This window comes from Oceanitalea stevensii, assembly GCF_014837105.1.
GTDB classification, from domain to species: domain Bacteria; phylum Actinomycetota; class Actinomycetes; order Actinomycetales; family Actinomycetaceae; genus Oceanitalea; species Oceanitalea stevensii.
Genome location: NZ_JACSPO010000014.1, coordinates 1 through 54,038 on the forward strand (window position 1 = coordinate 1; position 54,038 = coordinate 54,038).

At 72.4% G+C, this 54,038-nt stretch carries 35 protein-coding genes and 2 pseudogenes; 19 read left to right on the forward strand and 18 right to left on the reverse strand.

The window, feature by feature from the left end:
* From H9624_RS15055 to H9624_RS15070, 4 genes are all read right to left on the reverse strand, one after another.
* Positions 1 to 4,997, reverse strand: a 4,997-nt coding sequence (locus H9624_RS15055; protein WP_286011295.1) for a ThuA domain-containing protein, incomplete at its 3' end; no start/stop codon positions are given.
* A gap of 274 nt (positions 4,998 to 5,271) precedes the next feature.
* Positions 5,272 to 10,299, reverse strand: a complete 5,028-nt coding sequence (locus H9624_RS15060; RefSeq protein WP_251840720.1) for a ThuA domain-containing protein — start codon at positions 10,297 to 10,299, stop codon at positions 5,272 to 5,274.
* Positions 10,300 to 10,543: 244 nt separating this feature from the next.
* Positions 10,544 to 16,030, reverse strand: coding sequence for a TIM barrel protein (locus tag H9624_RS15065; protein ID WP_251840721.1), 5,487 nt, complete (start codon positions 16,028 to 16,030; stop codon positions 10,544 to 10,546).
* 354 nt (positions 16,031 to 16,384) lie between these two features.
* Positions 16,385 to 17,491 (reverse strand): polyprenyl synthetase family protein, encoded by a 1,107-nt coding sequence (locus H9624_RS15070; RefSeq protein WP_251840722.1) that lies wholly within the window; start codon positions 17,489 to 17,491, stop codon positions 16,385 to 16,387.
* Positions 17,492 to 17,693: 202 nt separating this feature from the next.
* Here H9624_RS15070 and H9624_RS15075 point away from each other — a divergent pair, with 202 nt between their 5' ends.
* From H9624_RS15075 to H9624_RS15105, 7 genes are read left to right on the forward strand one after another with little or no spacing between them, the layout of a single operon-like run.
* Positions 17,694 to 18,863, forward strand: coding sequence for an inositol-3-phosphate synthase (locus H9624_RS15075; RefSeq protein ID WP_251840723.1), 1,170 nt, complete (start codon positions 17,694 to 17,696; stop codon positions 18,861 to 18,863).
* Positions 18,860 to 19,726 carry an SCO3242 family prenyltransferase gene (locus tag H9624_RS15080; RefSeq protein WP_251840724.1) on the forward strand — a complete coding sequence of 289 codons (867 nt, stop codon included), beginning with the start codon at positions 18,860 to 18,862 and terminating at the stop codon, positions 19,724 to 19,726. Before H9624_RS15075 ends, H9624_RS15080 begins: the two co-directional genes overlap by 4 nt.
* Complete coding sequence (locus tag H9624_RS15085) at positions 19,723 to 20,568, forward strand: sugar phosphate isomerase/epimerase family protein (RefSeq protein WP_251840725.1); 846 nt, start codon at positions 19,723 to 19,725, stop codon at positions 20,566 to 20,568. The genes H9624_RS15080 and H9624_RS15085 overlap by 4 nt, the downstream gene beginning before the upstream one ends.
* A 25-nt stretch (positions 20,569 to 20,593) precedes the next feature.
* On the forward strand, positions 20,594 to 21,274 hold the full coding sequence (locus H9624_RS15090; RefSeq protein ID WP_251840726.1) for an EboA domain-containing protein: 681 nt from the start codon (positions 20,594 to 20,596) through the stop codon (positions 21,272 to 21,274).
* 25 nt (positions 21,275 to 21,299) lie between these two features.
* Positions 21,300 to 22,172, forward strand: coding sequence for a TatD family hydrolase (locus H9624_RS15095; protein ID WP_251840727.1), 873 nt, complete (start codon positions 21,300 to 21,302; stop codon positions 22,170 to 22,172).
* A gap of 3 nt (positions 22,173 to 22,175) precedes the next feature.
* Positions 22,176 to 23,342, forward strand: coding sequence for a metabolite traffic protein EboE (gene eboE, locus H9624_RS15100; protein ID WP_251840728.1), 1,167 nt, complete (start codon positions 22,176 to 22,178; stop codon positions 23,340 to 23,342).
* A complete protein-coding gene (locus H9624_RS15105; protein ID WP_251840729.1) occupies positions 23,339 to 24,715 on the forward strand; it encodes an alkaline phosphatase family protein in 1,377 nt (458 codons plus the stop codon). The genes eboE and H9624_RS15105 overlap by 4 nt, the downstream gene beginning before the upstream one ends.
* A gap of 215 nt (positions 24,716 to 24,930) precedes the next feature.
* Here the strand turns inward: H9624_RS15105 and manA are convergent, their stop codons facing one another.
* Positions 24,931 to 26,130 (reverse strand): mannose-6-phosphate isomerase, class I, encoded by a 1,200-nt coding sequence (gene manA / locus H9624_RS15110; RefSeq protein WP_251840730.1) that lies wholly within the window; start codon positions 26,128 to 26,130, stop codon positions 24,931 to 24,933.
* A 114-nt stretch (positions 26,131 to 26,244) separates the two neighbouring features.
* Positions 26,245 to 27,456, reverse strand: coding sequence for a CAP domain-containing protein (locus H9624_RS15115; protein WP_251840731.1), 1,212 nt, complete (start codon positions 27,454 to 27,456; stop codon positions 26,245 to 26,247).
* Positions 27,457 to 27,589: 133 nt separating this feature from the next.
* On the opposite strand from H9624_RS15115, the gene rfbA reads away from it, so the two are divergent.
* Both rfbA and H9624_RS15125 read left to right on the forward strand, forming a co-directional pair.
* Positions 27,590 to 28,456 carry a glucose-1-phosphate thymidylyltransferase RfbA gene (gene rfbA / locus H9624_RS15120; RefSeq protein WP_251840732.1) on the forward strand — a complete coding sequence of 289 codons (867 nt, stop codon included), beginning with the start codon at positions 27,590 to 27,592 and terminating at the stop codon, positions 28,454 to 28,456.
* Between the two features lie 41 nt (positions 28,457 to 28,497).
* Positions 28,498 to 28,800 (forward strand): Dabb family protein, encoded by a 303-nt coding sequence (locus H9624_RS15125; RefSeq protein WP_251840733.1) that lies wholly within the window; start codon positions 28,498 to 28,500, stop codon positions 28,798 to 28,800.
* Between the two features lie 12 nt (positions 28,801 to 28,812).
* Here the strand turns inward: H9624_RS15125 and rfbD are convergent, their stop codons facing one another.
* Positions 28,813 to 29,679 carry a dTDP-4-dehydrorhamnose reductase gene (gene rfbD / locus H9624_RS15130; protein ID WP_307784973.1) on the reverse strand — a complete coding sequence of 289 codons (867 nt, stop codon included), beginning with the start codon at positions 29,677 to 29,679 and terminating at the stop codon, positions 28,813 to 28,815.
* 56 nt (positions 29,680 to 29,735) lie between these two features.
* On the opposite strand from rfbD, the gene H9624_RS15135 reads away from it, so the two are divergent.
* Positions 29,736 to 30,365, forward strand: a complete 630-nt coding sequence (locus tag H9624_RS15135) for a dTDP-4-dehydrorhamnose 3,5-epimerase family protein (RefSeq protein ID WP_251840734.1) — start codon at positions 29,736 to 29,738, stop codon at positions 30,363 to 30,365.
* A gap of 28 nt (positions 30,366 to 30,393) precedes the next feature.
* Here H9624_RS15135 and H9624_RS17000 read toward each other — a convergent pair whose 3' ends face one another.
* Both H9624_RS17000 and H9624_RS15145 read right to left on the reverse strand, forming a co-directional pair.
* Positions 30,394 to 31,386 carry an excalibur calcium-binding domain-containing protein gene (locus tag H9624_RS17000; RefSeq protein WP_251840735.1) on the reverse strand — a complete coding sequence of 331 codons (993 nt, stop codon included), beginning with the start codon at positions 31,384 to 31,386 and terminating at the stop codon, positions 30,394 to 30,396.
* 90 nt (positions 31,387 to 31,476) lie between these two features.
* Positions 31,477 to 33,408, reverse strand: coding sequence for an N-acetylmuramoyl-L-alanine amidase (locus H9624_RS15145; RefSeq protein ID WP_251840736.1), 1,932 nt, complete (start codon positions 33,406 to 33,408; stop codon positions 31,477 to 31,479).
* 100 nt (positions 33,409 to 33,508) lie between these two features.
* Between H9624_RS15145 and H9624_RS15150 the strand changes: the two genes are divergently transcribed.
* From H9624_RS15150 to H9624_RS15160, 3 genes are all read left to right on the forward strand, one after another.
* Positions 33,509 to 34,837 (forward strand): UDP-glucose dehydrogenase family protein, encoded by a 1,329-nt coding sequence (locus H9624_RS15150; protein ID WP_251840737.1) that lies wholly within the window; start codon positions 33,509 to 33,511, stop codon positions 34,835 to 34,837.
* Between the two features lie 27 nt (positions 34,838 to 34,864).
* A complete protein-coding gene (rfbB, locus tag H9624_RS15155) occupies positions 34,865 to 35,854 on the forward strand; it encodes a dTDP-glucose 4,6-dehydratase (protein WP_251840738.1) in 990 nt (329 codons plus the stop codon).
* Positions 35,855 to 36,003: 149 nt separating this feature from the next.
* On the forward strand, positions 36,004 to 36,873 hold the full coding sequence (locus H9624_RS15160; protein ID WP_251840739.1) for an Fpg/Nei family DNA glycosylase: 870 nt from the start codon (positions 36,004 to 36,006) through the stop codon (positions 36,871 to 36,873).
* A 233-nt stretch (positions 36,874 to 37,106) separates the two neighbouring features.
* On the opposite strand, the gene H9624_RS15165 is transcribed toward H9624_RS15160, so the two are convergent.
* Genes H9624_RS15165 through H9624_RS15175 form a run of 3 tightly spaced genes read right to left on the reverse strand, consistent with a single transcriptional unit; the run spans position 37,107 to position 39,804 of the window.
* A complete protein-coding gene (locus tag H9624_RS15165) occupies positions 37,107 to 38,111 on the reverse strand; it encodes a Gfo/Idh/MocA family protein (protein ID WP_251840740.1) in 1,005 nt (334 codons plus the stop codon).
* Entirely contained in the window at positions 38,111 to 39,214 is a 1,104-nt protein-coding gene (locus tag H9624_RS15170; RefSeq protein WP_251840741.1) for a DegT/DnrJ/EryC1/StrS family aminotransferase, read from the reverse strand. Before H9624_RS15170 ends, H9624_RS15165 begins: the two co-directional genes overlap by 1 nt.
* Positions 39,211 to 39,804 (reverse strand): acyltransferase, encoded by a 594-nt coding sequence (locus H9624_RS15175; RefSeq protein WP_251840742.1) that lies wholly within the window; start codon positions 39,802 to 39,804, stop codon positions 39,211 to 39,213. Before H9624_RS15175 ends, H9624_RS15170 begins: the two co-directional genes overlap by 4 nt.
* A 125-nt stretch (positions 39,805 to 39,929) precedes the next feature.
* Here H9624_RS15175 and H9624_RS15180 point away from each other — a divergent pair, with 125 nt between their 5' ends.
* From H9624_RS15180 to H9624_RS15195, 4 genes are all read left to right on the forward strand, one after another.
* Entirely contained in the window at positions 39,930 to 40,610 is a 681-nt protein-coding gene (locus H9624_RS15180) for a glycosyltransferase family 2 protein (protein ID WP_251840743.1), read from the forward strand.
* Between the two features lie 10 nt (positions 40,611 to 40,620).
* Positions 40,621 to 41,061, forward strand: coding sequence for a DUF2304 domain-containing protein (locus tag H9624_RS15185; RefSeq protein ID WP_251840744.1), 441 nt, complete (start codon positions 40,621 to 40,623; stop codon positions 41,059 to 41,061).
* A 21-nt stretch (positions 41,062 to 41,082) separates the two neighbouring features.
* On the forward strand, positions 41,083 to 42,282 hold the full coding sequence (locus H9624_RS15190; protein WP_251840745.1) for an LCP family protein: 1,200 nt from the start codon (positions 41,083 to 41,085) through the stop codon (positions 42,280 to 42,282).
* Positions 42,283 to 42,508: 226 nt separating this feature from the next.
* The gene (locus H9624_RS15195; RefSeq protein ID WP_251840746.1) at positions 42,509 to 43,672 is read left to right on the forward strand and encodes an LCP family protein; all 1,164 of its coding nucleotides are present in this window, start codon (positions 42,509 to 42,511) and stop codon (positions 43,670 to 43,672) included.
* Between the two features lie 9 nt (positions 43,673 to 43,681).
* Here the strand turns inward: H9624_RS15195 and H9624_RS15200 are convergent, their stop codons facing one another.
* On the reverse strand, positions 43,682 to 44,092 hold the full coding sequence (locus H9624_RS15200; protein WP_251840747.1) for a CoA-binding protein: 411 nt from the start codon (positions 44,090 to 44,092) through the stop codon (positions 43,682 to 43,684).
* Positions 44,093 to 44,650: 558 nt separating this feature from the next.
* Between H9624_RS15200 and H9624_RS15205 the strand changes: the two are divergent.
* A pseudogene (locus H9624_RS15205) lies at positions 44,651 to 47,119 on the forward strand (phosphodiester glycosidase family protein); the annotation flags it as partial.
* A 1,102-nt stretch (positions 47,120 to 48,221) separates the two neighbouring features.
* On the opposite strand, the gene galE reads toward H9624_RS15205, so the two are convergent.
* The 3 genes and pseudogenes from galE to H9624_RS15220 all read right to left on the reverse strand — a co-directional run bounded on the left by galE (position 48,222) and on the right by H9624_RS15220 (position 50,953).
* Positions 48,222 to 49,265, reverse strand: a complete 1,044-nt coding sequence (gene galE / locus H9624_RS15210; protein WP_251840748.1) for a UDP-glucose 4-epimerase GalE — start codon at positions 49,263 to 49,265, stop codon at positions 48,222 to 48,224.
* A 55-nt stretch (positions 49,266 to 49,320) separates the two neighbouring features.
* Positions 49,321 to 49,863 (reverse strand): 5-(carboxyamino)imidazole ribonucleotide mutase, encoded by a 543-nt coding sequence (gene purE / locus H9624_RS15215; protein WP_251840749.1) that lies wholly within the window; start codon positions 49,861 to 49,863, stop codon positions 49,321 to 49,323.
* Positions 49,860 to 50,953 (reverse strand): annotated as a pseudogene (locus H9624_RS15220) (5-(carboxyamino)imidazole ribonucleotide synthase). The gene purE and the pseudogene H9624_RS15220 overlap by 4 nt, the downstream one beginning before the upstream one ends.
* Positions 50,954 to 51,205: 252 nt before the next feature.
* Between H9624_RS15220 and H9624_RS15225 the strand changes: the two are divergent.
* A complete protein-coding gene (locus H9624_RS15225; RefSeq protein WP_372435155.1) occupies positions 51,206 to 51,547 on the forward strand; it encodes a GtrA family protein in 342 nt (113 codons plus the stop codon).
* A 251-nt stretch (positions 51,548 to 51,798) separates the two neighbouring features.
* Here H9624_RS15225 and H9624_RS15230 read toward each other — a convergent pair whose 3' ends face one another.
* Together H9624_RS15230 and H9624_RS15235 are read right to left on the reverse strand one after the other, a co-directional pair.
* A complete protein-coding gene (locus tag H9624_RS15230; RefSeq protein ID WP_286011294.1) occupies positions 51,799 to 53,100 on the reverse strand; it encodes a sensor histidine kinase in 1,302 nt (433 codons plus the stop codon).
* A 27-nt stretch (positions 53,101 to 53,127) separates the two neighbouring features.
* Positions 53,128 to 53,814 carry a response regulator transcription factor gene (locus tag H9624_RS15235; protein WP_251840751.1) on the reverse strand — a complete coding sequence of 229 codons (687 nt, stop codon included), beginning with the start codon at positions 53,812 to 53,814 and terminating at the stop codon, positions 53,128 to 53,130.
* Positions 53,815 to 54,038: the final 224 nt, after the last annotated feature.

Consider the following 54,038-nt stretch of genomic DNA (forward strand, 5'->3'; position numbering starts at 1 on the left):
TACTCCTGACCGATCGTCTCGACGTACTCGAGCGTCTCGTCGAAGCCCGCCTCACCCACGTCGAAGTGCGAGGACGGAATCTCCAGACCGATCTCCTCGGCCATCGCCCGCACCTGCTCCGCCGTGTACGGAGCGAGGTTGCCGCCGTAGGGCTCGATGTTCTCCAGCCCGATCTCCGCCAACCGCGCAAGCACCGTCTGCTGCCCCTCGGCGTTCACCCACGGGATGAGGGAGTACAGACCGATCGACACCTTCTCCACCGGCACGAGCACCGGGTCCGGGTCGGGCTCGTCACCGAGGACCCGGAAGTGGTCGAAGCGGAGTGTCGGCTCCTCCTGCGAGGCAGCACCGAGCGCGAAGAGACCCACGCGCCCGTCTGCCGCGACGCCGGCGTTGGCGACCGACGGCAGGTCGGTCCACGTCTCGCCGCCGTCGACGGAGTAGGACCCGGTGAAGGTGTCCCCCGTCCTGGCGAGCCGCAGGTGCACCGTCGTCGCGGTGATCGCCGGCGAGTTCGGCTGCGGGTTCTGGACCGTGCTGCCGACCTCGCTGCGGATCTCCACCAGCCGCGTCACGGCTGCGCCGGCGGTGTTGGTGGTGAGCACGTCGAGCTTGACGTAGTTGTCGTCGTCGACGTACGCGATGAGACCGCCCTGCTCGTACTGGCGGGTGGTGTCGGAGGTGTCGACCACCGTCTCCACCGTCCAGTCCTCGTCGCCGAGGTCCTGGACCACGAAGTTCGCCGGCGTCTGGTTGTCACCGCCGTAGATGTCACCGGCGGTGGCGTCCAGCTCGAGGTGACCGTCCACGACCCGCAGGTGCTCCGGGTCGGGGCGCACGACCTCCCAGCGGCACTCGTCGAGCGCACTGCCGCTGAACTCGTCGCTCGGGTCGACGTCCGCGGAGGAGTCGACCGACGCGATCGACACGAAGTCGAACGCGGCGTCGACCGGCGCCTGCGGCCGGCCCGCACCCTGGACGGCGAAGACGCCGACCCGCGGGTTCTCGATGCCCGCGAGCGACTTCGTCTCCGACATCTCGGTGAAGGTGACCCCGTCCGCGCTGTGGGACGCGGTGAGGTCCTCCCCGTCGCTCGTGAAGCGCACCCACCCGGTGCTCGGGTAGTCCGCACCGAGAGCGGGGCTGTTGGACGCCCCGACCTCGTTGGGCTGCCCGGCCTCCTCGCGGATGAACTGGTACACCCGCTCGGCCCGGTTGTCGCTGCGCTCCTGGAGCACCATCTTGGCGTAGTTGTCGTCGTCGCCGTAGATGAGCAGCCCGGCCTGCTGGTAGGCGCCGGTGCCCTCCATGGTCACCTTGGTGGTCACCGTGAACGGGCCGCCCGGCAGGTCCCGCAGGACGAGGTTGGGCGAGCCGCTGTTGTCCGTGCCGTAGATGTCCGTGCCGGACGTCGGCATGATGAGGCTGCCGTCGCTCACCCGCAGGTTGTGGTCCCTGCGGACCACGCTCCACGACTCGGCGTCGAGCGTGTCGCCGTCGAAGTCGTCGGTCCACTCGTCGACGCACTGTGCCGGCGGAGCACCGACGGTCACGGTGACCGTCGCGGTGCCCGCAGCGCCACCCTCGTCGGTCGCGGTGACCGTCGCGGTGTAGGTGCCGGCCTCCGTGTAGGTGTGGGTCACCTCGGCGCCCTCACCCGTGCCTCCGTCGCCGAAGTCCCACGTGAGCGTGACGTCGTCGCCGTCGGCGTCGGTGGCGGTGGCCGTGAAGGTCACCTCGAGCGGTGCCTCCCCGGAGGTCGGGGTGGCCGCGACCTCGACCGTCGGTGCGACGTTGTCCGCCGCTCCGCGGCCGGAGAAGCGGATCTCGTCGACGTCGAAGAGCGCCTCCTCCGTGTCGCCGGTGAAGACGAGGAACATCGGGCCGCTGCCCGGCTCCGCGTCGACCTCGACGACGTCGCTCACGTCCCAGGTCTCCCAGCTGCCCGTGCTGCCGAGCTCGACCGAGGCGACGAGGTGGCCGTCGACGGCCCCCTGCCGGACCTCGAGCGTGCCTCCGGCGCCGCCGGAGGTGTACCGGAAGGAGATGCCGTCGATGCCCGCGAAGTTGACCGGGTCGAAGGAGATCCAGTCACCGTCGTGGATGTCACCGACCTGGCGGCCACCAGCGGCGCCCGCCTTCGCGAAGACGTTGACGCCGGAGGCGTCGTCGTAGAACTCCGCCTGCTGCTGGCGCAGCCGCAGCATCGCCTCGTCGTCACCGGTGAGGCTGGGGACACCGCCGGCACCGCCCTGGTCGGCGTAGCGGGCGTTGATGATGCCGAAGACGTTGGCGTCCAGGCCGTGGCCCTCGTCCGCCGCCGTCGCGATCGTCCCCTCACAGCCCGTGGTCCGCGAGAGCGGGTGGCCGTGGGCGTCGTGGCCGAGGATGTACTCGACGATGATGTCGTCACAGTCGATGTCACCGTCCTCCACGTCGGTGACGTTGACCTTGAAGGGCACCGTGTCACCGAAGTAGAAGATCGAGCCGTCCTCGGGGATCTCCAGCTCGACGACCGGTGCGGTGTTGCCCGCCGTGATGTTCACGGTCGCCGTCCCCACCCGGCCGTCCTCGCTCACCGCGTTGAGGCGCACGGTGTGCACGCCGGCCTCGGTGAACGTGTGGGAGGCCGTCACGCCCGTCGCGTCGATCTCGCCGTCGTTCTCGAAGTCCCACTCGAAGGTGAGGTCCGATCCCTCCGGGTCGACCGAGCTCGAGGCGTCGAGCTCGACGGTCAGCGGCAGGGCGCCGTTGGTGGCCGAGGTCTCGATGCGCGCGACCGGGTTGAGCGAGCCGACGTAGTCGATGCGGTAGAGCGCCGAGAACTGGTCCCCACCGAACCAGCTCTGCCCGTAGTCGAGGACGTACAGGGCACCGTCGGGACCGAACTCGACGTTCATCGGCCACGAGAGCTCGAGCCAGTCGAAGGACGGGACGACGTCGACGAGCCCACCCTCGTCGTCGATGACGAACTCACGGATCCAGCCGCGGCCCCACTCGTAGTTGAAGGTCTTCCCGTCGTAGTACTCGGGCCACTTCGTGTCCGAGTCCAGCTCCGGGTCGTAGTTGTAGGTCGGGCCACCCATGGGTGACTCGCTGCCGCTGCCGAGCTGCGGCTGGGAGTTGCCGTCGTAGGGCAGCCACGCCGGCACGGCCGGCGGGAGCTCGGCCAGCCCGGTGTTGTGCGGGCTGTCGTTGACGAGGTTCTCGCAGTCGAACTTCGGGCCGGAGGTGCCGGTGGCGAAGTCGTAGTCGTTGTACGCGTCGTTCGCGCCGTGGCAGAAGGGCCAGCCGAAGTTGCCGGGCTCCTTGATGAGGTTGAACTCGACCTGCCCGCCAGGGCCGCGGTTCGGGTTCGCCGCACCGGCGTCCGGCCCGTAGTCACCGAGGTGGACCCAGCCGGTCTCCCTGTCGACGGCGAAGCGGAAGGGGTTGCGGAAGCCCATCGCGTAGATCTCCTCGCGCACGAGGTCCGCGTTGTCCCCGGTGTACTCGTCGGCGTCGAAGAGGTTGCCGCTCGGGATGGTGTACGTGCTGCCCGGTCCCGGCTCGGCGTCCTCGGCGATCTCGTCCAGGACGTCGATCCGGATGAGCTTGCCGCGCAGGTCGTTGGTGTTGCCCGAGGTGCGGCGTGCGTCGAAGGCCGGGTTGCGGGTGGCCCGCTCGTCCAGCGGCGAGTAGCCGTCGGAGGCGAAGGGGTTGCTGTCGTCGCCGGTCGAGAGGTAGAGGTTGCCGTCGGCGTCGAAGTCGATCTCGCCGCCGGCGTGGCAGCAGATTCCGCGGTCGGCCTCGACCCGGATGATCTCCTGCTCCGAGGCGAGGTCGAGGACCCCGTCCTCGCTCAGCTGGAAGCGGGAGAGGCTGTTGTACCCCTCGAAGGCAGCGAACTGCTCGGCGGTGCCGTCCTCCGGCGCGTCACCCGGCGGCGTGTCGAGCGGGGGCGCGTAGTAGATGTACACCCACCGGTTCTCCTCGAAGTCCGGGTCGATCGCGATGCCCTGCAGGCCGTCCTCGTCGTGGTTGTAGACGGGGATCGTCGCGGCGGTGCGGGTGGAGGCGTCCGCCGTCGTGTAGAAGACCCGGCCGTCGCGAGCCGTGTGGAGCACGTCCCCGTTCGGCAGGACGGCCAGCGCGATCGGCTCACCGATCGTCGCACCGCCCCGGGCGAGCGTCACCTGCTCGAAGGAGCTCTCCACGGTGGCGGTGCAGTCCGCGTCCTCGACGCCGGCCGCAGTCCGGATGCCCTGGTGGATGTGCTCGACGAAGGCCGAGTCGCTGAACGACGCGATGGTGTGGCCGCCACCGGTGTACCAGGAGCGCCCGCCGTCGTAGTTGTGGCACCACGCGATCGGGTGGTCGGTGCCCATGGCGTTGTTGCCGGGGGCGTAGGTGGTCTCGTCGAGCGTCGCGAGGACGTGCACGTCACCGCGCGGGTTGTCGCGGTAGTTGTACCACTCGTCGTCGCGGTTCCACGTCATCGGCAGGTGCGCCGTGGACGGGTGGACCTGGTCGACGACGGCGACGTCCGCGTTCGGGGTCCCGGGCGGGTGGCTGGCGAAGTAGGCGCCGACGAGCTCGCCGTACCAGGGCCACTCGTACTCGGTGTCGCTCGCCGCGTGGATACCGGCGTAGCCGCCGCCGTCCTGGATGTACGCCTCGAAGGCGGACTGCTGCTCGTCGTTGAGCACGTCACCGGTGGTGGACAGCCAGACGACGACGTCGTACTGGGCGAGGTTCTCGGCGGTGAAGTCGGTGGCGTCCTCGGTGGCGTCCACCGAGAAGTTGTTCTCCTCACCGAGCTGCTGGATCGCGGCGATGCCCGCCGGGATGGAGTCGTGCCGCCAGCCCTCGGTCTTGGAGAAGACGAGTGCACTGAACTCGGCGTCGTCCGCCGGTGGCGGTTCGACATCGGCGCTGGCCCCGCTCACTGCGAGCGGGAGTACCAGGGCACTGGCGAGCACCGTGCTCGCGCCTCGGGCCCACCACCGCCCGCCCATCGGTCGTCTGGTCACGTTTCCTCCTCGAATCGTGTACAGGTCTCGGCCTCTCGGCCGGTGCCGCGCAGTGTCCCGGCGTCTGTGCCGGGCGCTGCGCCGTGTGTGACAGATCACAGGCGGTCCCAGCCTAAGGTGAGTTTTGCCTACCGTCAATCAAAAGTTGCCACCTTCGCACTGGCGATTGGTGTGCAACCTCGCACGTGTGGCACGAGGCCGGACACGAGACAGGGCCCCGCCGCCGGCGGCGGCGGGGCCCTGCTCGTCGGCTGTCAGGTCAGCTGATCGCCTTGCTCACGGAGCCGATGCCCTTGGCGGCGGTGCTGGCGGCACCACCGACCGGGCGACGGATCCCGAGGGTGTCGGTCCCGTCACCGTTCCAGTCACCGACGTACACCTCGTCACCGAGGCGGCCGAAGGTCAGCACGCGGTCCGCGTCCCCGCCACGCAGGGAGTTGTTGACGTGGAAGACCCGACCGCGCTGGATGGCGAAGGTGTCGACGCCGTCACCGTCCCAGTCACCGGCGAGGGTGACGTCCGCTGCCCGGCCGTAGGTGAAGACCACGTCGGCGTCGCCGCCGATGACCGAGTTCTTCACGTAGTAGGCCGCGCCACGGCGGATGGCGAGGGTGTCGTTGCCGTTGCCGTCCCAGTCGCCGACGAGCACCTGGTCGTCCGCACGGCCGTAGGTGAAGGCCACGTCGGCAGGTCCACCCCGGAGGGTGTTCTTCACGTGGTACTCCGCCCCGCGGCGCACGGCGAAGGTGTCGCGGCCGTCGCCGTCCCAGTCACCCGCGAGGATGACGTCACCGGGCCGGCCGTAGGTGAACACGGCGTCGGCGTCCCCGCCGCGCTGGGCGTTGGACACGTGGAACACGTTCCCGCGGCGCACCGCGATGGTGTCCTCCCCGTCCCCGTCCCAGTCACCGATGAACACCTCGTCGGCCATGCGGCCGTACATGAAGTGGACGTCGGTGGTCCCGCGCCACGAGTTCGACAGGTGGAACTCCGCCGTCCGGCGGTCGGGAGCCGGAGGACCCGCCGTCGAGAAGGTGTGGGTCCACTCGGTGGCGGCGCCGTCGGCGAGCACGAAGCCCTCCGCGGCCTGTGCGGTCACGGTCACGGTGCCCGCACCCGGGTAGGTTCCCGGCGCCACGACCTCACCGTCGACGAGGTAGACGACGCCCGTGGAGCGCGGCACCGTGAAGGTGTCGTCGGCGGTGCCGTACTCGTCGGTGAAGGTCACCGGCGCCGGCGTCACCTCGACCGGCCGCGAGCCCTCCTCACCGGCATCCAGCCCGGTGAGGTACTCGAAGCCCGTCTCGACGAACTCCTCGCCCTCCGGGGCGACGTCGTACTCCATGACGTAGTACGCGATCTCGGCGTGCTCCTCCGCGGCGGCCAGGATGTCCTGCAGCGGGACGTCCCCCTCCCCGAGGTTGGTGAAGTTCGGACCGTCCTCCTCACCGAGACCCGTCGCGTCCTTGATGTGGAGCAGCTCGATGCGGTCGCCGTACTCCTCGATGAGAGCAGGGACGTCCACGCCGGCGTGCGTCGCCCAGGCCACGTCCAGCTGGAAGGTGACGTACCGGGGGTCGGTCTCCTCCACGAGGATCTCCCACGCCGACATCTCCTCACCGCCGTGCTCGTACACGGTGGTGAACTCCGTCGCGTGGTTGTGGCCGAAGAACTTGCCGATGTCGGCCTCGACCGAGGCGCGGCCCAGCAGGTTCATCGTCCGTGCCGTCTCCAGCACGCGACCGTAGCTGCTGATCCCCGGTGCCGCGAAGCCACCGGAGCCGACGTACTCCTGGCCCAGCGTCTCGACGTACTCGAGGGTCTGGGGGAAGGTGGCGACGTCGGTGTTGTAGTGCGACGAGGGCACGTCGAGCCCGACGAGGTCGGTCATCGCACGGAACTCCTCGGCGGTGTAGCCCGCGAAGTTCCCGCCGTACGGCTCGATGTTCTCCAGCCCGATCTCCGCGAGGCGCGCGAGGACGGACGGCAGCCCGGCCTCGTTCACCCACGGGATGAGGGAGAACATCTGGACCGAGACCCTGTCCACGGGGATCTCGACCATTCCGGGGTCGGGATCCTCGGCGGACATGCCCTGGCCGTGGAAGTGGATCTCGTCGATCTCCACCGCCGCGTCGCCGGTGACGACGAAGTACACCGGGTCCGGTCCTCCGACCGGGGTGACGTCAGCGGTGGCGGAGTCCGTCCACCCGTCGGTCGTCCCGAGCTCGACGGTCGCCATGAGCTCGCCGTCGACAGCCCCCTTGCGCAGCTCCACGGTGCCGTCGCCCGTCGAGGTGTAGCGCAGCGAGACCTCGTCGATGTTCGTGAGGTCCATCGGCGCGAAGGAGATCCAGTCGCCGTCGCCGAGCTCGCCCGCCGCGCTGCCGCCATTGGCGCCCTCGCGGTCGACGACCTCGCCCCCCTCGCTCTCGGTGAAGAACTCGGCCTGCTGGTGGCGCAGCCGCAGCATGGCCTCGTCGTCGGCCGACAGGGCCGGCAGGCCCTCGGCACCGAGGTCGGTGTAGGAGGCGTTGATGACGCCGAAGACGTTGGCGTCCAGGCCGTGCCCCTCGTCGCGCGGCGTCGTGATGGTGCCCTCGCAGCCGGTCGCCGAGCTCAGCGGGTGGCCGTGCTCGTCGTGGCCGAGGATGTACTCGACCCGGACGCGGGAGCAGTCGATCTCGCCGTCCTCGGGGTCGGTGACGGTCACCCGGAAGGGCACCTCGTCCCCGAAGCTGAAGATGCCGCCGTCGACCGGCAGCTCGAGGGTGACCTCGGGCGCGGTGTTGCCGACGATGACGTTCGTCGTGATCGTCCCGGTGCGGAGCTCCTCACCCTCGCCGGCGCTCACCGTGAGCCGCGCGATGAAGACGCCCGCCGTCTCGTAGGTGAAGCTGGCCGTCGGCTCGGTCGAGTCGATCTCGCCGTCGTTGTCGAAGTCCCACGCGTAGGACAGCGGCATCTCCTGCGGGTCGGTGGAGCCGGACCCGTCGAACTCGACGGTCAGCGGGGGCTGCCCGTTGTTCGTCGACGTCGTGATGCGGGCGACCGGGTTGGGGCTGTCGGCCACGTAGTCCACGCGGTACACCGCGGAGTCCCACGCGCCGGAGAAGAACCCGCCGCTGCCGTAGTCGAGGACGTACAGCGCACCGTCGGGTCCGAACTCGACGGCCATCGGCGTGGACGGCTCGAGCCAGTCGAGGGACGGGACGATGTCGACGAGCCCACCGTCGTCGTCGATGACGAACTCGCGGATCCAGTCACGGCCCCACTCGTAGTTGAGCGTCTTGCCGTCCCAGTACTCCGGCCACTTGCGGTCGGAGTCGAGCTCGGGGTCGTAGTGGTAGGTCGGGCCGCCCATGGGCGACTCGCTGCCGTTGCCGAGGTCCGGGACGGAGCCACCGTCGTAGGGCAGCCATGCCGGGATCACGGGCGGGAGCTCGGTGAGGCCGGTGTTGTTGGGGCTCTCGTTGACGGGGTTGTCGCAGTCGAAGGCCTCCCCGGACTCTCCCGAGCCGGCGGGCTCGCCCTGCGGCGGGAACTCGTAGTCGATGTAGGCGTCGTTGTCGCCGTGGCAGTACGGCCAGCCGTAGTTGCCGGGCTCCTTGATGAGGTTGAACTCGACCTGGCCACCGGGGCCGCGGTTCGGGTTCGCCGCACCAGCGTCCGGCCCGTAGTCACCGAGGTGGACCCAGCCGGTCTCCTTGTCGACGGCGAAGCGGAAGGGGTTGCGGAAGCCCATCCCGTAGATCTCCGGCCGCGTCAGCTCCGTGCCGGGCGCGAAGAGGTTCCCCTCGGGGATCTCGTAGGTGCTGCCCGGGCCTGGCTCGGCACCCTCGGGGATCTCGTCGAGGACGTTCACCCGCAGCAGCTTGCCGCGCAGGTCGTTGGTGTTCGCCGAGGAGCGCTGGGCGTCCCACGCGGGGTTGCGGCCCTCCCGCTCGTCGATGGGCGTGTAGCCCTCGGAGGCGAAGGGGTTGGTGTCGTCACCGGTGGACAGGTAGAGGTTGCCCTCGGCGTCGAAGTCGATCTCGCCGCCCGCGTGGCAGCAGGTGCCGCGGGACGCCTCGACCCGGAGGATCTCCTCCTCCGACTCGAGGTCGAGCACGCCCTCCTCCGTCAGCTGGAAGCGGGAGAGCCGGTTGTAGCCGTCGAAGGCCGCGATCTCCTCGGCGGTGCCCCACTCGGGGGCGTCACCCGGCGGGGTGTCGACGGGTGGGGCGTAGTAGGCGTAGACCCACCGGTTCTCCTCGAAGTCGGGGTCGATCGCGATGCCCTGCATGCCGTCCTCGTCGTGCGAGTACACGGGCACGGTGGCAGCGAGGCGCGTACCGCCGTCGCCGTTGGTGTAGAAGATCCGGCCGTCACGGGCGGTGTGGAGCACGTCGCCGTTCGGCAGCACCGCCAGGGCCATCGGCTCCCCGACGTTCTCCTCGCCCTGGACGAGGGTGACCTTCTGGTAGGAGCTCGCGACGGTCGCGGCGCAGTTGGCGTCCTCGACGCCCGCCGCCGTCCGGATGCCCCCGAGGATGTGCTCGAGGAACGCGGGCTCGGCGAAGGAGGCCTCGGTGTGGCCGCCGCCGGTGTACCAGGACCGGCCGCCGTCGTAGTCGTGGCACCAGGCGATCGGGTGGTCCGAGCCCATGGCGAGGTCACCGGGCTCGTAGCTCGTCTCGTCGAGCGTCGCGAGGACGTGGACCTCGCCGCGCACGTTCGGCTCGTAGCTGTACCACTCGTCCGTCCGGTCCCACTCGAACGGCAGGTGCGCGGTGGAGGGGTGCACGCGGTCGGCGACGTCGACGGTGCCGTCCGGGGTGCCCGGGGGGTGGCCGGCGAAGTAGGCCCCGACGAGCTCTCCGTACCAGGCCCAGTCGTACTCGGTGTCGCTCGCGGCGTGGATGCCGGCGTAGCCGCCGCCGCCCTGGATGTACTGCTCGAAAGCAGCCTGCTGCGCGTCGTCCAGCACGTCACCCGTGGTGGAGAGCCAGACGACGACGTCGTAGTCGGCGAGGTTCTCCTCGGTGAAGTCGGCGGCGTCCTCGGTGTGCTCAACCGTGAAGCCGTTGTCGGCGCCGAGCTGCTGGATCGCGGCGACGCCCTCCTCGATGGACCCGTGCCGGAAGCCGGCCGTCTTGCTGAACACCAGCGCGCTGAACTCGCTGTCGTCCGGTGGTGGTTCGACGTCTGCGCTGGCACCACTGACAGCGAGCGGGAGGACGAGCGTGCTGGCGAGGACGGCGCCCGCGGCGCGGGCCCACCCTCGGGAGCCTGTTGGTCGGTTGACCACGGCAATCTCCTTGGAGTCGCGTTCACGTGCGGCCGCGCCGGGGCGCGGCTGGTGCGGCCGGACATCGTCCGGCCGGGCGTCGCCCCCTGCGCCTGCACAGAACTCAGCGACCCCCACCGAGCACACCGACAGTGTGTGCTACGTCACTTTGCGGTTCGAGCGTATGAGGAGTGTCAAGACACCGCAACGCGCAGGGGCCCCCAGCCGACTGGCTAGGGGCCCCTGTTCGAGCGGGTGGTTCGGGTCAGCTCACCTTGGCGAAGGAGGTGATGCCCTTCGCGCTGGCGGCACCACCGACCGGGCGGCGGATGCCGAGGGTGTCGGTCCCGTCGCCGTTCCAGTCACCGACGTACACCTCGTCGCCGAGGCGGCCGAAGGTGAGCACGCGGTCCGCGTCCCCGCCACGCAGGGAGTTGGTCACGTGGTACGTGCGACCGCGCTGGAGGGCGAAGGTGTCGACGCCGTCGCCGTCCCAGTCACCGGCGAGGGTGACGTCCGAGGGGCGGCCGTAGGTGAAGACCACGTCGGCGTCGCCGCCGATGACCGAGTTCTTCACGTAGTAGGCCGCGCCACGGCGGATGGCGAGGGTGTCGTTGCCGTTGCCGTCCCAGTCGCCGACGAGCACCTGGTCGTCCGCACGGCCGTAGGTGAAGCTCACGTCGGCAGGTCCACCCCGGAGGGTGTTCTTGACGTGGTACTCCGCCCCGCGGCGCACGGCGAAGGTGTCGCGGCCGTCGCCGTCCCAGTCACCGACGAGGATGACGTCACCGGGCCGGCCGTAGGTGAACACGGAGTCCGGGTTCCCGCCGCGCTGGCTGTTGGAGACGTGGAACTCGTTGCCCTTGCGGACAGCGATCGTGTCCTTGCCGTCGCCGTTCCAGTCACCGATGAGCACCTCGTCGGCCCAGCGGCCGTACATGAAGTGGACGTCGGTGGTCCCGCGCCAGGTGTTGGACAGGTGGAACTCCGCCGTCCGGCGGTCGGGAGCCGGGGCGCCCGCCGTCGAGAAGGTGTGGGTCCACTCGGCGTCCCCGGCGAGCACGAAGCCCTCCGCGGCCTGTGCGGTCACGGTCACCGTGCCGGTGCCCGGGTACGTCCCGGGCGCGACGACCTCACCGTCGACGAGGTAGACGACGCCGGTGGAGCGCGGCACCGTGAAGGTGTCGGCGGCGGTGCCGTACTCGTCGGTGAAGGTCACCGCGGCGGCGGTCACCTCGACCGGGCGCGAGCCCTCCTCGCCGGCCGGCTGGCCGGTGAGGTACTCGAAGCCCGTCTCGGCGAAGTTCTCACCCAGCGGCGCGACGTCGTACTCGAGGACGTACAGCGCGATGTCCGCGTGGTCGCGGGCGGCGCGCAGGATGTCCTGGAGCGGGACGTCACCCTCACCGAGGTTGGTGAACGTGGGGTTGGTCGCCCCACCCAGCCCGGTCGCGTCCTTGACGTGCAGCAGCTCGATGCGGTCGCCGTACTCCTCGATGAGAGCAGGGACGTCCACACCGGCGTGCGCAGCCCAGGCCACGTCGAGCTGGAAGGTGACGTACTGGGGGTCGGTCAGGTCGACGAGGATCTCCCACGCCGACATCTCCTCACCGCCGTGGTTGTACACGGTGGTGAACTCCGTCGCGTGGTTGTGCCCGAAGAGCTTGCCCACGCCCGCCTCGACCGAGAGTCGGCCGAGCCGGTTCATCGCGTCGGCGGTCTGGAGAACCTTGCCGTAGGAGGAGATCCCGGGCTGGGGGAAGCCGCCGGAACCGGCGTACTCCTGGCCCAGGGTCGAGATGTACTCCAGGGTCTGCCCGAAGGTGCCCTCCGCCACGTTGTAGTGCGAGGACGGCACGTTCAGGCCGATGACGTCGACCATCGCGCGGAACTGCTCGGCGGTGTACCCGTTGAAGTTGCTGCCGAAGGGCTCGACGTTCTCGAAGCCGATCTCAGCGAGCCGCGCGAGCACCGACGGCAGTCCGGCCTCGTTCACCCACGGGATGAGGGAGAACATGCCGATCGACACGTCCTCGGTCTCCACCCGGATCGGAGCGAGCTCCTCGCCGGTGAGGTAGGAGAAGCCGGTCTCGGCGAAGGTCTCACCGAGCGGCGCCTGGTCGTACTCCAGGACGTAGAGCGCGATGTTCGCGTGCTCCTCGGCCGCGGCCAGGATCTCCTGCAGCGGGACCTCACCCTCACCGAGGTTGGTGAAGGTCGGACGACCCTCGCCAGCCACGTTGACGGCGTCCTTGACGTGCAGCAGCTCGATGCGGTCGCCGTACTCCTCGATGAGGGCAGGGACGTCCACACCGGCGTGCGCAGCCCAGGCCACGTCGAGCTGGAAGGTCACGAACTCCGGGTTCGTCTCGCGGACAAGGATCTCCCACGCGGAGAGCTCCTCACCCTCGTGCGTGTAGACGGTGGTGAACTCGCGGTCGTGGTTGTGGCCGAAGAACTTGCCGATGCCGGCCTCGACCGACCGCTCGCCGAGACGGTTCATCGTCGCGGCCGTGGCCAGCGTGTCCTCGTAGGAGCCGATGCCCGGGGCGGCGAAGCCACCGGAGCCGACGTACTCCTGACCGAGGGTGTCGACGTACGCGAGCGTCTCGTCGAAGGTGTTCTCAGCGACGTTGTAGTGCGAGGACGGCACATTGAGGCCGATCTCGTCCACCATCGCGCGGAACTCCTCGGCCGTGTAGCCGTTGAAGTTGCTGCCGAAGGGCTCGACGTTCTCGAAGCCGATCTCCGCCAGACGGGTGAGCACGGACGGCAGGCCGTCGGTCCCGACCCACGGGATGAGGGAGAACATGCCGATCGAGACCTTCTCCGCGGGGATGCGGATGTTCTCGGCCGGGGGCTCCTCGCCCGAGGCGGTGAAGGCCAGGTAGTCGAGGTCGACGCCACCGGTGCTGGTGACGACGACCTCTCCCGAGCCCTCGGGGATGCTCGTGAAGCGGACCTCGACGTCCTGCCAGCCACCGTCACCGGGGGCCGCGGGGGCGTTGTTGTAGGCCTCGACGAGCTCGGCCAGGGCGTGTGCCGAGAAAGCTCCCTCGGACAGCTCGACGAGGTCCTCGAGCGGCACGTCGCTGATCTGGTCGACGACGTCCTCGGGGATGATCTCCCCGAGCAGCTCTGCGCCGAGCGGGTCGGCCATCCACTGACCGACGGTGGAGCTGGCGGTGAGCGTGCGCTCGGCCGGCTCGCCGCCCGTGAACTCGATGTCGGCGAAGGGCGTGTCCTCGCCGGCCCAGGTGAGGGAGACGGTGCCCTCGCCCGCGCCGCGCGCGGTCACGGTGTCGATGACGTCGCCGGTGGCGGCGTGGGTCATGGCCATCGGACGGAAGGTGATCGAGTCACCCTCGTCGAACTCACCGACGTAGCCGCCGGCGGCGGCCTCGGCGTCGTCGACGACCGTGATGCCCTCGGACGCGTCGAACCACTCGGCCTGCTGCACCTCCGGCTTGAGGACCAGGGTGGCCTCGCCGGTGATGGCGGGGACGTCACCCTGGGGGTTGTCCGCGTACGTGACGACGAGGGTGCCGTAGAGCTTCTCACCCGCGCCGTGCTCGACGGCGTCCTCGCTGGTGGGGATCGTGAACTCGCAGCCGCGGCCGGAGACCTCGGGGTGCGCGTGCTCGTTGTGGCCCAGACCGAAGGTCCAGTTCACCCGGTTGCAGACGGGCTCGTCGCCGTCCTCCGCGTCGCTCACGGACACGGTGACGGGGATCTGGTCGCCCCAGTTGAAGATGGCGCCGTTGTCCACGCTGAGCGTGATCTCGGGTGCCGTGTTGCCGACCGTGATCGGCGTGGTGGCCAGGCCGATCGCGCCCTGCGGGTCGGTGACGCGCAGGACGACGTTGTAGCGGCCGAGGTCCGGGAAGGTGTGGGTGACCTCGACGCCCTCGGCGTCGAACTCACCGTCGTTGTCGAAGTCCCACTCGTAGGTGAGCTCCTCGCCCTCCGGGTCGCGGGACGCCGAGGCGTCGAAGACGACCTCGAGCGGGGCCTCGCTGCTGGACGCGGGCGTGGCGGTGAAGGCCGCCTGCGGGGTCTTGTTGCCCTCGCCGACGTAGTTGACGCGGTACAGGCCGGCGTCGGGGTTCTGGCGGAAGAAGCCGTCCCCGTACTCGAGCACGTACAGCGAGCCGTCCGGACCGAACTCCATGTCCATGACGTTGTCCCAGATGGGCTGGTTCACCGTCTCCAGGTGGGCGTTGGGCAGGAAGTTCTCCACGGCCGTGACGACACCGTCGGACGAGAGCTCGTCCATGGTGATCGCGGCGACGTAGTCCTGGGAGAACTCGGCCATGAGCGGCTTGCCGTCCCAGTACTGGGGGAACTTCGTCGGGGAGTCCAGCTCCTCGTCGTAGCGGTAGATCGGGCCACCCATGGGGGCCTGGCCGCCGGCGGTGCGGAACTCGACGAACTCGTCCCAGGGCTGGTCGCCGGGGTTGTCGCCGTAGTAGACCTGCGGCTCGGTGACCGGGGGCAGCACCTCGAGGCCGGTGTTGAAGGTGGACCGGTTCGTCGGGCCGTTCTCGCAGTCGAAGAAGCCGTTCTCGCCCGGGGCGTTGTTCTCGAAGTCCCACTCGTTGTAGGCGCCGCCGTCGTTGGGGCCGTGGCAGTAGGGCCAGCCGCCGTTCATCGGCTCGGTGGTCAGCTGCCACTCGACGTAGCCCATGGGGCCGCGGTCGGCCTGGGCCTGGGCGGCGTCGGGGCCGTAGTCGCCCCAGACCAGCGCGCCGGACTCGATGTCGTAGTCGATGCGGAAGGGGTTCCGCAGACCCATGACGTAGATCTCCTCGCGGACGAGGTCAGGGTCGTACTCGTCGTTGTTGAAAAGGTTGCCCTCGGGGATCGTGTAGGTGGTGCCCGGACCGGGCTCCGCACCGTCCTCGATCTCCTCGTTGGGGTTGATCCGCAGGATCGCGCCGCGCAGGTCGTTGGAGTTGCCCGCACCGCGTCGGTCGTCGAAGCCCGGGTTCATCCCCGGTGCGTTGTTGATCGGCGTGTAGCCGTTCGCGCCCGGGGTGCCGGCCGGGGTGTTGTCACCCGTCGACAGGAAGAGGTTGCCCTCCGCGTCCCACGCCATGTCGGCGCCGACGTGGCAGCACTGACCGCGCTGCGCGTCGACCTTGATGATCTCCTGCTCGGAGTCCAGGTCGAGCGTGTTCGTCTCGCTGTCCCACTGGAAGCGCGACAGCAGGTTGTAGCCGAGCCACTGGTCCCAGTACGTGTCGGGGTCGGCGCCCTCGGGGAGACTGTTCGGCGCGTTCCCGGACGGGGTGGTCTCGGGGTAGGGGGTCCCGTCCGCGGCGGTCCCGGACATGACCCGGGGCGCGTAGACCAGGTAGACCCAGCCGTTGTCCTCGAAGTCGGGGTCCAGGGAGATGCCCTGGAGGCCGTCCTCGGAGTTGGCGTAGACGTCGAGCTGGGCGACCTGGGTGGTCGCGCCCGTCGTCGGGTCCGTCAGGCGGACCACGCCGTTGCGCGCCGTGTGGAGCACACGCGCGTCCGGCAGCACGGCAAGGTCGATCGGCTCACCGGTGTTCTTGGTGAGCAGGACCTTCTCGTAGTTGTCCCAGTCCAGCGCCGGGTCGTCCGCGACCTGGGCCGGTGCGGCGTCCTGCGGCGCCTGCGGTTGTGCTTGCGCACCGCTCATCGCGAGCGGCAGCACGAGTGCGCTGGCCAGCAGCGCGCTCGCACCTCGGGTCGCCCAGCGGCGTCCCGTTGATCGTCTGACCACGATTCCTCCTTGAGTCGCGCACGCGGAGGACCCCACCGCCGATCGCGGAGAGGACCTGACCGGCCCGATGACTGGCGGGAGGTCCGCCAAACTGCCTCTCGGCCCGGCTGGCGGCAGCGGCGCCGATACGCACTTCGTGGTGCGCGGGGGCGCCCTCCCCCACCTACGTGCTTCAGATCACGACCCGGCCCACGATAGATCCGGGTTTAGCAAGCGTCAAACCAAAAGTCATCATCCGGACAGACAGGTTCGGTCACTTTCCAGCCCGCGCTCCATTACCGCACGATGGGCAACTCCGCATCTTCTGCGCCCCTTGAAGCGGCAGCAGCCCGGCATACCCGAGCAAAGAGGGCGTCAGGTGGCAGCGGCGCGGACGTGGGTGAGGGCGTCGTCCAGGCTCCTTGCGACGACGGCGCGAGCCGCACCGACGACGTCGGCCGCCGGCGAGAGCAGGGAGGAGCCGGTGAGCACACGGTCGACGGCAGCAAGCTCCTCGAGGGCCTGGCCGGCCACTCGCTCGGGCGCCTCGGACAGCGCGAGCTCACGGCGCATGACGGCGGCGGTCGCCTCGTCGAGGTCCGCCCGGCCGACGTCCGCCCCGATCCGCGACCACACCGGCAGGGTGCGGGCATGCAGCACGAGCGTCGTCGCCTTGCCCTCCCGCAGGTCGGACAGGGCGCTCTTGCCCGTCACCGACTCGGGCGCGAAGACACCGAGGAGGTCGTCGACGAGCTGGAAGGCCTTGCCGAGCGCGAGGCCGACGGCCTCCACCTCCTCGCGCAGCGACGGCGGCGCCCCGGCGAGGATGGCACCAGCGCGCAGCGGGGCCTGGAAGCTGTACAGGGCGGTCTTCTCGGCGGCGATGCGCAGCGCGTCCGCCAGCGAGACGTCCTGCAGCCCGAGGGCCGCGGCCACGTCGCCGAGCTCCCCGGCGACGCTGACGAAGACGGTGTCCCACAGCAGCTGCTGGAGGCGGGCGTGGACGTCCGGCGGGGCGTCCACCGTGGCGACCAGCCGGTGCGCGAGGGAGATCGCCAGGTCACCCGCCAGCACGGCAGCCCCCTCGGCGAGCTCCTGCGCGGCGGCCTCGCCGGCGCCGCCCGTGCGCGCAGCAGCAGCCATCCGCGCAGCGAGGTTGGGCTCGCCGCGGCGCATCGTGTCGTGGTCGATGAGGTCGTCGTGGACGAGGAAGCCCACGTGGAGGAGCTCGAAGGCGGCCCCCACCTGCGCCGCGGCCGCGCGGCGCGTCCCCCCGAGGGCGTCGTGCATCTCGACGACCAGCCGGCCGCGGAAGCGCTTGCCCCCGGCGGCGGCCCGTCCGAGCTCCTCCCAGAGCCGTCCGTAGAGCGGCCCGTGCCGCTCCGCGACCGGCCGCAGCTCGGTAAGGAGGCCGGTGAGCACGGCGCTGATCTCCGCCTCGGCGGGGCGCGCGGCGCCCGCGCGCAGGGGCGTGCTGTCCACTCCGTCTCCTTCCACGAGCTCGTGCACGGGCTTGCCAACGCCTTCGTCAGGCCCGCGACGACGAGTAGGCTTGGGACAAGAGCACGATGTGTTAACGTCTTTTGTCAAGCCGTGTTTCGCGTCGACAACACTGTCTTACGTAACATTGCGGAGTTTGGGAACCACAGTCGGTTACCCGAAGCACATACAACGAGGTGATGTGATGACCCAGCCTAATGCCGTCCACGACCAGCGGGTCGGGGTGTGGTTCGTCGGTGCTCGCGGTTCGGTCGCGACCACCGCCACCATCGGCGCCCTGGCCATGGCGGCCGGGCTGGCCCCGCGCACGGGCCTGGTCAGCGAGCTGCCGGAGGTCGCCGTCGCCGGCCTCCCGCCCCTCGAGGGTCTCATCACCGGCGGTCACGACATCCTCGAGACGCCGCTCGCGCACCGCGCGCAGGTGCTCGCGGACTCCGGCGTCTTCCCGCCCGCGCTCGTCACGGCCCTGGCCGACGAGCTCGCCGCCGCCGACTCCCGCATCCGCCTCGCACCCCGACTGAGCACCCAGCGTGAGTCCGCGCAGGCCGTCGAGCAGGACATCCGCGCCTTCCGCGAGGACAACGACCTCGACCGCGTCATCGTCGTCGACGTCTCCAACACCGAGCCGCCGGCCACGCAGCGGCCCGAGCTCGACAGCCTCGCCGCGCTCGAGGAGGCCCTGGACGCCGGCCACGCGCCGCTGCCCACGAGCTCGCTGTACGCGTACGCGGCCTTCCGCGCCGAGTGCCCGCTCGTCTCCTTCACGCCCAGCCCGGGTGCCACGCTCGGTGCGCTCACCGAGCTCGCCAAGGAGCAGGCGCTGCCGTGGGCCGGACGTGACGGGAAGACCGGCGAGACGCTCGTGAAGTCGGCGCTCGCCCCGATGTTCGGCACCCGCGCGCTCAAGGTCCGCTCCTGGGCCTCCTACAACATGCTCGGCGGCGGTGACGGCCAGACGCTGGCCGACCCGCGCGCCGCGGTGAGCAAGACGACGACGAAGGGCGCCGGCCTGGACGCCATGCTCGGCTACCACGTCGAGGGACCCATGCACATCGACTACGTCGAGGACCTCGGGGACTGGAAGACGGCCTGGGACAACATCTCCTTCGAGGGCTTCCTCGGCACCCGGATGACGATGCAGTTCACCTGGCAGGGCTGCGACTCGGCCCTGGCCGCGCCGCTCGTCCTCGACCTCGTCCGGCTCACCGCCCGCGCCCACGAGCGCGGGGAGAACGGCGTCGTCGGCGCCCTCGCCTTCTTCTTCAAGGACCCGCTCGGCGGCATCGACCACACCCTCTCCGGGCAGTGGCGCACCCTCGCCCAGTGGTGCGAGAACCTCGGCGCGTCGGCGTGACCAGCGCACGCGACATCGCCGAGCTCGTCCGCCTGCCGGCCGCGCTGTCGGTGCCGGGCGACGCGCTCGCCGGCGCCGCCGTCACCGGCACGCTCGGGTGGCGCACGGCCGGCCTGGCCGCCTCCTCCACGTGCCTGTACTGGGCCGGTATGGCGCTCAACGACTACGCCGACCGGGACCTCGACGCCGTCGAGCGGCCCGAGCGGCCCATCCCCTCCGGCCGGGTGAGCCCGACGACGGCACTCGGGGTCGCCGGTGGCCTCACCGCTGCCGGGATCGGGCTGGCGGCCCTGGGCGGCCGCCGCGCCGTCGCCGTCGCCGTCCCGCTCGCCGCGACCGTGTGGGCCTACGACATGCTCGCCAAGCCGACCCCGCTCGGCCCCGTGGTCATGGCCGCCGCCCGCAGTCTCGACGTCGTGCTCGGCGGGTCGGCCGCGCCGCGACGCGCGGTCCCGGCCGCCCTCGCGCTCGGTGCCCACACCTGCGCCGTCACGGTCCTCAGCCGCGGTGAGGTCCACGGCTCCAGCACCGCCGTCGCGCGCGGCGCCCTCGCGACGACGACGGCGGTCGCCGCTGCCGTCGCCGGCGGCGGCCTGCGCCGGGGCCGGGCCGGGACGCTCGGCCGGCTCGCGTCGGCGGCGCTCGCCGGCACCTACGCGCTCACCGTGGGCCGGGCGCAGGCGGCCGCCGCCGCCAGCCCGGACGCGGTCACCGTCCGCCGGGCCACCGGCACCGGGATCCGGGGCATGGTGCCCCTCCAGGCCGCGCTCGTCGCGGGTGGGGGCGCCGTCGCGACCGCCGTCGGCCTCATGGCCGCCGGGCCCGCACTCCGCGCCGCCGCGAAGGGAATCTCACCGACATGAGCCTGCGCCTGTCCTACGGCACCAACGGCTTCACCGACCACCGCCTGCCCGAGGCGCTGGCGATCATGGCCGAGCTCGGCTACGAGGGCGTCGCCCTCACCCTCGACCACCAGCACCTGGACCCCTTCGCTCCCGACCTCGCCGCGCGGGTCGCGCAGACCGCGACCCTGCTCGAGCGGTACGGCCTCGCGGTCGCCGTGGAGACCGGGGCCCGCTACGTGCTGGACCCGTGGCGCAAGCACGAGCCCACCTTCGTCTCCGAGGAGGGTGCCGAGCAGCGGGCGCAGCTCATCCGGGTGGCCGTCGACGTCGCCGCCGACATCGGCGCCGACATCGTCCACCTGTGGTCGGGCACGCTCCCGGCGGGGACCTCCGACGACGTCGCCTGGGAGCGGCTCGTCGCGGGTCTCGCGCCGGTGCTCGAGCACGCCGAGAGCGCCGGGGTGCGCCTCGCCTTCGAGCCCGAGCCCGGGATGTTCGTCAACCGCCTCTCCGGGGTGCGCGAGCTGCGCACCCGCCTCGGTGACCCCGCGGCCCTCGTCGCGACCGTCGACGTCGGCCACGCCGTCGTCAACGAGGAGGCCAGCCCGGCCGACTGCATCCGCGAGAACGCGGACCTCGTCGCCCACGTCCAGATCGAGGACATGCGGCGCGGGGTCCACGAGCACCTCGAGTTCGGTGAGGGCGAGGTTGACGTCCCCGCCGCCCTGCGCGCCCTGCTCGACATCGGCTACGACGGCCTCGTCTCCGTCGAGCTCACCCGCCACAGCCACGACGCCCCCGCGGTCGCGGCCCGCTCCCTCGCCGTCCTGCGCAGCGCCCTCGACGCCGCCCAGGCCTGACCCCCGCCCGTCCCCAGGAGCCGACATGAGCCGCACCCAGCAGCTGCGCGACGCCATCGCCGCGGACCTCTCCCCCGCCGCCGCGAGCCGGCTGTCGCAGATGACGGCGGAGATCGCCGCCGACCCCTCCGCCGCCGCCCGCCTGTTCCCCGCCGCCGCCCGCGAGGTCGCGCGCGGCCCCCTCGACCTCGACGACCCGAGCGGGATCCACGGCCCGACCCTCGACGACGCCGTGCGCGGCGTCCTCCTCGCCGCCCTCGCCGAGGCCGTCGACGACGACGCCCGCCTGCTGCGCGAGGTCAGCGACCTGTACCGCTACGGCGACGGCGACGAGAAGCGCGCCGTGCTCCGCGCCCTCGACCTCCTCGGCCCCGAGGCGCAGCCGGTCGTCGAGGACGCGCTGCGCACCAACGACATCCGGATCGTCGCGGCCGCCATGGGCCCCTGGGCCAGCGCCCACCTCGACGACGCCACCTGGCGCCAGGGCGTGCTCAAGTGCCTCTTCGTGGGCGTCCCGCTCACCGCCGTCGACCGTCTCGGTGAGCGGACCGACCCCGAGCTCGCCCGCATGGTGGCCGCCTACGCCCACGAGCGGCTCGCCGCCGGGCGCAGCGTCCCCGACGACGTCCACCTCGTCCTCGACCAGGAGCCCGGTGCCCTGGACCAGTTCCCCGACGTCGCGGCAGCGCTGCGCCCGTCCGCCTGACCCACCCCTCGACCAGGAGCCCTCCATGCGCATCTTCGACCCGCACATCCACATGACGTCCCGCACGACGGACGACTACGAGGCCATGCACGCGGCCGGCGTGCGGGCCCTGGTCGAGCCGGCGTTCTGGCTCGGGCAGCCGCGCACGAGCGTGGAGTCCTTCGTCGACTACTTCGACAGCCTCGTGGGCTGGGAGCGCTTCCGCGCCTCGCAGTTCGGCATCGCGCACCACGCGACCATCGCGCTCAACCCCAAGGAGGCGAACGACCCCCGCTGCCGCGGCATCCTCGACCTCCTGCCCCGCTACCTCGCCAAGGACGGCGTCGTCGCCGTGGGCGAGGTCGGCTTCGACTCGATGACGCAGGCCGAGGAGGAGGTCTTCGTCCGCCAGCTCGAGCTGGCCGGCGAGCACGGCCTGCCCGCCATGGTCCACACCCCGCACCGCGACAAGGCGGTGGGGACCCAGCGCACCCTCGACCTCGTCGCCCAGGTGGGCATCGCGCCGGGGATGATCGTCGTCGACCACCTCAACGAGACGACCGTCGACATCGTCGACGACGCCGGGGCGTGGATGGGCTTCTCCGTCTACCCCGACACGAAGATGGACGAGCACCGCATGGTCGCGATCCTCCAGGAGCGCGGGCTGGAGCGGGTGCTGGTCAACTCCGCCGCCGACTGGGGCCGCAGCGACCCGCTCAAGACCTACAAGACGGGGCAGGCGATGCTCGCCGCCGGCTTCACCGAGGACGACGTCGACCGCGTGCTGTGGCGCAACCCCGTGGAGTTCTTCGGGCAGAGCGGACGCCTCATGCTCGGCTACGACACCTCCGACACCACCGCCGCCACCTTCGAGGGCAACTCCATCCTCCGCGGTGAGCGCCCCACCGCCGAGGCCTGAGCCGTGCGACTGCGCCACCGCGACGGCACCGTCGTCCACCTCGCCTACTGCAGCAACGTCCATCCCGCCGAGGACCTCGCCGGCATCCACGAGCAGCTGCGGAGCTTCGCCGGGCCCGTGCGTGAGCGGCTCGGCGTCGACCGCCTGGGCCTGGGGCTGTGGCTCCCTGCCGCGGCCGCCGGGCGCCTCGCCGCCGAGCCCGGCGAGCTCGACGACCTGCGCCGCGTCCTGGACGAGCAGGGCCTGGAGGTGGTCACCCTCAACGCCTTCCCTTACGGCGGCTTCCACGACCCCGTGGTCAAGCACCGCGTCTACCGCCCCGACTGGACCGAGCGCGCGCGGCTGGACTACACGCTGGCCGCCGCCCGCGTCCTCGCCGGGCTGCTGCCCGCCGACGCCGCCCGCGGGAGCATCAGCACCCTGCCCCTCGCGTGGTGGACGCCCTGGTCGGACGAGGCGGCGCAGGCCGCCCGGGCCAACCTCGACGCGCTCGCCACCGGCCTGGCCCGGCTGCGCGAGGAGACCGGCCGCACCGTGCGGGTCGGTTTCGAGCCGGAGCCCGGCTGCGTCGTCGAGACGACGACCGACGCCGTCCGTGCCCTGGCCGGCATCGACACCGAGTTCCTGGGCGTGTGCGTCGACACCGCCCACCTCGCCACCGCCTTCGAGGACGTCGACGAGGCGATGGGCCGGCTGACCGGGGCGGGGCTGCCCGTCGTCAAGGCGCAGCTGTCCGCCGCCCTCCACGTCGCCGACCCGGCTGCGGCCGTGGCGGAGGGTCTGCTCGACGACTTCGTCGAGGACCGTTTCCTCCACCAGGTGCGTGAGCCCGTCGCAGCGGGAGTCCTCGGTCGTGACGACCTCCCGGACGCGCTGGGCGGCTCGCCGCTGCCGGCGCAGGCCCCGTGGCGCGTGCACTTCCACCTGCCGCTGCACTCCGCCCCCCGCTCCCCGCTGGCCGCCACGACGACGGAGCTCAGCGCCTCCGCGCGAGCCCTCGTGGGCGGCGAGCGGCCGCTGACAGACCACCTCGAGGTGGAGACCTACACGTGGTCGGTGCTGCCCGCCGACCAGCGGCCGACCGACGACGACGGGCTCGTCGCCGGGATCGCCGCCGAGCTGGACCACGCGCGCGCTGAGCTCCACGCGCTCGGACTGGAGGACGCATGACCGACAAGCTGCTCGTACTCAACGTCGTCGCGCTCACGCCGCGGCTCCTCGAGCACATGCCCCGTCTCAGGCGGGTGGCCCAGCAGGGCTACCGCGCCCGGCTGGACACCGTGCTCCCGGCGGTCACCTGCACGGCGCAGTCCACCTACCTCACCGGCCTGCCGCCCAGCGAGCACGGCATCGTCGCCAACGGGTGGTTCTTCCGGGACCTCGGCGACATCCTCCTGTGGCGCCAGCACAGCGGCCTCGTCGAGGGCGAGCGGGTGTGGGAGACGATCCGCCGTCACCGCCCCGACTACCGCGTCGCCAACGTGTGCTGGTGGTACGCGATGGGCGCCGACGTCGACACGACCGTCACCCCGCGCCCGGAGTACCACGCCGACGGGCGCAAGGAGCCCGACTGCTGGACCTGGCCGCCGTCGCTGCACGACCAGCTCGTCGCCGAGCTCGGCCCGTTCCCGCTGTTCACGTTCTGGGGCCCCGGCGCGAACATCGAGTCCTCGAAGTGGATCGTCGGCGCCACCCGCCGCGTCATGCCGGACCACGACCTCACGCTGTCCTACATCCCGCACCTCGACTACGACCTCCAGCGCTTCGGCTCCTCCGGGCCGGAGGCGGTCCGCGCGGCCAAGGAGGTCGACGAGGCGCTCGCCCCGCTCCTGGACGACGCCGAGCGGATGGGCGTGACCGTCGTCGTGCTCAGCGAGTACGGGATCACCGACGTCGACCAGCCCGTCGACGTCAACCGGGCGCTGCGCCGCGCGGGCCTGCTCCACGTCCACACCAACTCCACCGGCGAGATCCTCGACCCGTGGACCTCCAAGGCCTTCGCCGTCGCCGACCACCAGGTCGCCCACGTCTACGTCCGTGACCCCGACGACGTCCCCGCCGTCCGCGACCTGCTGGCCGGGCTGCCCGGCGTCGAGCAGGTGCTCGACGAGGAGGGCAAGAAGGCCGCGGGGCTGGACCACCCGCGCTCGGGGGAGCTCGTGCTCGTCGCCGAGCCCCGGGCGTGGTTCACGTACTACTACTGGCTCGACGACAAGAAGGCACCGGACTTCGCCAAGCTCGTGGAGATCCACAAGAAGCCCGGGTACGACCCTGTCGAGCTGTTCATGGACCCGAAGGACAAGTGGGTCAAGCTGCGCGCGGGCAAGGCGCTGCTGCGCAAGAAGCTCGGCATGCGTTACATGATGGAGGTCGTCCCGCTGGACCCGGCGCCGCTCCGCGGCAGCCACGGCCGCCTGCCCGAGACCCCCGACGAGGGCCCGGTGCTCCTGTGCTCCGACGCGTCCGCGGCGACGGACCACGTGCAGGCGACCGAGGTCCGCGACCTCCTCCTCCGCCTCGCCGGAGTCCCCGCCCCCGCCTGACCCACCCCGATCCCCCCCGCCCCGCCCCGCGCCCCCTCACCACCGACAGCTGAGTTGTTACCCGAACCCCACACCGCCGACAGCTGAGTTGTTACCCGAGCCCCTCGCCGCCGACAGCTGAGTTGTTCCCGCGAGCCCGCCGCATGTCACCGAACAGGCGACGGTTCACCGGTAAGAAGTCAGCTGTCGGCGGGGGTTGGGGGGGGAGGTGGGGATTACGGGACGTCGGCCTGGACCAGGGTGCCGGCGCCGTGGACGGTGAGCGGGCCGTCGTCGGCGCGCACGAAGGCAGCGTCCCCGTGGCGCAGACGCAGGGCGCCCGACGCCGCGGCGACCTCCATCTCGCCCTGCAGGCACAGGAGCATCCGGGGCCCGCGGCCGGGGAGTGGACGCGCGCCGTCGGCGCAGTCGCCGTCGGCCAGGGTGGTGACGGACAGCTCGAAGTCGTCCACCGGCGCGTAGAACACGCGGGTGGCGCCGTGGAAGACCTCCGGTGCCACACGGATGGGCGGGGCGGCGACGTAGTCGACGCAGTCGAGGACCTCCCCGACGTCCACGTGCTTGCTCGTGAGCCCGGCGCGCAGCACGTTGTCCGAGGAGGCCATGATCTCGACCCCGAGGCCGGACAGGTAGGCGTGCACACCGCCGGCGGGGACGAAGAGGGAGTCCCCCGGCTGCAGCGTCACGGGGTTGAGCAGGAGCGAGGCGACGACGCCCGGGTCGTGCGGGTGCTCCTCGGCGAGCCGCCCGACGATCGCGTCCGCGCGCGGTGAGGGCGACCCGTCCGCCGCCCGCCGCCGGCACGCGTCGACGACGTCGGCCACCTCGCGCGCGGAGGGGCGGGTGGCCGGGTCGAGCAGGGAGGTGAAGGCCGTGCGCATCCCGCTCGGGGTGGGGTCGGCGAGCAGGGTGGCGTGGAGCGAGCGGGTCAGCGGTGCGTCGAGGTCGGCGAGGAGCTCGGCGGCGCGGCGGGGGGCGCGGAAGCCGGAGACGGCCTCGAAGGTGGTGAGCGCGAAGACGAGCTCGGGCTTGTGGTTGGGGTCGCGGTAGTTGCGCCACGGGGCGTCCAGCGGCACCCCCGCCCGGTTCTCGGCGGCGAAGCGGGCACGCGCCCGCTCGAGGTCGGGGTGCACCTGCAGGGACAACGGCCGACGCGGCGCGATGAGCTTGAGCAGGTAGGGCAGGTGGGCGCCGAAGCGGGCCAGGACGTCACGGCCCAGGGTGCCGTCGGGGTCCTCCTCGATGAGGCGGCGCACGTCACCGGTGCCGTCCTCGGTGCGCGCGGGACCGCTGGGGTGCGCCCCGAACCACAGCTCGGCAAGCGGCGTCCCGTCCGGCTCCGTGCCCATGAGCCGGTGGATGGCCGAGGGCGAGCCCCACGCGTAGTCCCGCGGGACGCCGAGCAATCGCCGCATCTCCACCTCTCACCGCGGCAGGCGGGCGCCTGCCGGCCCGCCTACCGTATCGGTCGGCCGAGCGGGCATGCCGCACCCCGCGCGCCGGGGGGGCGCGCGGGGTGGGGGCCGGGCTCAGGAGCAGCTGCTGGCGAAGCGCTGGGTGTTGTAGACGTTGCCGTTGTCGGCCTGCGCCGTGCCGGCCGCGAAGTAGCGGTGGTTGGGGTTGAGGATGTTGGCGCGGTGGCCCGGGGAGTTCATGTACGCGTCGACGGCGGCGTCCGGGTCGTCCACGTAGCCGCGGGTGCCCCAGAAGATGTTCTCCGCGGCGGCCGTGCAGCCGACGGCGCGGGCGTCCGACCGGATCGTGTCCGTCGTCGCGTGCTCGAAGCTGCCGGTGCGTCCCATCCACTGCGAGTGCGAGAGGGCTCCGGTCCGCAGGCCCGGCCACAGCCGCATCGGCGCGACGCCCGCGGCGACGCGCTCCTCGTTGACCAGACGGAACATGCGCTCGTCGTAGGCGGTGAGCCCGCCCTGTGCGGGCGGCTGCTCGACCTGCCCGGCGCGCTGGGTGCGCAGGCCGATCGTGTCGGTGCGGTTGCCGTTCCAGTCCCCGACGAGCACGGCGTCGGTGTCGCGGCCGTAGCTCATGACGCGGTCGGCGTCACCGCCAGAGATCGAGTTCTTGATGTGGAAGACGTTGCCGCGCCGGATGCCGAGGGTGTCGCGCCGGTTGCCGTCCCAGTCACCGACGATCACCTGGTCGCGCTGGCGGCCGTAGCTGACGACGGAGTCGGCGTCCCCACCGCTGACGGAGTTCTTCAGGTGGTAGACCGAGCCGCGGCGCACGCCCAGGGTGTCGCGGCCGTCGCCGTTCCAGTCCCCGACGATGACGACGTCGCCCCGGCGCCCGTAGGTGGCCACGCGGTCGGCGTCACCGCCGGAGAGGCTGTTCTTGAAGTGGTAGGTGGCGCCCCGCCGGACGGCGGGGGTGTCGACGCCGTCGCCGTCCCAGTCGCCCATGAGCACGGTGTCCCCCGCGCGACCGTAGGTGACGACGCGGTCCGCCTCGCCACCGGTGAGGCGGTTGGTGAAGTGGTACGTGGCGCCGCGGCGGACGGCGAGGGTGTCCACCCGGTCCCCGTTCCAGTCGCCGACGTAGAGGACGTCCCTGTCGCGGCCGTAGGCGAAGGCGACGTCCGTGCGGCCCTGCCAGCCGTTGGTGAGGTGGTACTGGTCCCCCCGGCCGCCGATCTCCCCGCCGGTCGCTCCGGCCGCAGGCGCTCCGACGGCGATCAGCGAGGCGGTCAGCGAGGCCGCGAGGACGGCCACTCGTCGCAAAGTCATGTTCTCCCCCAACCGGGCCACCCGCGGCGGCGCCCTGTCCAGTGACCCGACCACTGTAGGTCGCTGCGCCGCCATCGGCACGTGCCGTCCACGCTGGTGGATCGCGGCGGTCCGATGGGCAACACTTGGCCCCATGCGAGGGATCATTCTGGCCGGCGGCTCAGGGACACGGTTGCACCCCATCACCCTGGGGGTGAGCAAGCAGCTGGTGCCGGTGTACGACAAGCCGATGGTCTACTACCCGCTGACCACGCTCATGCTCGCCGGGATCCGCGACGTCCTGGTCATCACCACGCCCCACGACCAGGAGGCCTTCCGGCGGCTGCTGGGCGACGGCTCCCAGTTCGGGATCTCCATCTCCTACCAGGTCCAGGAGGTCCCCAACGGCCTGGCGCAGGCCTTCGTGCTGGGCGAGGACTTCATCGGCGGGGAGCCGGCCGCCCTCGTCCTGGGTGACAACATCTTCTACGGCCCCGGTCTGGGCCAGACGCTCTCGCGCTTCTCCGCCGTGCGCGGCGGGGCGATCTTCGCCTACCACGTGGCCGAGCCCAGCGCCTACGGCGTCGTGGAGTTCGACGCCGACTTCAAGGCGGTCTCCCTGGAGGAGAAGCCCGCCGAGCCCAAGAGCTCCTACGCGGTGCCGGGCATGTACTTCTACGACAACGACGTCGTGGAGATCGCGAAGAACCTGGCGCCCTCCGCGCGCGGGGAGTACGAGATCACCGACGTCAACCGCGTCTACCTCGAGCGCGGGGACCTCCACGTCGAGGTGCTGCCGCGCGGCACGGCTTGGCTGGACACCGGCACCTTCGACTCCCTCGCCGACGCCACCGCCTTTGTCCGCACCGTCGAGGCCCGCCAGGGCCTGAAGATGGGCTGCCCGGAGGAGGTCGCCTGGCGTCAGGGCTTCCTGTCCGACGCCGAGCTCGCCGAGCGCGCCGACGCCCTGGCCAAGTCCGGGTACGGGAACTACCTGCGCAGCCTCCTCGAGCACGGCTAGCCTCGGTCGGGACCTCACCCAGCCGAGCACCGGAGCCCGCCTTGTCGATCGAGCACACCGTCGCCTTCCGCCTGTCCCACCCCGCCGGCTCCGTCGAGGAGGCGGCCTTCCTCGAGGAGGGGCGCACGGTCCTCACCGCGATCCCCGGCGTCGAGGACTTCGCGGTCATGCGGCAGGTCAGCGCGAAGAGCCGGCTGACCTGGCAGTTCCGGATGCGCTTCGCCGACCAGGCGACCTTCGACGCCTACGACGCCCATCCCTCGCACGTCGACTTCGTCGCGCGCCGGTGGGTGCCGGAGGTCGCCGAGTTCCAGGAGCTCGACTTCGTCGCCCCGTCCGCCTAGGACGGGGGCGGCTCAGCCGCCCGCGAGCACCGTGGGCGCGGCGACGGTCCAGCGCTCGGCCCAGTGGCCGATCGGCTCGACCCCGGCCGCGAGCAGCGCGCCGTGGCCGAGCACCGAGTAGGCGGGCCGGGGTGCCGGGCGCGGGAAGTCCGCGGACGTCGTCGGCCGCACCATGGCCGGGTCCTTGCCCAGCGTCCGGACGATCTCCTCGGTGAAGCCGTGCCACGACGTCTCCCCCGAGGAGGTGCCGTGGTAGGTCCCCGCGGGAGCGGCGGCGTCGACGAGGCGCACGACGAGGTCGGCCAGGTCCGCCGTCCACGTCGGCTGACCGACCTGGTCGGCGACGACGGTGAGCTCCTCGCGCTCGGCGGCGAGGCGCGCCATCGTGCGCGGGAAGCAGCCGCCGTGGGCGCCGTAGAGCCAGGCGGTGCGCACGACGAGGTGGTCGGGGCACTCGACGCGCACCGCCCACTCCCCGGCCGCCTTGGTCCGGCCGTAGGCCGAGCGGGGCGCGAGGGCAGCGGACTCGGCGTAGGGCCGCGCGGCGTCGCCGGCGAAGACGTAGTCGGTGGAGACGTGGACCATCCGTGCACCCGCGAGGCGCGCGGCACGCGCGAGGAGCTGCGGCGCCACGGCGTTGAGGGTGAAGGCCTCGTCCTCGAGCCCCTCGGCGTCGTCGACGGCGGTCCACGCGGCACAGTTGACGACGACGTCGACGTCGCGGATGCGCTCGGCCACCTCGCCCGGGTCGGTGACGTCGAGGTCCTCCCGGCCCAGTGCCGTCACCTGGGCACCGCGGTCGCGCAGGAGCGCGACGAGGTCGGTGCCGAGCATGCCGCCGGCACCCGTGACGATCCACCGCTTCTTCTCAGGGCTCACGGCGGCAGCCTACGTGCCCTAGCCTGAGCCCGACGTCGAGAGCAGGGAGAGTGCGCGTGGAGTTCCGCGAGCTGGCAGTGCCCGGAGCCTGGGAGATCACCCCGAGGCAGTTCAGCGACCCGCGAGGGACCTTCCTCGAGGCCTTCAGCGAGCCGCGCTTCGTCGAGGCCGTCGGCCACCCGCTCGACCTGCGCCAGGCGAACTCCTCGGTGTCGGCCGCGGGCGTCGTGCGCGGCATCCACTTCGCCGACGTCCCGCCGTCGCAGGCCAAGTACGTCATGTGCCCGCGCGGGGCGGTGCTCGACGTCGTCGTCGACATCCGCGTCGGCTCGCCGACCTTCGGGCAGTGGGACAGCGTCCTGCTCGACGACGTCGACCGGCGCGCCATCTACGTCTCCGAGGGGCTGGGGCACGCGTTCTGCTCCCTCGAGGACGACTCGACCGTCATCTACCTGTGCTCGGCGACCTACGCACCGGGCCGCGAGCACGGCATCGACCCGCTCGACCCGGCGATCGGGATCGAGTGGCCGACGACGGACCGCCAGGGCCGTCCCCTCGAGCCGCTGCTCTCGGACAAGGACCGGGACGCACCCGGCCTCGAGGAGGCGCGGGCCTCCGGCCTGCTGCCCACCTGGGAGGCCGTGCAGGCCCACCTGGACGACCTGCGGGCGCAGGCCCGGGACTGAGCCCGGGCCTGCGCCGCACGGGTCCGGGTCAGCGCGGAAGGCTCTCGCAGGCCTTGCCGTCGTTGTCGCCGTCGAGGTCGTGGACGTCGCCCAGGCCCTTGTTCTTCCAGTAGTTGTACTCGGCCTGGGCCTCGCGCTGGGTCCTGAAGTCCTTGCAGTCCAGGTCCCGCGGCGGACGGCTCGGTGACGGCTTCGGCTTGCTCGGCGCGGGCTGCGCCGGCTCGGGCGAGGGCGTCCAGACCCGGCGCAGGCCGATGGTGTCCTTGCCGTCCTTGTTCCAGTCACCGACGAAGACGGTGTCCTTGGAGCTCCCGTACTTCTCCACGCGGTCGGCGGCGCCGCCGCGGAGCTTGTTGGCGAGGTGGTACTCGTTGCCGCGGCGCACGGCGAAGGTGTCGTCGCCGTCGCCGTCCCAGTCACCGACGAGGACGACGTCGCGCTCCCGGCCGTAGTTGACAACGGTGTCGGCGTCCCCGCCGCGCAGGGCGTTCTTCACGTGGTAGACGCTGCCGCGGCGCACCGCGAAGGTGTCGCGGCGGTCGCGGTCCCAGTCGCCCACGAGGATGGTGTCCTTGGCGCGGCCGTAGCGGAAGACGCGGTCGGCGTCCCCGCCGGTCACCGAGTTCTTCACGTGGTACTCGGCCCCGCGGCGCACCGCGAAGGTGTCCTTGCCGTCCCCGTTCCAGTCGCCCACGAGGATGACGTCCCCGCGGCGGCCGTACTTGAAGGTCTTGTCGGCCGTGCCGCCGGTGAGGGAGTTGGACACGTAGAACGTGTTCCCGCGGCGGATCGCCAGGGTGTCGCGCCCGTCGCCGTCCCAGTCACCGACGAAGAGCTCGTCGGTGGCCTTGCCGTAGGTGAAACGGTGGGCAGTGCCGGAGAAGTTGTTGGTGAGGAAGTACTCGTTGCCGTTCCCGCGGACAACCTCTCCCTTGGCCAGGGCGGGGGAACCGGCGCCGAGCGCCAGCCCCAGGGAGAGTGCCGCCACCGCCACGGCGGACAGCGAACGTCGAAGGTTCACTAGGACTCCTGTGTCAGAAAAGGGGCCCCCGTGCGAGGAGAGCGTACCGCTCCGCTACGCCTGTCGACGCCAGTTCCGCCACCCGGTCCGTCAGCCGCTGCGGCGCACCCCGAAGGTGTCGCGACCGTCGCCGTTCCAGTCGCCCACGATCACGACGTCGCCGGCCTTCCCGTAGGTGAGCACCACCTGCGCCTCTCCGCCGGAGAGGGAGTTGCGCACGTGGTACTCGCGGCCGCGCCGGACGGCGAAGGTGTCCGTTCGGTTGCGGTCCCAGTCCCCCACGAGGACGACGTCGTCGGGGCGGCCGTACCGGAGGACGACGTCCGCGTCGCCACCGGCGATGCGGTTCTTCACGTGGTAGTCGGCGCCGCGACGCACCGCGAGGGTGTCGCGGCGGTCCCCGTTCCAGTCGCCGACGAGCACGTCGTCGGCCGGGCGGCCGTAGAAGATCACGTGGTCGGCGTCCCCGCCCGTCATCGAGTTCTTCACGTGGTAGGTCCGACCCCGGCGCACCGCGAAGGTGTCCTTGCCGTCGCCGTTCCAGTCACCGACGAGGACGACGTCGTCGGGCCGCCCGTAGCGCACCGTCCGGAAACGCTGGCCGGGGTGGGCGTCGTAGACGAGGTAGGTGCTGCCGCGGCGCAGGGCGAGGGTGTCCTTGCCGTCACCGTCCCAGTCGCCGACGAGCACCTCGTCGGTGGACAGGCCGAGGCGGAAGGCGAGGTGGGCCTCGCCGCCGGTGAGGCTGTTGCGCAGGTGGTACTCGTCGCCGTCGACGAGGGTGGCGACCTGCTCGTTGAGGCGAGGGATGCGCGCGTAGATGTTGTTGCCGGGGCAGGTCGTCGCGCCGACGTCGCGGTGGGCGAAGACGCGCGGCAGGTTCTGCCCCGCGGGCCGGTGGGCGGTCCCGGGCGAGATCATGCCGCTGGGCGTGCTCATGTCGATGTCGGCGGCGTCGAACTTCCACGCGATGACGCGGGCCATGGTGGTGAGCACGGAGTCGGGGGCGTAGACGCTCGAGTAGTCACCGAGCACCGAGATGCCGAGCGTCCCGCGGTTGAAGCCGCGGGCGTGCGCGGCCTCGGGGATCCGGCCGGGCGGCGCGTCGAGGGAGCCCGCCCGCCCCTCGAAGATCTGGCCGTACTTGTCGACGAGGAAGTGGTAGCCGATGTCGCCCCAGTCCCGGCTCACCGCGTGGTAGTGGTAGATCCCCCGGACGATCCCGGCGGACTGGGCGGCGGTGTAGCTGTTCGTGCCGGCCGTGTGGTGGACGACGGCGGCGCGCAGCGGGTCGTGCCGCGGCGTCCACGTCATCTTCGACTCGTCGGCACCCCAGCCCGCGCGGTGCGTCACCCGGGGGCGGGAGACGGCCGCCCGAGCCTGGGTCGCGGCCACCTCGGGAGCGGCCACCTCGGGCGAGGCGGCCGTCGCCGCGACGGGTGCGGGGACGGCGTCCTGCCCCGCGGCGGTCTCCGGTGTGGCGGACGCGCGGCCGGCGGCCGCGGCCGCGAGCTGCGCGGTCTCCCGCGGCGTCGTCGCGACCGTCTCCTCCCCGCTCGGCTCCGGGGGGATGAGGTGGAGCTGCAGGTCGTGGGGCAGGTCGCCGTCGCCGGCCGCCACCCGCAGCTGCACCCCGGTCGCCCCGCCGACGACGTAGGGCTCGGTCCCGCCCACGTCACCGGTCTCGGCGGCGTCGGGCTCGATCGCCGCCCACGGCGTCCACTCCCCGCCCGTGCGCACGCGGACGGAGAAGGTCTCGTCCGGCGCGTCCAGCCCGTCCCAGGTGACGGCGGCCACGGAGAACTCGGGCACGTCGAGCTCGTCGGTGGCGACCGCCCCGTCCACCTGGAGGCCTGAGGCGAGGTCCGTCGGCACGCCGTCGGCGTCGGTGAGCTCGAGGACGACGGCGTCGTCACCGCCCGCGGGTTCCTCCACCGCCTGCGCGGCCGGCGTGAGCGCCCCGACAGTGGTGAGTCCGGCAATCGTGCAGCACAGAGCGATCCGCCCCCCGCGAACTGTCATGCCTGCGAATGTACCTCGCAGGCCTCAGCGGGCCAGTGAGGGCGATGACCTCGACGGAAGTCTCATCTTCCTCACACGTTCGCATGGCTAGTGTGTGCTCATGCAGATTTCGGTGATCGGTTGTGGGTACCTCGGTGCGGTGCACGCGGCGTCGATGGCGGAGCTCGGCCATGACGTCGTCGGGATCGACGTGAACGAGGACAAGGTGGCCCTCCTCTCGGCGGGCAAGGCGCCCTTCCACGAGCCCGGGTTCGAGGAGCTCCTCCAGCGCGGGGTGGCTTCGGGGCGGCTGCGGTTCTCCACCGACTTCGCCGCCGTGGCCGGCGCGCGGGTCCACTTCATCGGGGTGGGCACCCCCCAGCAGGCCGGGTCCTACGCCGCGGACATGTCCCAGGTCAACGGCGCCGTGGCCAACCTGCTGCCCCACCTGGCCCCCACCGCCGACGGCCCGGTGCTCGTGGTCGGCAAGTCCACCGTGCCGGTGGGCACCGCCGCCGGGATCGCCGACCAGGTGACCGCCGCCGGTGGCGTGCTGGTGTGGAACCCGGAGTTCCTGCGTGAGGGCTTCGCGGTGCAGGACACCATCTCCCCCGACCGCATGGTCTACGGCCTGTCCCCCGACCCCGAGGCCGCCCGCCTCGGCCAGGAGGTCCTCGACGAGGTCTACGACAACCTCATCACCACCCAGGGCATCCCCCGCCTGCTCACCGACTACGCCACCGCCGAGCTCGTCAAGGTCGCCGCGAACTCCTTCCTGGCCACCAAGATCTCCTTCATCAACGCCATGGCCGAGCTGTGCGAGGCCACCGGCGCCGACGTCACCCAGCTCGCCGCCGCCATCGGGCACGACGACCGCATCGGCCACAAGTTCCTGCGCGCCGGCGTCGGCTTCGGCGGTGGATGCCTGCCCAAGGACATCCGCGCCTTCATGGCCCGCGCCGAGGAGCTCGGCGTGGACGAGGCCCTGGGCTTCCTGCGCGAGGTCGACTCCATCAACGACCGCCGCCGCGACCACGTCCTCACCCTGGCCACCGACCTCCTCGACGGAGCCGTGTCCGGGAAGAAGGTCGCCGTCCTGGGCGCCTCCTTCAAGCCCGACACCGACGACATGCGCAACTCCCCGGCCCTGGACATCGCCCACCGCCTCGCCGGAGCCGGCGCCCACGTCGCCGTCACCGACCCCCAGGCCGGTCCCATCCTCGCCGCCCAGGACAACCACGGCCTCACCGTCGCCGACACCGCCGAGGACGCCATCACCGGCGCCGACGTCGTCCTGCTCCTCACCGAGTGGCGCCAGTTCCGCGACCTCGACCCCGCCGCCGTCAAGGACCTCGCCAACCGGCCGGCCATCATCGACGGCCGCAACGTCCTGGACCCCGCCCAGTGGCGCGCCGCCGGCTGGACCTACCACGGCATGGGCCGACCCTGACCGTCCGACCGACCAAGGAGTAGTCCCGTGCGCGTGCTCGTGACCGGTGGTGCCGGGTTCATCGGTGCCAACTTCGTCCGCCAGACCCTGACCGAGCGTCCCGACGTGCAGGTCACCGTCCTCGACAAGCTCACCTACGCGGGCAGCCGCGGGTCCCTGGCCGGGCTTGACGTCGAGCTCGTCGAGGGCGACGTCGCCGACCGCGACGTCGTCGACCCGCTCGTGGCCCAGGCCGACGTCGTCGTCCACTTCGCGGCCGAGTCCCACAACGACAACTCCCTGAACGACCCGTGGCCCTTCGTCCACACCAACATCGTGGGCACCTTCACGGTCCTCGAGGCGGTGCGCCGCCACGGCACGCGGCTGCACCACATCTCCACCGACGAGGTCTACGGGGACCTCGAGCTCGACGACCCGGCCAAGTTCACCGCCACCACGCCGTACAACCCCTCCTCGCCGTACTCCTCGACCAAGGCCGGCTCGGACATGCTCGTGCGCGCCTGGGTCCGCTCCTTCGGGGTGGCCGCCACCCTGTCGAACTGCTCGAACAACTACGGGCCCTACCAGCACATCGAGAAGTTCATCCCCCGCCAGATCACCAACGTCCTGGACGGGCGGCGCCCCAAGCTCTACGGCGCCGGCCTCAACGTCCGCGACTGGATCCACGTCGCCGACCACAACGCCGCCGTGTGGGACATCATCGACCGCGGCCAGGTGGGACGCACGTACCTCATCGGCGCCGACGGGGAGATGAGCAACAAGGCCGTCGTCGAGCTCGTCCTGGAGCTCCTGGGCAAGGACCCCGGCGACTACGACCACGTCGCCGACCGCCCCGGCCACGACCTGCGCTACGCCATCGACTCCCGCCCCCTGCGCGAGGAGCTCGGCTGGGAGCCCCGCTTCCACGACTTCCGCGCCGGCCTGGCCGACACCATCGAGTGGTACCGCACCAACGAGGCCTGGTGGCGCCCTCAGAAGGACGCCGTCGAGGCCAAGTACGCCGCCACCGGCCAGTAGCCGCCCCTCCCGCCGGCTCCCCCTCCCCGCCGGCCCCCCTCCCCGCCGGCCCCCGTCCCGCCGACAGCTGGATCCCGCCCCTGGGCCTGCCGAGCTGTCGACGGCTCCCAGGACTGTTGCGCCGCACGGCGCTCTGCGAGACTTCTCCGGTGCCCGAGCTTCCGGAGGTGCAGGCCCTGGTGCAGGTGCTCGCCACCCGCGCCACGGGCCGGACGGTGCGCGCCCTCCACATCACCTCCTTCCCGGCGCTCAAGACCTACGGCCCGCCGCCGACGGCGCTGGTCGGGGCCACCGTCACCGGCGCCTCCCGGCACGGGAAGTGGCTCGACCTCACCGCGACGACGCCCGACGGCGATCTCCACCTCGTCTTCCACCTCGCCCGGGCGGGGTGGGTGCGCTGGCACGAGACGGCACCCGCCGGGATGCCGCGGGCAGGGAAGTCAGGCCTCGCGGCGCGGGTGGTCCTGGACGAGGGCGCCTTCGACCTCACCGAGGCGGGCACGAAGAAGAGCCTGGCCATCCACGTCGTCCGCGACCCCGCCGAGGTCGAGCGGATCGCGACGCTCGGCGTGGAGCCGCTCTCCCCGGCCTTCACGCGCGAGCTCCTCGACGACCTGCTCGACGGGAAGAACCAGCAGATCAAGGGCCTGCTGCGGGACCAGGGGGCGATCGCCGGCATCGGCAACGCCTACTCCGACGAGATCCTCCACGCCGCGCGGCTCAGCCCCTTCGCGCTGACGCGCACCCTCGACGCCGACGCCCGCGACCACCTGTACGGCAGCATCGCCGGCGTGCTCGAGGCGGCGATCGCCGCGGCGGTGGGCCGGGAGGCGGCCGAGCTCAAGGACGTCAAACGCTCGGGGATGGCCGTGCACGGGCGCACGGGCCAGCCCTGCCCACGGTGCGGCGACACGGTGGCGGAGGTGTCCTTCGCCGACTCCTCGCTCCAGTACTGCCCCACCTGCCAGACCGGCGGCAAGCTCCTCGCCGACCGCCGCATGTCAAAGCTGCTGCGCTGACCCGCGCCGCCCCCACCCCGCCGCCGCCCCCACCCCGCCGAGCGCTGACTTGTTACCGGCGCCGCCAACGCCGCGCGCCCCAACAACGAGGAACAACTCAGCGCTCGGCGCGGGGCTTTCGGGGGCCGGCGCGGGGGTGGAGGGAGGAGTCCGGCTGTCGGCGGGAATGGCTGCTGAACAACTCAGCGCTCGGCGCGGGGCTTTCGGGGGCCGGCCGGGGTCAGGACTCGCCGTCAGAGGGTGACCGTCGTCCCCTCGCGCGCTGCTTCGAGGATGGCTTCGATGACGGTGAGGGTGTGGACGCCCTGGTCCATGGTGACGATGTCGGCGCCGTTGCCCAGGACGGCGTCGCGGAAGTTCTCCTGCTCCACGGCCAGGGGCTCGCGCTTGGGCAGGGCGTAGCGCACGACGTCGCCCTCGGTGACGCCGCGGAAGTGGGCGACGCGGTCCCAGGTCGTGGGGACGGTGCCGTTGGCGTAGAAGATGAGGTCCCCGCTCATCGTGTCGGCCACGAAGGCCCCGCGCTCACCGGTGACGACGGTGGTGCGCTCCTTCATCGGCGAGAGCCAGTTGACGACGTGGTTGACGATGACCCCGGACTCCAGCACCCCGGTGGCCACGACCATGTCCTCGTGGTCACGGCCCGAGCGGTGGGTCACCTGCGCGGACACCTGCCGGTAGGTGGAGCCGGCGATGAACGCGGTGAGGTCGACGTCGTGGGTCGCCAGGTCCTTGACCACGCCGACGTCGGAGATCCGCGCCGGGAACGGTCCCTGGCGGCGGGTCTGGATCTGGTACACCTGTCCCAGCTCGCCGGCCGCCAGGCGGCGGCGCAGCTCCATGATCGCGGGGTTGCACCGCTCCACGTAGCCGACCGCGCCCACCAGGCCGGCCTCGGTGAAGGCGGTCGCCACGCGGCGCCCGGCCTCCACGGTGTGCGCGATGGGCTTCTCGATCATCGTGTGGACCCCGGCCGCGGCCAGCGTCAGGCCCACCTGCTCGTGGTACACCGTCGGCACGGCCACCATCGCGGCCTCGATGCCCGCGGCGACGAGGGCCTCGACGTCGGGGAGCACCTCCAGCTCACCGGCCACCCCGTAGGTGTCACCGGCAGGGTCGGCCACCGCCACCAGCTCCACACCATCGGTCGCCCGGATCACCCGCGCGTGGTGGCGGCCCATCGACCCCAGCCCGATCAGGCCCATCCGCACCGGGCCACGCCCCGTCGTCGTCGTCATCAGGCGCCCGCCCCGGCGACGGCGTTGACGCCCGCCACCACCCGCTCCAGGTCACCCTGGGACAGGGAGGGGTGCACCGGCAGGGAGATCACCTCACCCGCCGCCCGCTCGGTCTGGGACATGTCGACCGCCGGCGCGTACCGCTCCAGGGAGGACAGCCGGTGGGAGGGGGTGGGGTAGTACACGCCCGTGCCGATCCCGTGCTCCTCACGCAGCGCGGTGACCATCCGGTCCCGCTCGCCCGCCTCCACCCGGATCGTGTACTGGTGGTAGACGTGCACCGCGCCCTCACGGACCGGCGGGGTCACCACGCCGGACAGGTGCGCGTCGAAGAACGCCGCGTTCGCCTGCCGCTGCGCCGTCCAGCCGGGGAGCTTGCCCAGCTGCACCCGCCCGATCGCCGCGTGGATGTCGGTCATCCGCACGTTCAGGCCCACGACCTCGTTCGCGTACTGCCGCTCCATGCCCTGGTTGCGCAGCAGCCGCACCTGCCGTGCGACCTCCTCGTCGGCGCAGGCCACCATGCCACCCTCACCGGAGGTCATGTTCTTCGTCGGGTACAGCGAGAACATCGCGAACCGCCCCCACGTACCCACGAGGCGACCGTCCAGGCTCGCCCCGTGCGCCTGCGCGGCGTCCTCGAAGACCTCCAGCCCGTGCTCCGCGGCCACCGCGCCGATGCCGTCCATGTCGGCCGGGTGCCCGTACAGGTGCACCGGCATCACCGCCCGCGTCCGCTCCGTCACCGCCGCCGCCACCGAGTCCGCCGACAGGCAGAACGTGTCCGGGTCGATGTCCGCGAACACCGGCGTCGCGCCTGTGAGCGCCACCGAGTTCGCCGTCGCCGCGAAGGTGAAGGACGGGACGATGACCTCGTCCCCAGGACCGATGCCGCACGCGAGCAGACCCACGTGCAGGCCCGCCGTCCCCGAGCTCACCGCCTGGCACCGCTGCCCGCCCACCAGCGCGGCCGAGAACTCCTCCTCGAAGGCCGCGACCTGCGGCCCCTGGGCCACCATCCCGGAGCGCAGCACGGCGTCGACAGCAGCCCGCTCCTCGTCCCCGATCAGGGGCTTGGCGGCGGGGATGAGGGGCTGGTTCATTCGGTGACCTCGCGAAGCTCGTCGTCGTGGATCTCGTAGCACCGGCCGGTGGCCGGGCAGCGCAGCTGGTTGCCGTCGGGCAGGAGACGCTGGCCCGCGTGGCCGACCCAGCCGATCTGCCGGGCGGGCACCCCCGCCACGAGGGCGTGGGGCGGGACGTCGCGGGTGACGACGGCGCCGGCCGCGACCGTGGCCCAGGCCCCGATCGTCAGCGGGGCGACGCACACGGCGCGGGCGCCGATGGCGGCGCCGGTCCCGATGGTGACGCCCACGGGCTGCCAGTCCTCGGCGGACTTGAGAGTGCCGTCGGCGTTGATGGCGCGCGGGTGGGTGTCGTTGGTGAGGACGGCCGCCGGGCCGATGAACACGCCGTCGGCGAGCTCGGCGGGCTCGTACACGAGCGCGTAGTTCTGCACCTTGCAGTTGCGCCCCATCCGGACGCCGGTGCCGATGTAGGCACCGCGGCCGACGACGCAGCCCTCGCCGATCACGGCACCCTCGCGCACCTGGGCGAGGTGCCAGACGCTGGCGCCGTCGCCGATCTGGGCGTCCGGCGCGACGTCGGCGGTGTCGGTGATCCGTGCGGTCATGCGTCCCTTCCCGGCTGCCGTGGCGCAGCGCTGGGCTCAGGCTAACCGAGCGGGGCGACGGCGGGCCGGGACCCGCGGGCGCAGGGGCGGCGGTCGACCCGCTCCCGGCTGCGACAATGGGCGCCATGAGCACGACGCCGGTGACCGACGCGTGGCTCGTCGTCCCGCTGTACCAGGAGGCCGCCGTCGTCGGCGACGTCGTGAGGCAGGCACGGGCGACCTTTCCGCACATCGTCTGCGTCGACGACGGCAGCGCCGACGAGTCGGCCGAGCGGGCGCGGGAGGCGGGCGCCGTCGTCGTGCGCCACCCGGTCAACCTCGGCCAGGGAGCGGCGCTGCAGACGGGGATCGACTTCGTCCTCTCGCGCACCGACGCCCGCTACCTCGTCACCTTCGACGCCGACGGCCAGCACCAGGTGGCCGACGCCGCGGAGATGGTGCGCCGCGCGCGGGAGGAGGACCTCGCCGTCGTCTTCGGCTCCCGCTTCCTCGACGGCCGCACGCGCCCGGGGCTGCTCAAGCGCATCGTCCTCAAGCTCGCGGTGTGGGTGACGAACCGGAGCACCGGTCTGCGGCTGACCGACGCGCACAACGGCCTGCGCGTCATCCGCCGGGACGCGGCCGAGCGGGTGGAGCTGCGGCAGGACCGGATGGCGCACGCGACGGAGATCGTCGCCCAGCTCGGACGCACCGGGCTACCGTGGGCCGAGCACCCCGTGCACCTGCTCTACACCGACTACTCCCGCGCCAAGGGGCAGTCGCTGCTCAACTCGGTGAACATCCTCGTCGACCTCGTCTTCCGCTGACCGGAGCCCCATGTCCGACCAGATCGTCATCCAGGTCATCCTGCTCGTCGGCGTCGGCGTCGTCGCCGCCCTGCTCACGCGGACGACGGCGAACGCCCGGCACCAGGCGATCCGGCGCATCCTCCTCGTCGGCTTCGTCGCCGTCGCCGCGGCCTCCGTCGTCTTCCCCGACTGGCTCACCTGGCTGGCGCGCCGGGTGGGGGTCGGGCGCGGCGCCGACCTGCTCCTGTACGCACTCGTCATCGCGTTCCTCTCCTTCATCGCGACGAGCTACCGGCGCCTGGGTGAGCTCGAGCGCCGGATCACCGTCCTCACCCGCGAGCTGGCCCTCACCCGGTCGCGCATCGAGGCCGGCGAGGCTCAGTCGGAGGGCACGCGGGCGCCTCGCGCGGAGGATCCTGCACAAACCCTCCACGATCGCCCCACGGCCTTGCCGCCGACAGCGGGCTGACCGGCCCTAAGATCGACACTTGTGTCTGTCCGTACCCCGCGCCACGCCGCTTCCCACCGCCGCCCCTCCCGCTGGGCGCGCGGCGCCGGCCTCGCCGCGCTGAGCCTCGTCCTGTTCGGGACGAGCACCTTCGCGATCGCGTACAACGACATCCAGACGAACATCGACCGTCACGACATCGACGACCTCCTCGGCGAGCGGCCCACGCAGGCCGGCCAGGAGGAGCCCGCTCCGCTGGACCCCGCGTCCGGCGAGGCGATCAACGTCGTCGTCCTCGGCTCGGACACCCGGGCCGGTGAGGTCAACGACGAGTACGGCACGACGCCGGAGGCCGGGCAGCGTTCGGACACGACGATGATCGTCCACATCTCCGCCGAGCGGGACCGGGTGGAGATCGTCTCGATCCCCCGCGACACGCTCGTCACGATCCCCTCCTGCGGCATGGGCGACGGCACGTGGACCGAGCCGAGCTACGAGACGATGTTCAACCGCGCCTTCGCGATGGGCGCCGACGGCGGCGGCCTGGGGACCGCCGCGGCCTGCACCATCCGCACCATCGAGGAGCTGTCGGGCGTCCTCATCGACGACTTCGTCATCGTCGACTTCGCCGGGTTCATCAACGTCATCGACGCGCTCGGCGGGGTGCCCATGTGCATCCCCGAGGCGATCAGCGACCCCAAGGCGAAGCTCGAGCTCGAGGCCGGGGAGCAGGTCCTCGACGGCCGCGACGCCCTCGGCTTCGCCCGCGCCCGATACTCCCTGGGCAACGGCTCGGACATCGACCGGATCGGCCGTCAGCAGGAGCTCGTCGCCGCCATCGCCCGCGAGGCGCTGTCCAAGAACCTCCTCACCGACCTGCCCAAGCTCTACCGCTTCCTCGACGCCGCCACCTCCACGCTCACCACTGGGACCGAGCTCGGCTCCATCCCCACGATGGCGGGCCTGGCCTACTCGCTGCGCGGCATCGACCTCGAGAGCATCGTCTTCGAGACGATGCCCCACCTGCCGGCCGGCAACCGCGTCGTCCCCGCAGCCGAGGCCGAGGAGCTGTGGGAGGCCCTGCGGGACGACGAGCCAATCCAGGGCGCGCTGAACGCCGCCGGCGAGGAGCCCACCGAGGAGCCGTCGGACGACGAGACCGGTGACACGGAGGAGCCCACCACCGAGGAGCCGCCGGTGACGGCGGACCCCGAGCCCACCGAGACGCCGGTCTGCCCCTGAGCGCCTCCCACACGCACGCACGCGGGCGCACTACATTGGCCCAGCACGGACAGGCGGGAGTGAGATGAGTCAGGACGGACCTCGGGCGCGCGGACGCCGGCCACGGCCGGAAGAGCCTGCTATGCCCCCGAGCTTCGCGCCCGGAGGCTCAGCCCCCCGGCCCGACGCCCGAGGCGCCCGGCCGGTCGGCCCACCGCCGAGCGGCGCAGCCGACGCCACCCGCGCGATGCCGACCTCCCGCCCCGCCGGACCCGAGCGCCGGTCCGTCCGCGGCCAGGCCCAGCCCGCGTCCCCGGCCCAGCGGCCGGCCCAGGCGCCCCGCACCGCCGAGGCCCAGCGCGGCGCGTCCCCGCAGCGGCCCGCCGCCTACGCCCCCCGCACGGCCACGCCGGCGGAGGCCACCACCCCGCCACGCCAGGTGGACCCCCGCCAGCCGGCCCCCACCCCCGCCCCCCGCAAGCGCCGCCGCCGCGGCCGCTGGGTGGCCGCCGTCGTCGTCGTCCTGCTCGTGCTGGTCCTCGCCTGGCCGGTGGGGCTGCTGTGGTGGGCCAACGGGCGCATCTCCCACGTCTCCGCGCTGTCGGGAGCGGCGAACACCCCCGGCACCACCTACCTGCTCGCCGGCTCCGACTCGCGGGCCGACGGCGCCGCGGACGACGCGACCGAGGGGCAGCGCTCGGACACGATCATGGTGCTCCACAAGCCCGAGTCCGGGCCGGCCGCGCTCGTCTCGCTGCCGCGTGACACCTACACCGACATCCCCGGGTACGGCGCGGCCAAGCTCAACGCCGCCTACTCCTACGGCGGCCCGGAGCTGCTCGTCGAGACGGTCGAGGGCCTCACGGGCCTCACGGTCGACCACTACGTCGAGATCGGCATGGCCGGCGTGCGCGACGTCGTCGACGCGGTCGGCGGGGTGGAGCTGTGCCTCGACTACGACGTCGACGACTGGCGCAGCGACCTCGTGTGGGAGGCCGGCTGCCACCCGGCCGACGGCGAGACCGCGCTCGCCTTCGCCCGGATGCGCTACTCCGACCCCGACGGCGACATCGGGCGCACCGCCCGCCAGCGCCAGCTCGTCTCCTCGATCATCTCCGAGGTCGCGACGCCGAGCACCGTCCTCGACCCGCGCGGGCACGTCGGGCTCATCGACTCCGCCCTCAGCGCGATCGTCGTCGACGACGACACCGGCATCATCGACCTCGGCCGGATGGCACTCGCCTTCCGCGCCGCCACCGGCTCCGCCGGGCTCATCGGCCCGCCGCCGATCGCGGACTACAACTACCGCCCCGGTGGCGTCGGCTCCACGGTCCTCCTCGACCCGGACCTCGCCCCGGACTTCTTCGAGCGCCTCGCCTCCGGCGAGCTCACCGAGGCCGACTTCGAGTAGCCGCCCCCGTCAGGCGAGGCGGGGGTACTCGATCGCCGGGCAGGTGTCCATGACGACGTCGAGCCCGGCGGCCCTGGCGCGCGCGGCGGCCGCCTCGTCGACGACGCCGAGCTGCAGCCACACCGCCTTGGCCCCCGCCTCGATCGCCTCGTCGACCACCCCGCCGGCGAGGGAGGAGTTGACGAAGACGTCGACGACGTCGATCTCGCCGGGCACGTCCGCGAGCCGCGCGTAGCCCTGCGCCCCGTGGACCGACTCGGCGCGCGGGTGGACCGGCACGATCTCCATGCCGAGGTCCTGGACGTAGGCCGCCACGCCGTACGCCGTGCGGGCCCGGTTGCCCGACAGGCCGACGACGGCCCACCGGCCCGGGGTCCGCAGGAGGCGCTCGATGACGGCAGGGTCGTTGCGGTGGCTCATGGCTGGGCAACGCCCCCACCACCGCCCGCATTCCGGGGCCGGGCGGTCATCCGCGGTTCACCAGCGGTTCACGGCACGGCCGTAGCGTCCCCGCCACGGGTCAGCGCTGTGGAAAGTTCTTTCTGCAGACCGTTGCCCGCGTCAAGCATTGCCCAATATGGTGAGGGCCGTCACGCCGGGGGGCGCGCTGCCGCCGGCCGTCATCGCAGACCAGGAGGAAGCGTGTCACCACTCACGTCCGTCCCCCGGAGGCTCGCAGCCTCCGCGACCGCAGCAGTGCTGCTGGCCGGGGGCGTCATCACCGCGGCCCCGGCCGCCGCGCAGACCGCACCGGAACCCGTCGTCGTCGCCGGCATGCGGCTCGACGACGACGGCGCCGCGATCGTCACCGACGTCGAGCACACCGTCGTCGCACCCGGGCTCGACCACGTCCGCTTCGAGCGTCTCGACGGCGACGGCTGGCTCCAGGTCAACGTCCTCAAGGCCGAGCTCGGGGACTCGATCCGCGCCGACCACATCGCCCCGCCCACCCTCACCGAGGGCGGCACCGTCACCGACATGGCCGAGCGCGCCGGTGCCGTCGCGGCCGTCAACGGCGACTTCTTCGACATCAACAACTCCTGGGCGCCGGCCGGCTTCGCTGTCGACGCCGAGGACGGCATCCTCAAGTCCGCCAACCCGGGCCGCGGTCAGTCGGTCGCCTTCGACGAGGATGGCCTGGGCCGAGTGACGCGCCTCCTGCTCGAGGGCACCGTCGAGCTGCCGGGCACGAGCCTCCCGCTCGCCGGCGTCAACCTCTTCGCCGCCCCCGCCGGTGGCGTCACCGTCTACACCAGCCAGTGGGGCGACTACACGCGCGCCCGCACCCTCGCGGCCGGCGAGACGGGGGTCGAGGTGCTGCTCGACCCCGAGGGCCGGGTCACCGCCGTCGGCGAGCCCGGCGAGGGCCGGCTGCCCGACGGCGTCCAGGCCCTCGTCGCCCGTCCCGGAGCCGCGGCCGACGCCCTCGCGGCGCTCGAGGCCGGTGACGAGGTCACCGTGAGCTACGCCCTGGACCAGGACGACGTCCGCGTCGCGGTCGGCGGCCAGCCCGAGGGCGAGCCGCCGGTCCTGGCCGACGGCGTCGTCGGGAACGCGGGCGGGGAGTACAGCACGACCCGCCACCCCCGCACCGCCGTCGGCTTCAGCGAGGACGGCGCCACCGCCTACCTCGCCGTCGTCGACGGGCGGCAGGCCACCTCCCGGGGCCTGTCCCTCAGCGAGCTCGGCACGCTCATGCTCGACCTCGGCGCCCACGACGCCCTCAACCTCGACGGCGGCGGCTCCTCCCAGATGAACACCCGCGAGCCGGGCAGGCAGGGCACGACCGTCCGCAACAGCCCCTCCGACGGCTACGAGCGCGACGACGCCAACGGCCTGGGCCTCTTCCTCGCCACGCCGGGGTCCGGCGAGCTCACCGGCTACCGCCTCGAGACCCTCACCGCCGACGACGACGCCACCCGCGTCTTCCCCGGCCTGCACCGCACCCTCACGGCGTCCGGTCACGACGAGACCCTCTCCCCGGTCGACGGCGCCCCGCAGGCGTGGACCGCCAGCACCGGTGCCGCCACCGTGAGCGACGGCGTCGTCCGCGGCGAGGAGCCCGGCCACGCGACGATCACCGCGGCCACCGGCGAGGCCACCGGCGAGCTCGACGTCGAGGTGCTCGGACCGCTCACCCGGATCAGCGCCTCGCAGACCGTGGTCAACCTCGAGGCCGAGGGCTCCACCGCCGAGCTCACCCTCACCGGGCACGACGCCGAGGGCTTCACCGCCCCCGTCGAGGCGCAGGACGTCACCGTGACCAACCCCGCGCCGGAGACCTTCGACGTCGAGCCGACCGGGACGGGGACCTTCCTCGTCACCGCCACCGGCGAGGAGGGCTCGACCGCCCTCACCTTCGCCGTCGGCGAGGCCGAGGTGGAGGTCGTCGTCGCCGTCCCGCTCGAGCTGCGGGTCATCGACGACCTCACCGAGGCCGAGGCGTGGACCTCAGCGCACGACCGCGCCCCCGGCGGCACCGTGACCGCCGGCGAGGGCCACGACGGCGGCAGCGGCCTGCGGATGACCTACGACTTCACCCAGTCGACCGGCACGCGCGGCCAGTACGCCGTGGCGCCCGGCGGCGCGATCGAGATCCCCGGCCGCCCGCAGAAGCTGTCCCTGTGGGTGAACGGGGACGGCAACGGCTCCCTCCTGCGGCTGCAGGTGCGCCAGGCCAACGGCGTCGTCGGCTGGATCGACGGCCCGGGCGGCTCCCAGTCCCTCCACGTCACGTGGGAGGGCTGGCAGCGTGTCGACTTCGTCGTCCCGCCGTCCTTCGAGACGCCGCTGACGCTCGAGCGGATCCGCCTCCTCGAGACGGTCGCCGCCAAGCAGTACACCGGTGAGGTCGGCTTCTCCGACATCTACGCCTACCTCCCGCCCGAGGGCGTGCCCGCGCCGACGACGCAGCGCGTCACCGACCCGCTCGTCGTGCCCACGGGCGCGACCGACGACGACGACCTGCGCGTCGCCGTCATGTCCGACGCGCAGTTCGTCGCGGCCTCCCCGGACAGCGGCGCCGTCGAGGGGGCGCGCGACGCCTTCCGCGAGATCGTCGCCGAGGACCCGGACCTCCTCGTCATCAACGGCGACCTCGTCGACGAGGCGGCGCCCGAGGACTTCGACCTCGCGAGGACCATCCTCGAGGAGGAGCTCGGCGACGCCGACTTCCCCTGGACCTACGTGCCCGGCAACCACGAGGTCATGGGCGCCTCCATCGACAACTTCGTCGCCGAGTTCGGTGACACGTCCGGCGTCCGCGACCTCGAGGGCACACGCATCATCACGCTGAGCTCGGCCACCGGGCGGCTGGCGGCCGACTTCGAGCAGGTGCGGATGCTCCGCGAGCAGCTCGACGACGCCGCGAGCGACGACGCCGTCACCGGTGTCCTCGTGGTCAGCCACCACCCGACCAACGACCCGCTGCCGACGAAGAACAGCCAGCTCACCGACCGCCACGAGGCCGAGATGATCGACCGCTGGCTCGCGGACTGGCGGGCGAGCACCGGCAAGTCGGTCGCGCACGTCGGGGCGCACGTCGGCGTCTTCGACGTCTCCCGCGTGGACGGCGTCCCGTACGTCATCAACGGCAACGCGGGCAAGGGCCCGGCCTCCACCCCCGCGAACGGCGGCTTCACCGGGTGGACGATGCTCGGCGTCGACCCCGACGCGGGCCGCTGGCAGGACACCGAGGGCCAGTGGCTGTCCGTCGAGGTGCAGACGCGCGTGGACGAGCTCGCCCTCACTGCGCCGTCGGCCCCGCTGGCGGCGGGCGAGTCCCTCACCCTCGACGCGCAGGTCACCCAGGACGACACCCGCACCTTCGGGCTCGCCTGGCCGATGAGCTGGGCGTGGAGCGGCTCCGACGGCGTGCACGTCGGCGCCGCCGCGGACGCGCCCGAGGACGCCGTCGCCGCCCTCGACCCGCGGACCGGTGAGCTCACCGGCCTGCGCACCGGCACGGTCGAGGTCACCCTCGCCGTCAACGACGCGACGCGGACGGTCCCGGTCGAGGTCGTCGGCGACGACGGCGAGGAGCCGGTCGAGCCGGTACCCGGGCCGCGCTCCGCGGAGTTCCACCTCTCGAACTCCTGGCGCGGCTCCACCGACGTCCACTTCATGTACGGCCGCTGGGCCGACGAGGTCCTCATCGGTGACTGGGACGGCGACAGCAAGGACACGATCGCGGTGCGCCGCGGCAACGTGTTCCACGTGTCCAACGCCCAGCGCGGCGGGGACGCCGACGCCGTCATCACCTACGGTCGGCCCGGGGACACGATCCTCGTGGGCGACTGGGACGGGGACGGCCGGGACACCTTCGCGGTCCGCCGCGGTGCGGAGTACCACGTGAAGAACTCCCTGCACGGCGGCCAGGCCGACGTCACCTTCCACTACGGGCGGGCGGGCGACGACGTCATGGTCGGCGACTGGGACGGCGACGCGCGCGACACGCTCGCGGTCCGTCGCGGGGCCGACTACCACGTGAAGAACTCGGTCACCGCGGGCGACGCTGACCGCGTCATCCGCTACGGCCGCGCGGGCGACGTCACCCTCGCGGGCGACTGGGACGGGGACGGCACCGACACCTTCGCCGTCCAGCGCGGTCGGACCTACCACGTGAAGAACTCTCTGCGCGGCGGCGACGCCGACCACGTGGTGACCTTCGGACGCGCGGGCGACGAGGTGTACGTGGGCGACTGGGACGGCAACGGCACCGACACCATCGGCGTCCGACGTCCGGCCTAGGAGGCCCTGCACCCCCCGCCCAGCAAGCGCCGACAGCCGGATTCCTCGGGAGGCCGATCTCGGCGATGACCTCGGCCACCGACGCCCCCTGGCCGGTGCCGACGTTGAAGACGCGCTCCTCGCCCTGCCCGAGCCGGTCGAGGGCAGCGAGGTGCGCGTGGGCGAGGTCGAGGACGTGGATGTAGTCGCGCACGCAGGTGCCGTCCGGCGTCGGGTAGTCGTCGCCGAAGATCGTCGGCCGCTCCCCACGCGCGAGGCGGTCCAGCACCATGGGGACGAGGTTGAGGACGGCGGGGTCGCCGAGGTCGGCCCACCCGGCGCCCGCGACGTTGAAGTACCGCAGGCTGGCCGAGCGCAGCCCCCAGGCGCGCTCGGCGTCGGCGATGAGCCACTCCCCCACGAGCTTCGTCTCGCCGTAGGGGTTGATCGGCTGCGGGGTCGTGTCCTCGGTGACCACCTCGACGTCCGGCATCCCGTAGACGGCCGCGGAGGAGGAGAAGATGAGCCGGTCGGCCCCGACGGCCTCCATCGCGGCGAGGACGTTGGCCAGGCCGGTGACGTTCTGCTGGTAGTACCAGGCCGGGCGCTGGACCGACTCGCCCACCTGCTTGCGGGCGGCGAAGTGGATGACGCCGTCGACCTCGCGCTCGCGCATGACGAGCTCGAGGCGCTGCTGGGCGTCACCGTCGGCGACGTCGAGCTCGACGAGCGTGGCCTCCCCGACGCGGTCCTCGCGCCCCGTCGACAGGTCGTCGACGACGACGACGTCCTCACCCCGCTCCAGCAGCAGCCGGACGACGTGCGCGCCGATGTACCCGGCTCCGCCGGTGACCATGATGCTCATGCGCCCAGGCTACCGGAGCGCCCGGCCGGGGTCCACCAAATTCGAACAGGCTCGATCAGGCGGAGAAGCCCGGCGTGTGGTTGCGGCTGGAGCGCAGCCGCGCACCCTTGTCCTGAGCCTGCTGGCGCAGGTTCTCCTGGAAGTCGACCATCCGCGCCCGGAGCCGGATGTCGGCGTCCGTCGTCCCCGCGCCGAGGATCCGAGCGGCGAGCAGGCCGGCGTTGCGTGCCCCGCCGATCGAGACGGTCGCGACCGGGACGCCGGCCGGCATCTGGACGATCGACAGCAGGGAGTCCATGCCGTCGAGGTGGCGCAGCGGCACGGGCACGCCGATCACCGGCAGCGGGGTGACGGCCGCGAGCATGCCGGGCAGGTGGGCGGCGCCGCCCGCCCCGGCGATGATGACGCGCAGACCGCGCTCGGCGGCCTCCCGGCCGTAGGCGAGCATCGCGTCGGGCATCCGGTGGGCCGAGACGACGTCGACCTCGAAGGTCACGCCCAGCTCCTCGAGCGCGTCGCCGGCAGCCTCCATGACGGGCCAGTCCGAGTCCGACCCCATGACGATTCCGACGTCCATCCCGATCTCCCTCTCGCTCATCCCGCGTGCTCGTCCTCGCCGCGCAAGATCGCGACGGCGGTGCGTGCCTCGGCCCGGACGGACTCGAGGTCCTCACCGTAGACGGTGACGTGGCCGAGCTTGCGCCCGGGCCGCACCTCCTTGCCGTACAGCTCCACGCGCGCGCCCGGGCAGCGGGCGAGCACCTCGCCCAGTGCGGCGCCCGGGTCCGGCAGGGCGCTGCCGAGGAGGTTGACCATGACGCTCACCGGCGCGCGCGGCTCGGTCGGGCCGAGCGGCAGGTCGAGCACCGCACGCAGGTGCTGCTCGAACTGGCTCGTCGCCGCGCCGTCGATGGTCCAGTGGCCGGAGTTGTGCGGGCGCATCGCCAGCTCGTTGACGGCGATCCGGGTGCCGCCGTCGTCGGCGGGGTACTCGAACATCTCGACGGCGAGCACCCCGGTGACGTCGAGGCCCTCGGCGATGCGGGTGGCGACGTCGACGGCGGCGGCCGCGAGGTCGGGGTCCAGGCCCGGTGCGGGGGCGAGCACCTCGGCGCACACGCCGTCGCGCTGGATCGTCTCGACGACGGGCCAGGCGCGCATCTCGCCGCTCGGGCGGCGGGCGACGAGGACGGCAAGCTCCCGGGTGAAGGGGACGCGGGGGGGGGGCGCGCGTCGAGCCAGTCCCCGGCGTCGTCGGCGGCGGCGACGACGCGCACGCCCTTGCCGTCGTACCCGCCGCGGGCGGTCTTGACGACGACCGGCCAGCCGGTGGTGTCCCCGAAGGCGGTGAGCTCATCGCGGGTGCGGACCGCGGCCCAGCGCGGGCACGGGATGCCGAGCTCGCTGAGGGCGGTGCGCATGACGATCTTGTCCTGGGCGTGACGCAGCGCGTGCGCGCCGGGACGGACGGCGACGCCCTCGGCCTCGAGCTGCCGCAGCAGCTCGCCGGGCACGTGCTCGTGCTCGAAGGTGAGCACGCCGGCACCGGGGAGGATGCCGCGCACGGCGGCCTCGTCGTCGGCGCGGCCGACAGGCGCGTCCGGGACCACCTGGCCTGTCGAGCCGTCGGCGGCCTCGACCAGGACGCGCAGGTGCACGTCGAGCCCGATCGCTGCCTGCTGCATCATGCGGGCCAGCTGCCCGCCTCCCACGACTGCCACCACTGCTGCCACGGTTCGCGAGCCTACTGCCGGTACGCTGGCAAGGTGACCTCGTCCCACACCGCGGCGGAGCTGCCCACCGGCAGCCGGGAGGACCGCGAGGCGGTCGGAGCCCGGGTGGTGGCGGGTACCCGGTGGCTGCGCTGGCGACAGCGGGCGATCGAGATGCTCAAGTTCGGCGCGGTCGGCGGAGTCGCGTTCGTCGTCGACGTCGGGCTGATGAACCTCCTGCGCTTCGGCCCCGGTGAGGTGCTGGGTGACAAGCCGCTGACGGCGAAGGTGCTGTCGGTCGTCGTCGCGACGCTCGTGTCGTGGCTGGGCAACCGGTACTGGGCGTTCGCCGCCTCGCGGCGCGAGGAGCGCGGCCGCGAGCTCGTGTGGTTCCTCCTCGTCAACGCGGGCGGGATGCTCCTCGCCGTCGGGACGCTGGGCGTCTCGCACTACGTCCTGGGCTTCACGTCACCGCTGGCGGACAACATCGCCGCGAACGGCGTCGGCCTCGTGCTCGGGACCCTGTTCCGGTACTTCTGCTACCGCCACGTCGTCTTCACCGCCCGCTGACCCCGCCCCACCCCCTCCCGCCCCCTCACGACCCCCACCCCCCTCGCCGAGCGCTGAGTTGTTACCCGCCCAGCGGCGGGCAGGGCGGCGGGCGCGCTGCCTCCTGGTGGGAACAGCTCAGCTCCCGGCGTGACGGGGAGGCCCGGAACAACTCAGCTGTCGGCGACAGGGAGGCCGGGAGCGGGAGCCGGGGGGCCGGGGGGGCCGGGGCTGGGCGGGGCTGGGCCGCGCGAGGCGGGGGCGGGGGCTGGCTACCAGCGGCGGCGGCGGCGGCCCATGCTCACGAGGGAGCCCTGCGGGAGGACGACGGCGGGGTCGAAGGTCTTCGGCACGGCCGAGAGGAAGATCGCGAAGACCGGCGGGCGCCGCTGCGCCAGCTCCAGCCGTCCGCCGTCGGCGGCGACGAGGTCACGGGCCAGGGCCAGGCCGCGGCCGGTGCCCTTCCCCGCGGTGACGTAACGCTCGAAGATGTCGGGGGCGAGGTCGTCGGACACACCCGGGCCCTCGTCGCCCACCTCGATGACCACCCCGTGCTCGGAGGCCGAGGACCGCGCGCTGACCGTCGTCCGGCCCTCGCCGTACTTGAGGGAGTTCTCCAGCAGCGTCGACAGGACCTGGGCAAGCGCGCCGGGCGTCGCGAGGACCGCGAGGTCGGTGCTCTCGGGCAGCACGAGCTCGCGCCCGGCTGCGGCGAAGGTGGGCGCCCACTCCTCGGCCTGCTGGGCGAAGACGTCCTCGAGGCGCAGCGCCTCGGTCGTGCCGCCGCCCGCCTGCCGGGAGTTGCGAAGGAGGTCGTCGACGACGCCGGTGAGGCGCTCGACGAGCTCGAGGCTGATGCGGGCCTCCTCGGCGATGTCGTCGTCCGGGGCGATCGCCTGGATCTCCTCCAGCCGCATCGACAGCGCCGTCAGGGGCGTGCGCAGCTGGTGGGAGGCGTCGGCGGCGAACTGCCGCTCGGCCGCGAGCCGCCCGGCGAGGCGGTCACCGGTGCGGGTGAGCTCGGCGGCGACGAGGTCGATCTCCTCGATGCCGGACTTTCGCAGGTGCGGACGGACCTGGCCGGAGCCGATCTGCTCGGCGCTGGCCGCGAGGTAGATGAGGGGCGCCGCGAGCTTGCGGGCCTGCCGCCGGGCGACGAGGACACTCACCCCGAGCGCGAGCGTCGCGGCCACGACGACGAGCGCGACGACGCGCACGACCATCCACTGCACCTCGGCGGCGCGGACCTCCATCCGGACGGTCGCGCCGCTGGGGGTGGTCTCGAGGGAACGGATGACACGGCCCTCGAGGACGGGGCCGGCGACGAAGTGCCGGCCGAGGGAGTCCTGGACGACGATCCGCGCCTCGAGGTTGCTGTCACCCCCCACCCACGGGGCGAGCATCGCGTCGTCGAGCTCCTCGCCGTTGGAGACGCGACGCTCGACGGAACGCGCCAGCGACGACGCCCGGAGGTCCAGCGTGGCGCGCTCGGAGTCCCAGATCATGAGCCCGCCGAAGACGGCGAGCGGCACCCCGAGGAGCAGGACCGCGACGGTGACCGCCACGAGCGTCATCGTCACTGCACGACGACGCACGCTGCCTCAGCCCTCGCCGGAGGTCTCGAAACGGAAGCCCATCCCGCGCACGGTGGTGATGTAGCGGGGGTCGTTCGCGTCGTCGCCAAGCTTGCGGCGCAGCCAGGACACGTGCATGTCCAGGGTCTTCGTCGAGCCGGTCGGGTCCGAGCCCCACACCTCGCGCATGAGCGCGTCGCGGGCGACGACGGAACCGGCCTCGCGCACGAGCACGCGCAGGAGCTCGAACTCCTTGGCGGTCAGCTGCAGCTCCCGGGTGCCCTGGAAGGCGCGGTGGGCGGCGACGTCGACGCGCACGTCCTGGGCGTCGAGCTCGTCCTCGTCGGTGAGCTCACCCCCGGCGCGGCGCAGCAGCGCCCGCACCCGGGCGAGCAGCTCGGCGAGCCGGAACGGCTTGGTCACGTAGTCGTCGGCACCGGCGTCCAGGCCCACGACGAGGTCCACCTCGTCCGCCCGTGCGGTGAGCACGAGGATCGGGGTGGTCATCCCCTGGCTGCGCACCCACCGTGCGACGTCCAGGCCGTCCATGTCCGGCAGACCGAGATCCAGCACGATGAGGTCCATGCCGGAGGAGTTGTCGATCGCCCCCTGACCCGTGCTGAAGGCCCGCACGTCATAGCCCTCACGCGTGAGTGCGCGGGCCAGCGGCTCGGCGATCGCCGGATCGTCCTCGACAAGAAGTACGTTGGTCACGCCGCCATCGTAAAGGGTTCTCCGCGGCGGCGGGCCGAGTGCACACCGACGTTTGACTCACCCGATGCCTGCCCGGACGTGCCGACAGCCGGATCCCCGCGTGGCGAGGACCCGGCTGTCGGCGTTCAGCGGAGAGGATCAGCCGAGCTTGGCGGCGGACCGCACCTCCTTGGCGACGGGCGCCGGGCCGACCGGGCGACGGACACCGAGGGTGTCGGTGCCGT

Bases quoted from the DNA above. Each gene is read 5' to 3' on its own strand.
- galE (WP_251840748.1), bottom strand. From the start codon at position 49,265: ATGAGCATCATGGTCACCGGCGGAGCCGGGTACATCGGCGCGCACGTC.
- rfbA (WP_251840732.1), top strand. From the start codon at position 27,590: ATGCGAGGGATCATTCTGGCCGGCGGCTCAGGGACACGGTTGCACCCC.
- H9624_RS15185 (WP_251840744.1), top strand. From the start codon at position 40,621: ATGTCCGACCAGATCGTCATCCAGGTCATCCTGCTCGTCGGCGTCGGC.
- H9624_RS15145 (WP_251840736.1), bottom strand. From the start codon at position 33,408: ATGACAGTTCGCGGGGGGCGGATCGCTCTGTGCTGCACGATTGCCGGA.
- H9624_RS15105 (WP_251840729.1), top strand. From the start codon at position 23,339: ATGACCGACAAGCTGCTCGTACTCAACGTCGTCGCGCTCACGCCGCGG.
- H9624_RS15180 (WP_251840743.1), top strand. From the start codon at position 39,930: ATGAGCACGACGCCGGTGACCGACGCGTGGCTCGTCGTCCCGCTGTAC.
- H9624_RS15175 (WP_251840742.1), bottom strand. From the start codon at position 39,804: ATGACCGCACGGATCACCGACACCGCCGACGTCGCGCCGGACGCCCAG.
- H9624_RS15090 (WP_251840726.1), top strand. From the start codon at position 20,594: ATGAGCCGCACCCAGCAGCTGCGCGACGCCATCGCCGCGGACCTCTCC.
- manA (WP_251840730.1), bottom strand. From the start codon at position 26,130: ATGCGGCGATTGCTCGGCGTCCCGCGGGACTACGCGTGGGGCTCGCCC.
- H9624_RS15075 (WP_251840723.1), top strand. From the start codon at position 17,694: ATGACCCAGCCTAATGCCGTCCACGACCAGCGGGTCGGGGTGTGGTTC.
- H9624_RS15225 (WP_372435155.1), top strand. From the start codon at position 51,206: ATGAACCTCCTGCGCTTCGGCCCCGGTGAGGTGCTGGGTGACAAGCCG.
- H9624_RS15200 (WP_251840747.1), bottom strand. From the start codon at position 44,092: ATGAGCCACCGCAACGACCCTGCCGTCATCGAGCGCCTCCTGCGGACC.
- H9624_RS15115 (WP_251840731.1), bottom strand. From the start codon at position 27,456: ATGACTTTGCGACGAGTGGCCGTCCTCGCGGCCTCGCTGACCGCCTCG.
- purE (WP_251840749.1), bottom strand. From the start codon at position 49,863: ATGAGCGAGAGGGAGATCGGGATGGACGTCGGAATCGTCATGGGGTCG.
- H9624_RS15150 (WP_251840737.1), top strand. From the start codon at position 33,509: ATGCAGATTTCGGTGATCGGTTGTGGGTACCTCGGTGCGGTGCACGCG.
- H9624_RS15165 (WP_251840740.1), bottom strand. From the start codon at position 38,111: ATGACGACGACGACGGGGCGTGGCCCGGTGCGGATGGGCCTGATCGGG.
- H9624_RS15085 (WP_251840725.1), top strand. From the start codon at position 19,723: ATGAGCCTGCGCCTGTCCTACGGCACCAACGGCTTCACCGACCACCGC.
- H9624_RS15195 (WP_251840746.1), top strand. From the start codon at position 42,509: ATGCCGACCTCCCGCCCCGCCGGACCCGAGCGCCGGTCCGTCCGCGGC.
- H9624_RS15095 (WP_251840727.1), top strand. From the start codon at position 21,300: ATGCGCATCTTCGACCCGCACATCCACATGACGTCCCGCACGACGGAC.
- H9624_RS15170 (WP_251840741.1), bottom strand. From the start codon at position 39,214: ATGAACCAGCCCCTCATCCCCGCCGCCAAGCCCCTGATCGGGGACGAG.
- H9624_RS15230 (WP_286011294.1), bottom strand. From the start codon at position 53,100: ATGACGCTCGTGGCGGTCACCGTCGCGGTCCTGCTCCTCGGGGTGCCG.